Source organism: Cyclobacterium salsum (assembly GCF_010119245.1).
Lineage (GTDB): Bacteria > Bacteroidota > Bacteroidia > Cytophagales > Cyclobacteriaceae > Cyclobacterium > Cyclobacterium salsum.
In genome coordinates this window covers 1-57,671 of the sequence record NZ_WNKG01000001.1, presented here as the reverse complement: position 1 = coordinate 57,671, position 57,671 = coordinate 1, and the positions used below count along the sequence as shown (strand labels likewise).

37 protein-coding genes and 1 pseudogene (1 of these 38 running past the window's edge) are annotated in these 57,671 nt (G+C 45.1%); 16 read left to right on the top strand and 22 right to left on the bottom strand.

From position 1 onward, the window contains the following. The 3 genes in view from GJS45_RS00190 to GJS45_RS00180 are tightly spaced (at most 17 nt apart) and all read left to right on the top strand, a layout consistent with a single transcriptional unit that may run on beyond the window. Positions 1-1,287: the 3' portion of an ABC-F family ATP-binding cassette domain-containing protein gene (locus GJS45_RS00190; protein ID WP_162339439.1), read on the top strand. Its footprint begins 327 nt before the window's first position; the window shows 1,287 of its 1,614 coding nt (coding positions 328-1,614); the start codon falls outside the window, past its left edge; its stop codon occupies positions 1,285-1,287. A 17-nt stretch (positions 1,288-1,304) separates the two neighbouring features. Further along, complete coding sequence (locus GJS45_RS00185) at positions 1,305-1,622, top strand: hypothetical protein (protein WP_317165062.1); 318 nt, start codon at positions 1,305-1,307, stop codon at positions 1,620-1,622. A gap of 5 nt (positions 1,623-1,627) precedes the next feature. Continuing rightward, complete coding sequence (locus GJS45_RS00180) at positions 1,628-2,809, top strand: class I SAM-dependent rRNA methyltransferase (protein WP_162339438.1); 1,182 nt, start codon at positions 1,628-1,630, stop codon at positions 2,807-2,809. Positions 2,810-2,859: 50 nt separating this feature from the next. Here the strand turns inward: GJS45_RS00180 and GJS45_RS00175 are convergent, their stop codons facing one another. Further along, positions 2,860-4,269, bottom strand: coding sequence for a Gfo/Idh/MocA family protein (locus tag GJS45_RS00175; protein ID WP_162339437.1), 1,410 nt, complete (start codon positions 4,267-4,269; stop codon positions 2,860-2,862). Between the two features lie 396 nt (positions 4,270-4,665). Here GJS45_RS00175 and GJS45_RS00170 point away from each other — a divergent pair, with 396 nt between their 5' ends. After that, entirely contained in the window at positions 4,666-5,796 is a 1,131-nt protein-coding gene (locus tag GJS45_RS00170; protein WP_162339436.1) for an amidohydrolase family protein, read from the top strand. A 3-nt stretch (positions 5,797-5,799) separates the two neighbouring features. On the opposite strand, the gene GJS45_RS00165 is transcribed toward GJS45_RS00170, so the two are convergent. Further along, complete coding sequence (locus GJS45_RS00165; protein ID WP_162339435.1) at positions 5,800-6,900, bottom strand: SGNH/GDSL hydrolase family protein; 1,101 nt, start codon at positions 6,898-6,900, stop codon at positions 5,800-5,802. A gap of 148 nt (positions 6,901-7,048) precedes the next feature. Beyond that, complete coding sequence (locus GJS45_RS00160; protein WP_162339434.1) at positions 7,049-7,582, bottom strand: O-fucosyltransferase family protein; 534 nt, start codon at positions 7,580-7,582, stop codon at positions 7,049-7,051. Positions 7,583-7,955: 373 nt separating this feature from the next. Here GJS45_RS00160 and GJS45_RS00155 point away from each other — a divergent pair, with 373 nt between their 5' ends. The 5 genes from GJS45_RS00155 to GJS45_RS00135 all read left to right on the top strand — a co-directional run bounded on the left by GJS45_RS00155 (position 7,956) and on the right by GJS45_RS00135 (position 17,523). Next, positions 7,956-9,326: a sulfatase family protein gene (locus GJS45_RS00155; RefSeq protein WP_162339433.1), complete on the top strand. Its 1,371-nt coding sequence runs from the start codon at positions 7,956-7,958 to the stop codon at positions 9,324-9,326. Positions 9,327-9,625: 299 nt separating this feature from the next. After that, positions 9,626-11,461, top strand: coding sequence for a glutamine--fructose-6-phosphate transaminase (isomerizing) (gene glmS, locus GJS45_RS00150; RefSeq protein WP_162339432.1), 1,836 nt, complete (start codon positions 9,626-9,628; stop codon positions 11,459-11,461). A gap of 16 nt (positions 11,462-11,477) precedes the next feature. Beyond that, the gene (locus tag GJS45_RS00145; RefSeq protein ID WP_162339431.1) at positions 11,478-13,685 is read left to right on the top strand and encodes a DUF4954 family protein; all 2,208 of its coding nucleotides are present in this window, start codon (positions 11,478-11,480) and stop codon (positions 13,683-13,685) included. Between the two features lie 272 nt (positions 13,686-13,957). Next, on the top strand, positions 13,958-15,832 hold the full coding sequence (locus GJS45_RS00140) for a hypothetical protein (RefSeq protein WP_235954515.1): 1,875 nt from the start codon (positions 13,958-13,960) through the stop codon (positions 15,830-15,832). Positions 15,833-15,843: 11 nt separating this feature from the next. Next, positions 15,844-17,523, top strand: coding sequence for a glycoside hydrolase family 88 protein (locus GJS45_RS00135; protein WP_235954514.1), 1,680 nt, complete (start codon positions 15,844-15,846; stop codon positions 17,521-17,523). Here the strand turns inward: GJS45_RS00135 and GJS45_RS00130 are convergent. Further along, positions 17,505-18,755 (bottom strand): glycosyltransferase, encoded by a 1,251-nt coding sequence (locus GJS45_RS00130; RefSeq protein ID WP_162339429.1) that lies wholly within the window; start codon positions 18,753-18,755, stop codon positions 17,505-17,507. The two genes, GJS45_RS00135 and GJS45_RS00130, sit on opposite strands and share 19 nt — an antisense overlap. Before the next feature lie 156 nt (positions 18,756-18,911). Here GJS45_RS00130 and miaE point away from each other — a divergent pair, with 156 nt between their 5' ends. After that, a complete protein-coding gene (gene miaE / locus GJS45_RS00125) occupies positions 18,912-19,499 on the top strand; it encodes a tRNA-(ms[2]io[6]A)-hydroxylase (RefSeq protein WP_162339428.1) in 588 nt (195 codons plus the stop codon). A 14-nt stretch (positions 19,500-19,513) separates the two neighbouring features. Here miaE and GJS45_RS00120 read toward each other — a convergent pair whose 3' ends face one another. The 7 genes from GJS45_RS00120 to GJS45_RS00090 form a co-directional block, all read right to left on the bottom strand. After that, entirely contained in the window at positions 19,514-20,542 is a 1,029-nt protein-coding gene (locus tag GJS45_RS00120; RefSeq protein WP_162339427.1) for a 3-hydroxyacyl-CoA dehydrogenase family protein, read from the bottom strand. Positions 20,543-20,596: 54 nt separating this feature from the next. Further along, complete coding sequence (locus GJS45_RS00115) at positions 20,597-21,673, bottom strand: Gfo/Idh/MocA family protein (protein ID WP_162339426.1); 1,077 nt, start codon at positions 21,671-21,673, stop codon at positions 20,597-20,599. 100 nt (positions 21,674-21,773) lie between these two features. Then, positions 21,774-22,613 carry a 3-keto-disaccharide hydrolase gene (locus GJS45_RS00110; RefSeq protein ID WP_235954513.1) on the bottom strand — a complete coding sequence of 280 codons (840 nt, stop codon included), beginning with the start codon at positions 22,611-22,613 and terminating at the stop codon, positions 21,774-21,776. Then, positions 22,600-25,728, bottom strand: coding sequence for a PVC-type heme-binding CxxCH protein (locus GJS45_RS00105; RefSeq protein WP_162339425.1), 3,129 nt, complete (start codon positions 25,726-25,728; stop codon positions 22,600-22,602). The genes GJS45_RS00110 and GJS45_RS00105 overlap by 14 nt, the downstream gene beginning before the upstream one ends. An 8-nt stretch (positions 25,729-25,736) precedes the next feature. Then, positions 25,737-26,630 (bottom strand): phytanoyl-CoA dioxygenase family protein, encoded by an 894-nt coding sequence (locus GJS45_RS00100; RefSeq protein WP_162339424.1) that lies wholly within the window; start codon positions 26,628-26,630, stop codon positions 25,737-25,739. 11 nt (positions 26,631-26,641) lie between these two features. Then, positions 26,642-27,403, bottom strand: coding sequence for a 3-keto-disaccharide hydrolase (locus GJS45_RS00095; RefSeq protein ID WP_162339423.1), 762 nt, complete (start codon positions 27,401-27,403; stop codon positions 26,642-26,644). 27 nt (positions 27,404-27,430) lie between these two features. Further along, positions 27,431-28,729, bottom strand: coding sequence for a Gfo/Idh/MocA family protein (locus tag GJS45_RS00090; protein ID WP_162339914.1), 1,299 nt, complete (start codon positions 28,727-28,729; stop codon positions 27,431-27,433). 185 nt (positions 28,730-28,914) lie between these two features. Between GJS45_RS00090 and GJS45_RS00085 the strand changes: the two genes are divergently transcribed. Beyond that, the gene (locus GJS45_RS00085) at positions 28,915-31,800 is read left to right on the top strand and encodes an FAD-binding and (Fe-S)-binding domain-containing protein (protein WP_162339422.1); all 2,886 of its coding nucleotides are present in this window, start codon (positions 28,915-28,917) and stop codon (positions 31,798-31,800) included. A 196-nt stretch (positions 31,801-31,996) separates the two neighbouring features. Next, positions 31,997-33,100, top strand: a complete 1,104-nt coding sequence (locus tag GJS45_RS00080; protein WP_162339421.1) for an acyltransferase family protein — start codon at positions 31,997-31,999, stop codon at positions 33,098-33,100. A 295-nt stretch (positions 33,101-33,395) separates the two neighbouring features. Here GJS45_RS00080 and GJS45_RS00075 read toward each other — a convergent pair whose 3' ends face one another. From GJS45_RS00075 to GJS45_RS00065, 3 genes are read right to left on the bottom strand one after another with little or no spacing between them, the layout of a single operon-like run. Further along, a complete protein-coding gene (locus GJS45_RS00075; protein ID WP_162339420.1) occupies positions 33,396-35,606 on the bottom strand; it encodes a polysaccharide lyase family 8 super-sandwich domain-containing protein in 2,211 nt (736 codons plus the stop codon). Positions 35,607-35,623: 17 nt separating this feature from the next. Continuing rightward, positions 35,624-35,908, bottom strand: a complete 285-nt coding sequence (locus GJS45_RS00070; protein ID WP_162339419.1) for a carbohydrate kinase family protein — start codon at positions 35,906-35,908, stop codon at positions 35,624-35,626. 4 nt (positions 35,909-35,912) lie between these two features. Next, complete coding sequence (locus tag GJS45_RS00065) at positions 35,913-36,914, bottom strand: GRP family sugar transporter (protein WP_162339418.1); 1,002 nt, start codon at positions 36,912-36,914, stop codon at positions 35,913-35,915. A 580-nt stretch (positions 36,915-37,494) separates the two neighbouring features. Between GJS45_RS00065 and GJS45_RS00060 the strand changes: the two genes are divergently transcribed. Beyond that, a complete protein-coding gene (locus GJS45_RS00060; protein WP_162339417.1) occupies positions 37,495-38,484 on the top strand; it encodes a DUF3667 domain-containing protein in 990 nt (329 codons plus the stop codon). Positions 38,485-38,498: 14 nt separating this feature from the next. Here the strand turns inward: GJS45_RS00060 and GJS45_RS00055 are convergent, their stop codons facing one another. Continuing rightward, a complete protein-coding gene (locus GJS45_RS00055; protein ID WP_162339416.1) occupies positions 38,499-39,542 on the bottom strand; it encodes an alginate lyase family protein in 1,044 nt (347 codons plus the stop codon). 29 nt (positions 39,543-39,571) lie between these two features. Continuing rightward, positions 39,572-40,447: an AraC family transcriptional regulator gene (locus GJS45_RS00050; protein WP_162339415.1), complete on the bottom strand. Its 876-nt coding sequence runs from the start codon at positions 40,445-40,447 to the stop codon at positions 39,572-39,574. A gap of 155 nt (positions 40,448-40,602) precedes the next feature. Here GJS45_RS00050 and GJS45_RS00045 point away from each other — a divergent pair, with 155 nt between their 5' ends. From GJS45_RS00045 to GJS45_RS00035, 3 genes are read left to right on the top strand one after another with little or no spacing between them, the layout of a single operon-like run. Further along, positions 40,603-44,103, top strand: coding sequence for a PVC-type heme-binding CxxCH protein (locus tag GJS45_RS00045; protein ID WP_162339414.1), 3,501 nt, complete (start codon positions 40,603-40,605; stop codon positions 44,101-44,103). 23 nt (positions 44,104-44,126) lie between these two features. Then, positions 44,127-44,987 carry a sugar phosphate isomerase/epimerase family protein gene (locus GJS45_RS00040; RefSeq protein WP_162339413.1) on the top strand — a complete coding sequence of 287 codons (861 nt, stop codon included), beginning with the start codon at positions 44,127-44,129 and terminating at the stop codon, positions 44,985-44,987. Positions 44,988-45,023: 36 nt separating this feature from the next. After that, entirely contained in the window at positions 45,024-46,139 is a 1,116-nt protein-coding gene (locus tag GJS45_RS00035; protein WP_162339412.1) for a Gfo/Idh/MocA family protein, read from the top strand. A gap of 132 nt (positions 46,140-46,271) precedes the next feature. On the opposite strand, the gene GJS45_RS00030 is transcribed toward GJS45_RS00035, so the two are convergent. The 6 genes and pseudogenes from GJS45_RS00030 to GJS45_RS00005 all read right to left on the bottom strand — a co-directional run. Continuing rightward, on the bottom strand, positions 46,272-47,414 hold the full coding sequence (locus tag GJS45_RS00030) for a helix-turn-helix domain-containing protein (protein WP_162339411.1): 1,143 nt from the start codon (positions 47,412-47,414) through the stop codon (positions 46,272-46,274). Positions 47,415-47,608: 194 nt separating this feature from the next. Then, a complete protein-coding gene (locus GJS45_RS00025; protein WP_162339410.1) occupies positions 47,609-48,655 on the bottom strand; it encodes a fibrinogen-like YCDxxxxGGGW domain-containing protein in 1,047 nt (348 codons plus the stop codon). Positions 48,656-48,681: 26 nt separating this feature from the next. Beyond that, positions 48,682-49,617: a PorP/SprF family type IX secretion system membrane protein gene (locus GJS45_RS00020; protein ID WP_162339409.1), complete on the bottom strand. Its 936-nt coding sequence runs from the start codon at positions 49,615-49,617 to the stop codon at positions 48,682-48,684. 37 nt (positions 49,618-49,654) lie between these two features. After that, positions 49,655-51,331: a gliding motility-associated C-terminal domain-containing protein gene (locus tag GJS45_RS00015; RefSeq protein ID WP_162339408.1), complete on the bottom strand. Its 1,677-nt coding sequence runs from the start codon at positions 51,329-51,331 to the stop codon at positions 49,655-49,657. 241 nt (positions 51,332-51,572) lie between these two features. Then, positions 51,573-54,629, bottom strand: a complete 3,057-nt coding sequence (locus tag GJS45_RS00010) for a LamG-like jellyroll fold domain-containing protein (protein WP_235954511.1) — start codon at positions 54,627-54,629, stop codon at positions 51,573-51,575. A gap of 80 nt (positions 54,630-54,709) precedes the next feature. Then, a pseudogene (locus tag GJS45_RS00005) lies at positions 54,710-57,671 on the bottom strand (hypothetical protein); the annotation flags it as partial.

The following is a 57,671-nucleotide window of genomic DNA, read 5'->3' as shown; positions in this document are numbered from 1 at the left end:
GAAGAGGATGGAAACAAGGCGGCGTTATTGGAAGCTGATTTTGCTGAGATGGATGGATGGAATGCAGAAAGTGATGCTGCTGCCCTATTGTCCGGGCTGGGTGTGAGTGAGGAATACCATGGCAAGTTGATGAAAGACCTTTCCGGAGATCTGAAAGTGAGGGTATTGCTGGCCCAGGCCTTGTTTGGCAATCCGGACATTCTGATTCTCGATGAACCTACCAACGATTTGGATGCCGAAACCATTGGCTGGCTGGAAGATTTCTTAATCAACTTCAAAAATCTGGTAATAGTGGTCTCTCACGACCGGCACTTTTTGGACCAGGTGGCTACGCACATCGTAGATATTGACTTTGGGAAAATCAACATTTACTCCGGAAACTATTCGTTTTGGTATGAATCTTCTCAGCTGGCTGCCAAACAAAAGACCGATCAAAACAAAAAGGCGGAAGAGAAACGGAAAGAACTGCAGTCCTTTATTGAGCGCTTCTCGGCAAATGTGTCTAAATCCAAACAGGCGACTGCCCGAAAGAAAATGTTGGAGAAACTGAATGTGGACGAAATCAAACCCTCCACCCGAAAATACCCCGGCATCATCTTCAAACCGGAACGAGAAGCCGGAGACCAATTGTTGCTGACCGATCAGCTAGAATTAAAGAACGAGGAAAAAATCTTTTTTACCGATGTCAATCTGATGGTCGACAAAGGCGACAAAATTGCCTTCCTTTCGCGGACCAAACAGGCGGTTACCAAGTTTTTCCAAACAATCATGGAAGAAATTCCCGTTCAATCCGGAAGTTTCAAATGGGGAGTCACCATCAATAAAGCCTACATGCCCAACGATAATTCTGCCTTTTTCGATTCGGATTTAAAGCTGATTGATTGGTTGAGCCAATATAGCGAAAATCAGGAAGAAGCCTATGTAAGAACCTTCCTGGGAAGAATGCTATTTACAGGCGAGGAGTCCCTGAAAAAGGCTTCTGTATTATCGGGTGGAGAAAAAGTGAGGTGCATGGTATCCCGGATGATGTTACAAAACCCAAACTTCCTGGTATTGGATGAGCCTACCAATCACCTGGACCTGGAGTCCATTCATGCCCTGAACAATGCCATGATTGATTTCACCGGAACCCTCCTGTTTTCATCCTATGACCATGCTTTTGTTCAATCGGTAGCGAACCGGATTATCGAGTTTACCCCTAAAGGTACCATCGATCGGCGAATGGATTACGAGTCTTATCTTGAAGATTCTGAAATCAAGGCATTGAGGGAAAAAATGTACCATTAAATTTTAATAGACAAAAGTTGCTGGCCACTGCAATCGTTTGTTACCTGCTGGGAACCATGGCACTCGGTGCCTGGTCTTCCCGTATGGTCAAAACCTCCGGTGACTTCATGCTGGCAGGCAGGCAGCTTCCCCTATCTTTAAGTGCCTCAGCCCTATTTGCTACCTGGTTTGGGTCCGAAACTATTTTCGGTGCCTCTTCCGAATATCTTAAACATGGCTTGCTTGGAGTCATGGAAGACCCTTTTGGAGGTGCCTTATGCCTGATGCTTTTCGGCGGCATTGGTGGTCAGTATGGCTGCCATGATCGCCGGTTCTTTCTTGTTTCCCAGACCTAAACGTAATGACTAACTACCCTGAAATCGTCCTTAAAAAAGCGAAAGAAATTTCCCTGAAACGAATGCATCATTGGGTTTTTTCCGGTGCCATTCAACAAAAGCCCAAGGACCTCCAGGACGGGGAATTGGTGAAAGTCCTGGATTCCAAAAAACAGGTGCTGGGACTTGGTTTTTATTCGCCAGGGTCCATTATGGTGCGAATGATTACTTTTAGTGATCGGGAAATAACGGAGGTATTTTGGTTGGAAAAGCTTTCAGCCGCCTACCTGTTAAGAAAAATACTATTTTCCGGCCAAACAGAAAGAACCAACGCCTATCGAATGGTTCATGGAGAAGGAGACAGGCTACCTGGCCTGATTATCGACTATTACGACGGCGTTTTGGTAATTCAAGCCCATCACCTGGGAATTGTCAAAGAATTGCCATCGATTTCGAATGCGCTTCAACAACTCCTTGGAAAGGATCTCAAAGCCATCTACAACAAAAGTGCCTCTGCCCTTCATGGAAAAACCAATGAGGCCGACGGCTGGATTTTTGGGGAAAATTCAGCCCTTCGAATAAAAGAGAATGCCTTGCACTTTGAAATCAATTTGGAAAAGGGGCAGAAAACGGGTTTCTTTCTAGACCAACGGGAAAACAGGTCGCTACTTCAACGCTATTGTCAGGACAAAGAAGTGCTCAATACCTTTTGTTATTCCGGTGGATTTTCGGTGTACGCGCTTGCTGCCGGTGCTAACCGGGTTACATCGATAGATATTTCATCGGATGCCATTGCGCTTTGTCAAAAAAACCTGGAATTAAACCACTTTGACTCCAATTTAAATCCCTGCCTGACGGCTGATGTCCTGAAGTTTTTGCAGAACATGGAGGAGGCTTACGAGGTGATCATTCTCGACCCGCCAGCTTTTGCGAAAAATATCCGCTCGCGGCACAATGCCGTCCAGGCATACAAACGATTAAATGCCCTGGCGCTGAAGAAAATAAAACCCGGGGGTATCCTGTTTACCTTTTCTTGTTCGCAGGTTATTGACCGGGAACTCTTTAACCATACGGTAACGGCTGCCGCCCTGGAAGCAGGCCGAAAGACCCAGGTATTGCATCAGGTATCGCAAGGACCTGACCATCCGGTGAACGTATTTCATCAGGAGACATCCTATCTGAAAGGACTGGTAATGTATGTCACTTAAAAAAATGAAGTGGCAGGAATACCAAGCTTCCTGCCACTTTTAGAAAACTATCAAACGTTTACTCCCGTGGTCCCCCCTCCTTTCAGGGTAAGTTCCACCGGCTGGTTGGTTTGCCAGGATCCAGCCGTAAAGTCCGGAATATCGATTGAGTTGGACCTATTGGCGACTGACCATTCGCTCAAGGGAGTGATCGAACTCCAGAGTGCCGCATCGTACACATCCTGATCCAACGGAAGCCCGTTTCTCAAGCAATCAATCAATCTCCAGTCCATCATAAAGTCCATGCCTCCATGTCCTCCTATTTTCTTGGCCATTTCGCCCACTTTTTTGACGATTTCCGGCGTGTATTTTTCCTCCAGCGCTTTTACTTCCGCCTCTTCCATCCAGCCATGGCCGGAAGAAATTCCGGGAACAGGCCATTTTCTTGCCATGCCCTTGGTACCACTAATCAGATGAATTCTGGAATAAGGCCTCGGAGAACTCACATCGTGTTGAATCATGATGGATCGGCCTTTTTTGGTTTTTACCAGGGTGGTATTCATGTTTCCCCGGAATTGCTTGGTAGCGAAAGAGGCATAAAAGTCATCTTGCTCAGCTAATTCTTCGGCCCGCGCTTTCATATGATAATCCTGACTTGACAGGGAAGTAAGGTAGTCCATTTGGTCCCCTCGGTTAATATTCATGATCTGACAAACCGGACCCAGCCCGTGGGTCGGGTATATATTCCCATCACGGTAATTTTCCTTCAGTCGCCACATATCCTGATATCCACTGTCTTTCTGGAAATTCAGGTCCAGAAGGTCGTGGATGTACGCTCCTTCCCCATGGATAACATCTCCAAAAAAGCCATCCCTTGCCATGTTCAGCGTCATCAATTCAAAAAAGTCATAACAGCAGTTTTCCAATTGCATGCAATGCTTTTTGGTTCGTTCCGAGGTCTCCACCAGTTGCCAGCATTCTTCCAGACTGATGGCTATGGGCACTTCTGAAAAGGCATGTTTTCCTGCTTCCATCGCATATACCGCCATGGGCGTATGCCATTCCCAGGGAGTCGCGATATAGATCATATCCAGATCATCCCTGTCCACCATTTTTTTCCAGGCATACGTACTACCGCTGTAGGTAACTGGTTTGTGGGAGGTTCCTTCCAGGCTTTTCATCACCTTATCTACCATTTCCGGCCGTAAGTCACACAGGGCTTTTATTTCTACTCCCTGAATTTTGCTCAATCGGTCCACTGCTCCCGGTCCACGCATCCCCAGTCCAATGACACCTACCCGAACTACGTCCAGTTTGGGGGCCGCATAGCCGGACATATTAAAGCGCTGCGCATACTGCTTCTTGCTTTGAACAAGTACGTTTTCCTGTTCTTCTTGTGATAAACCGGTAAACCCCGATCCCATCATTCCTATTCCGGCCAGGCCGGAGAGTTTCAAAAACTCCCTCCTTTTATTACTCATAATACGCTATTATTAATTGAATCGTTTTAAATTGTCCTCCCGGACGTTACACTTTATGTTGAAGAAAATCCTACTGCTCTATAAAGAAAAACAAATATAATCCAAGAACGCAATCGAAAATAGGCCAACCTTTCGTTAGGTCAAGTAATTCCTGAACTCAGGGGCGAATTGGCATAAAACTAGATTCGGAAATTTCATGCATCGCTGGCTATTTCAAATATAGCTTATCAAAGAACAGGGTCAAACATCTGAATTAAAAAAAAGGATGAATGGTTTTTTTGTTACTTTAAAGATTTATGAACTATTTAGCTACATTTAATCCAAGCTGGAAATAGAATAGACGTTCATCAATTTCCTTTATTTGTTACTTCAATACCACCTAACTCAATTTAAAACATGCGAACCCAATCTCTTGGAACCCTTTTGTTGCTAACCGTCCTAATTTCATTTTCCTGCAGTAATCCTGAACAGGAAACCAGCCCTACCGATACGGAATTTAACCATGAAAATGCCGTCGAAAACCTCCTACTAAAGGATCATCAACCGATTTCACTGTATAAAGGAAACGAACATCCTGTGGAGAAGGCTGCGTTCCCTGTAATCGACATGCATGCCCACCCCTATGCCAAGTCGGAAGACGAACTGGAAGAATGGGTAGCCATCATGGACCGTGTGGGTATTGAAAAGACGGTCATTCAAACCTATCGAACCGGAGCTGAATTTGATTCTCTGGTACAGACCTACAGCAAGTACCCGGACCGCTTTGTTCTTTACTGTGGATTTGATTACTCAGGATACGAGGAAGAAGATTTCGGAGCTGCCGCAGTTAAGGAACTGGAGAGGTGTTTTTCGGTCGGTGCTAAAGGTGTGGGCGAGCTGGGAGACAAAGGGAAAGGTCTTTTCTATTCCCGACCGACAAAAGCCTTTGGCATGCACATCAACGACCCAAAGATGAAACCGCTGTTGGATAAGTGTGCGGAACTAAGTATGCCCGTAAGCATCCATGTAGCCGAACCCATCTGGATGTACCAGCCAATGGATGCCAGTAACGATGGGTTGATGAATGCGTTTAAATGGCGCCTGGATGATCAGGAGGGGATCGTGGATCATGGAGGTATGATTACCATTTTGGAAGAGGCGGTCTCCCAAAACCCAGAGACAACGTTTATTGCCTGTCATTATGCCAATAGCAGTTACGATTTGAGCATCCTGGGGAGTCTTTTTGACAAATACCCTAACTTATATGCTGATAACAGTGCCCGATATGCCGAAACGGCCACCATCCCGCGAACCGTAAATCGCTTCTACAGCCGGTACGCCGACCGGTTAGTCTATGGAACCGATATGGGCATTAGCCAAGATATGTACCGCACCACCTTCCGGATTCTGGAAACTGCAGACGAACATTTTTACGACCGAAACATCTCTTCCTATCATTGGCCCATGCATGGGTACGACCTTTCGAAAGAGGTGTTGGAAAAAGTCTACCGTACCAACGCCCTCAATATATTAAACCTGCAACCCTGATCATCAATAAAGAACATCGTTTATCAGCCTTGCGTAGCCCCGGGCATATTGATCCATTCCCAGGTCGGAGGGGTGCGTACCGTCAACCGTCCCTTCCATGGAAAGGCCGATGGCATCCTTCTCCAGGTAATACACCTCGCTTACACCTGAAGTCAAGAGTTCCCTGTACACCTCCTGTGACCATTGATTTCTTTTTTCGTAAGCCTCTCTCCTATCTTGATTGATCAGGCCATCGGTATACCCGGCATGATCGACTAAGAGAATTGGAGTGTCGGGTTGTTTGGATTTAAGATACATTACAGCTGCGTGTATCCTTCGTTTGACCTCTTCCTCCGGAAAGGTATCCCGCACCAGGTTAGGCAAGCAATCGAGTACGTACATGCTGCTCTCGATAGATGCCATGTACCGTATCAATGGGTCTTCCAATTGACCGTTCCCGGAAAAACCAAGATTAATAAGCGGGCGATTTACCGCCCTTTCCAAAATAGCTGTCCATGCCATCCCAGGTCTGGAGGCACAAGCGCCCTGCGCGATAGAAGTGCCATATACTACAATGGGTAAGATAGCAGTATCTTTGGGCAATAATTCAAAGGTAGCATTGGCAGCAACACCTATTTCCAGGAACAACACCTCGTTGTAAAGCGGCAAGTATAAGTCAAATTCCCTATCCCTTCTTCCCTCTTCTATGAGTTGAAATCCATAGCTAATGGTATCGCCAAATGAATAATTCCCTTTGACCCAAGTCCAATCGCTTGTTCCCTTTTTCGTGTAAAGATCCAATCCGCTCACTCCCGTAGCAGGCATGTGCGGCATATCCCTATTGCCAGATACAGTGTATCGAACCTGAATGTTTTTGGCATTGGTACGAAAGCGTAGCTTCACTCCTGCCGAATGCCTGGAAAGCCGCCAAACGGGTTCTCTAACCTGTTTTTCCAGTGAATCAGGTAATCTAAAATACACCAGCTCCGAACCTGCTTTTCCATGAACAATGTTCTCTTTTTCAGACTCCAGGGGATTTATCCAACCTAATTGCTCCTGTCCATGTAACCTAAGGCAGGAAGATATAACCAATAATGAGGTATAAAAAACAATTCTGAGATTCATAGAATTTAGATTATGGGGTTAGGTATTTACTAGAGAAGGATGCTATTCTTTCCATTATCAGCATCTGGTCAAATTTCAATAATGCCCTGCGAAAAAAGAAATATATGTTTACAGACGATCAAATTTATCAAATTAAAAAAGAGGTATTTTACCGATGAAGGATTTCAAGTTCCGTACCATAGATTCGTTTGGCTACTCCGGAGAAAGAGCTCCAATAAGAACCGTAAATTTTTTCTGTTCCTGCCAAAAGAAATAATTCAACCACAGCATCCATCATACCTTCCCTGGAATTTCTACTAAATATTTTTGGATAGGTAAACACTATGTCAGGGTATTTCCTTTCGAAAGAACTCGCTGTATCCGGGTCATCTGTTGCTAAAAAGACTCCAAAACTTTTAGGTTTCGTTTCCAAATATTCGTCAATCTTATTTTCAAAGAGGTGATTCGGGCTGTTTTGAATCGCTTTTTTATGGTCGCCCTTTCGAATATGCATTCCTATCATATGGTCTTTAAAGGTCTCTTTGACAACCTTGATTTTAGCTGCAATTTGGTCAATTGGGACAAACACTTGAAAACCTTTCTGGTAATCAACACATTGGTTGCCTGTAATTACCAGAATTCTTTTCTTTTTACGACAAACATTTTTTAAATGATCGATCCCTTTACTAACATCCCAATCCATGATCAGGGAGTCAAAACGCAGTAATCTCGAAAGACCGATATTGTAAAGGGAAACCAACCATGGAATGAACTTCAATTTATGGGTTGTCAGGAATTTACTTCTGATAAAAAGATTATATTTGAATTCCGGATTTAGTAATTTAAATCTAGGGTTAGGTTGGAATAGATCCTGATACCGAATATTCAAGCCAGAATCAGGAATCCAAACAACTTCCAGGTCGGCATCAATGAGCGATTTAAAGTAAATAAAGGATGAAATAGCTCTCAACCGATTGCCCAAGCCAGACCTGGGATTTAGTAGTAGTTTTACGTTTTCCATTGTCACTTTAACCTTTCTTTCATTTAGAACATAAAATATTATACCAGATATAAAAATGATGAAATTTATCTTTACAACCCTACTTCTTCTCATATTTATTTCAACTAATTTAATGGCCCAAGAAAGGCCGAATGTCCTGGTAATTTTGACAGACGACCAGGGGTATATGGATTTGGGTAGTTATGGAGCTACAGATCTCCGAACACCTCATATTGACCGTTTGGCCGAAACTGGAGTCAAATTCACCCAATTTTATGCCGCCGCACCCGTTTGTTCCCCGTCTCGTGCAGGTTTTTTAACCGGAAAATACAATTTCAACGCGGGCCTCTTTGGCAATGTGGCCCCTCCTCACCGCGATCCGGAGGGAAATTCAGGGCTACCTACTTCCGAAATAACCATGGCGGAATTATTTAAAGGCAATGGGTACCGCACCGGACTGATTGGTAAATGGCATTTGGGACATACTCCGGAAAAACTCCCGAATGGTCAGGGCTTTGATTATTTCTTTGGCCACCAAAGGGGGTGCATTGACAACTTCTCTCATTTTTTCTATTGGAGTGGACCCAATCTCCACGACTTGTATCAGAACGAACAAGAGATTTACCGGCCTGGAGAATTTTTTGGTGATTTAATGGTAGAGGAAGCCAAAGATTTCATGGATCAGGATTCGGATCAACCCTTCTTTATGTATTGGGCGATCAACATGCCCCACTATCCGTATCAGGGTGATCCCAAATGGCTGAAAGCGTACGCCGACCTGGACAGCCCCCGTAAGGAATACGCCGCCTTTGTTTCTACCATTGATGAGTTGGTGGGTGAAGTGTATGCCCACCTAAAAGCTATTGGGGAATTGGAAAACACCATTATCGTTTATCAGTCAGATCATGGTCACAGCGTAGAGGAACGAGCCTTCTTTGGAGGAGGCGACCCTGGGCCTTTTAGCGGTGCCAAATTCAGCATGCTGGAAGGAGGAATCCGGGTTCCGGCTATCATTCGCTATCCCCAAAAACTTCCTCAAAACGAACTCAGGCATCAGTGGGCAAATAGCATCGATTGGATGCCTACGCTGGCAGCCTTAGCCGATATTGACCTGCCGCCAAGCCACCAAATCGACGGTAAGAACCTGCTTCCGCTACTGTTAAACCCACAAGTCCCCAGTCCGCATCAGACGATGTATTGGGGAACCGGCCTTCCCGAAAATGAAAATCATCCCTGGGCAGTCCGTAAAGGTCCCTGGAAATTAATCGGTAATCCGAGCGACCCCACTGGAAAACTGCAATTCGGTGAAGGGGATAAACTCTACCTGGTAAACCTGGAAAGCGATTCCACAGAAGTTCGCAATTTAGCCCCACAACACCCGGAGAAAACCCAGGAATTGCATATGCTCTATAAAAACTGGGTCGAAGATTTTAAAAAGGACAAATAATTTGCCTTTGATTAAAAAAAAATAAAAATAAATTGTTTTCCGACCGGTCCGTTCATTTTAAAAGCAAACGTTTCCACGTTAAATATTTGACCAAATTTAGGTTTTAAATGGTTTAATTAGTCGAAGTTTTATAGTAAGTCTATTCACTAAGCTAAAAATAGAAAATCAGGGAAAAACTTAATGAATTTTTTACTCGCAGTACTCCAAAGAGGCTATTGTAGATATCATTTTTTATTTATTAAATTTCGCTCAAAGAGCACGAGAACTATTTTTAACAAACATTATTTCGATATTTTATTATGTGTGGTATTGTTGCTTACATTGGAAACCAGGAGGCGTATCCAATAATTTTGAAGGGCTTGCAAAGATTAGAGTATAGAGGGTATGACAGTGCCGGTGTCGCCCTGTTAGATCAGAAGCTAACTATTTACAAGAAAAAAGGTAAAGTGGCTGAACTGGAAGGGTCACTTATAGGCAAAAACCTTCATGCCAAATCAGGCATTGGCCATACCCGATGGGCAACCCATGGAGAACCTTCGGACCGTAATGCCCATCCCCACCGATCCCCCTCTGGAAAGCTGGCGATGGTTCACAATGGAATCATTGAAAATTATGCTCCGATCAAAAAGGAGTTGCAGAATAAGGGGTATGTTTTCGAAAGTGATACGGATACGGAAGTACTGCTTTATTTTATAGAAGATATTTACCAAAATGATGCTACCAGCCTGGAGGAAGCAGTGCGAATTGCGCTCAAGCGGATCATAGGAGCCTATGTAATTATCCTTCTCGATGAGGCCCATCCGGATACCCTGATAGCTGCCAGAAAGGGGAGTCCCCTGGTTATCGGAATTGGTAAAAACGAACATTTCTTAGCCTCCGATGCCTCTCCGATTATCGAATATACCAAAGAGGTCGTTTATATCAATGACTACGAGATGGCCATCGTCAAACCGGATGAATTAATTCTAAAAAACCCAGGGAATGAACGCATTACCCCCTTCATTACCAAATTGGATATGGAGTTGGCGGCAATAGAAAAAGGAGGGTACGAGCATTTCATGTTAAAGGAAATATTCGAGCAGCCCACCGCTGTATTTGATTGCCTTCGGGGGCGGTTGGATGCCAAGGCAGGGACCATCCGAATGGGGGGCATCGACAAGCATCTGGACCTGCTCAAAGAAGCCAAAAGAATTATACTGGTAGGTTGTGGGACTTCCTGGCACGCCGGACTTTTGGCAGAATACGTTTTTGAAGAACTCTGCAGGGTTCCTGTAGAAGTAGAATACGCATCGGAATTCAGATACCGGAATCCGGTTATTAATCCGGGAGATGTAATCATCGCCATTTCCCAAAGCGGGGAAACGGCAGATACGCTGGTTGCCTTGGAGAATGCAAAAAATCAGGGGGCCTTCATTTTCGGCGTCGTAAACGTGGTGGGCTCGAGCATCGCCAGGCTTTCTCAGGCGGGTGCCTATACCCACGCTGGTCCTGAAATTGGCGTGGCATCGACCAAAGCCTTTACGGCTCAACTTACCGTGTTGTACCTTATTGCCATTAAGCTAGGCTATGCCAAAGGATGCCTTTCCAGGGATCGGTACCTTCACCTAATCGGAGAATTGGCATTAATTCCAGATAAAATCAGTGAAGTACTGAAGTCCGCACCAGAAGTGGCCGCCCTCGCTGAAAAATACAAAGATGCCCGCGATTTTTTATTCCTGGGAAGGGGATATAACTTCCCAATCGCCCTGGAAGGAGCATTAAAGCTAAAAGAAATCAGCTACATCCATGCAGAAGGCTATCCTGCAGCGGAAATGAAACACGGACCCATAGCGCTGGTAGAGGATAACCTACCGGTGGTTTTTGTCGCCACAAAAGATGCCTACCACGACAAATTAATTAGCAATGCACAGGAAATTAAGGCAAGAAAAGGAAACGTATTAGCGATCATTTCTGAAAACGATACGGTTTTTCAAGATATTGCTGACGAAACCATCGCAGTTCCTGCCGCCGATGAAATGCTCGCGCCCCTTCTCAGCGTAGTCCCCTTGCAACTTTTGGCCTACTACACCGGTCTGGCAAAGGGCCTGGATGTGGACAAACCCAGAAATCTGGCAAAATCAGTGACGGTCGAATAAAAAACAGGATCATTCCATGAATAAAATTACGCGACATCCATTGTCCGATTTGGGATACCAATTCATTGAGAATCGGTTTTTACCTAAAGGCAAGGATGAATACTACCTGAGAAATAAGCAAAACCGAACCGAGACCACTTACCGGAAACTAAATGCCCGGGAAATTGAGCAATTGGTTCGAAACCAAAACCAATCCGATAACTGGAATAATATTCTGGTTTCCGATGCCTTCAACCCGGAATTGGTCAAAAACTGTAAATTTTTTGGCTTGGTCCGCATCGGTAAGCTGGAACCTTATTTCCTGGAATACCACAACCTACGCATGCCGGTAGGGATTTACAACAGCCACATCATTAGTTGCGATATCGGAGACAATGTGGTGATTGATAATGTCCACTACCTTTCTCACTACATTTTGGGCAATGAGGTGGTTTTGGTAAATATCAACGAAATGGCCACCACCAGCCACGCAAAATTTGGGAACGGCATTATCAAAGAAGGAGAACCCGAATCCCTGCGAATCTGGTTGGAAGTATGCAATGAAAACGGGGGCAGAAAGATCGCTCCCTTTAGCGGCATGCTGCCTGGGGATGCCTGGCTTTGGTCCCGCTTCCGGGCAGATGAGGCGCTTCAACAGCAGTTGTTGGCCTTTACACAAAAAGCATTTGATGACAAGAGAGGCTACTATGGAAAAGTAGGGGATCGCTGCATCATTAAAAACTCCCTCATATTAAAAGATGTCTGGATCGGTTCGGATGCCTATATAAAAGGAGCAAATAAGCTTAAAAACCTGAGCATTCACTCCCATCCGGAGGCCGTTACCCAAATCGGCGAAGGATGTGAACTGGTGAATGGGATCGTGAGTGAAGGCTGTACGGTTTTTTATGGCGTAAAAGCGGTGCGCTTTGTCATGGCCGCTCACTCGCAGCTAAAATATGGTGCCCGGTTGATCAACAGTTACCTGGGCTCGAACGCCACTATCTCTTGCTGTGAAGTCTTGAATTCCCTGATATTTCCGGCACACGAGCAACACCATAACAATTCTTTCCTTTGTGCCGCACTGGTGCAGGGACAAAGCAACATGGCGGCAGGTGCTACGGTAGGATCTAATCACAATTCCAGAGGTGCCGATGGAGAACTTGTCGCCGGCAGGGGGTTCTGGCCAGGCCTCTGTGTAAGCCTGAAGCACAATTCCCGGTTTGCCACCTTCAACCTTGTAACCAAAGGAGATTACCCGGCAGAGATGGATATCCCCCTCCCCTTTTCCCTGATCAGTAACGATGTTCACCGAAACGAATTGGTGGTTCGACCTGCCTATTGGTTTTACTACAACCTCTATGCACTGGCCAGAAATGCCTGGAAATACAGGGACAGGGACAAACGGACCACTAAAACACAAAAATTGGAATACGATTACCTGGGGCCGGATAGCATGCTGGAGGTTTTCCAGGGGCTGGCTATTTTGGAAGAACTATGTGGGGAAGCCTGGTATAAACAACAATCCTCCCAACCGCCCACAGGCAAAGACCTGCTTCGAAGCAAAGGCAGAGCACTGCTTTCTTCAAAAAAAGATGAAGTTGATAAACTAGACGTACTGGCCAATCAATGGGAAAACAGCAAGCGGAACGTTCGTTTGGTAAACGTCCGGAAGGCCTATCTGATGTATCAGAAACTGGTTCAATATTATCCCATCAAATGCCTGGTAGATAGCCTGCATTCGGACCAGGCGGTTGATTTTGAAAGTTTTACCCCTTATTTCCCCAAACAAAACCTCCCGTACGAATGGATTAACGTAGGCGGGCAATTAATCCCGGAAAAAGATTTAAACCGCCTGGTGGAAGAAATTAAGAAAGGCTCCCTCACAAGCTGGAAAAAAATTCACGACCGGTATCAAATTCTGGGAGAGCGCTATGAAAAAACGAAAACCATCCATGCTTTCTCTTTAGCCTTAGCCGCCTATGCAACGGATGGTCTCCAAATGGACGCAGCTATCTTAAAAGAAATGTTGGTAACCGCCAAATCCTTTCGCTCGTGGCTCTCCGAACAAACCTACCTTTCCCGAAAAAAGGACTACGAAAACCCATTTCGAAACATGGTTTACCAGGATCTTAGGGAAAGAGATGAGGTATTGGGATCGCTCGAAAAAAACAGCTTTATTTTAAAAGAAAAAGAGGATTGTGAAACCTTCCGGAAAAAAATAGATACCTGGATCGCCCTTCTTTAATTTGTCTGATTCATTCCTGTACTTCATCAAAACCTGTTAAAGCATCCAATTCATGAAACAAAAGCAATGGTAGCAAGCAACTCCCCTGCTATTTCTATCTCCGAGTGGTTTTTTATTTGAATAAATAGTGCTAAATTAAACTGTCTTGGTGATGGTAATGAATTGGAACTTAATATATGCCTGACAGATTTTCTTTTGCGACATTAATCTTCCTGGTAGGAACGGCAATGGTATGTTATCAGGCGAAAGCCCAGCCTTGCCCTGAAAAGCTTATGGCACCAGCGCCAGGCTCCAACTATCTGGAAATTATTTCCCCAACTTCCGGTCCTGTTACCATCCCCTTGCCAGATGTACAGGTATTTCCCGGAGGAGAAGAACGGATATACATTCTCCTTCCTGATGTATTGACCGAGCTTTCAACGCCCATTATCCGATGGAATGAATTGGTTCTGAAAAAACCGCTTCATTCGGATGAAAATTGGAAAGGCTCCCTGGATCGAGCGGCGTTTTACACGACCCAATGCCTACCGGATTTGGAGGAAAGCCATTTTTCCGAAGCCAGCTCGCAGGAAGGGTTTCTATATAAAATGGAAAGCAACAGGGTTACCGTGCAGGGAACCATCTCCTTTGAAGCAATAGATGGTAAGCAGGTGAAACTCCATTTCAATGTGAGCGATCGGGAAGTCCCCAGACCTAAGATAAACGACCTGGATGGAAAGGTCTATTCAAGGGGTAATTCGCTGACCATTTCATCCGGCGAAATCAGCTATTTTCCAACGGATAAACTTTTAACAGGTGCCGGATTTGCGGAGGGAAATAATCTAAACCAACGATTTGATTTTCAAATAAACGGATTTCAGGGAACACCTGGGGTTTTTGTTGCCAATGAGGGGCCTGATTATCTGGACAGCTATTTTGTTTACAAGATCGATGGAGATCCGGAAACTGAAATTTTTATAAAAAAATACGCAATAGACCCATCGGTTATGGATTCGCGTTCATTTTTTGAGCCTATTCCGTTTCGGATAGACTCCCAGGACCTGGAGCAGCTTCCCTTAGTGGCCGAACTACATAGTAACAGTCTGTTAATTGACCCAAAACCTGCCTCCATTAAAGTGCCTCTTGTCAATCAAGCATTTGAGGGCAATTCCCCGAATAGCCAACAAATCAGAAGCTTTGCCAATCCCTCCCTTCTAAACCCCGGTTCCTGGGAAAATGACTATACCGTCTTTTTCGAGAACCTACCGGTATGGAATCTTACCTGGATAGAAAAGGATTCAACGGACGGCCTCCAGACGATCCGCCTGCAGAATCGCATGCCGGAATCGGATACCGGTGCGCCGGCAATCGAACAGCGACTCAGTTACCAACAGGTGGAGAAAATGAATGAACGTTTTATGGAGATCTTCAAAACCTTTGATGATACTTCCGATACCACTCAATTGAAAGAATCGATTTTGAGTTTATTTGAAACCAATGAGCTGGCTACCGATGCAGGGATGAATGACCCCTTTGAAGAATTTTTGGTGACGACCATTTCTGCCTTTCGGGAAGCTGAAAAACACGCGCTTTACACCGGATCTGCTGCATCTGTTCCCACAATGGATGCAAATGCATTGGAACTGGCACCCGCTGTGCTACAGGTGAATAAGGAAACCGGATTACCTGTGTCCAGGTCATTCACGTTTAAGGAAACGAATATTCAAATTGCCTATGGGGAGGACAGTATTTCGCTGACGGCTGTCAATGAAAGCCAAGGTCAACAATCCATCAAACTCCCCAATGCAGGTTTACTGGACATTTATCAATTTTTTGGAGCCATTAGCCAGCTACCGCTTACCGAGACTTCACAGGTCAATCTGGGCTTTTTTGATTTGACGCCGGTCGAAAAGCGCAGCGTAGAAGATCCTAATAAACAGCGACTCCTCCTGCTTCCCAAATACATACATGTCAATGTGAAAGTGCTCGAAAAGTTAACCTATCAGGGCACCGGAGCGATTAAGTTAGGAGTTCATTTTAACGGCCTTCGTAATCCTTTATTCCCTGAAAGCTACGAACCGAATTATAGTGGCACCTATTACGTAAGCCAGTCTTTTCCGCACCGACTTATCAAAGCTACTTTTAATCAAGGATTGACCCTCCAATAATGGTATCCAATATGAACACTCCACTATTAAAATGCAATGCGCTACTCTCTTTGTCTCCAGCCTGTTGGATAGCACTGGCCGCAGGAATGTTGCTTTCCTGCCAGGAAAACGCTGTTAAACCTTCAGAAAGCGATGTATCCCAGGCGATGGAAAACGGCTACCTGGCCCATGAAGGATACACCCGGAGTCTGAAGTTTACAAGGGATTGGCTGGAGTATGCGGATCCGGAAACCGGTTTAATTCCCAGAAATCTGAATGAGAGCAAAGATATCTGGAATGCAAAAGATGCCGCAGCGGACAATTACCCCTTTATGGTCCTGACCGCTTCCCTACTGGATAGCGACCTTTATGAAGGAAAGCTGGCAAGCATCCTGGAAACGGAACAAAAGTTAACCAATCGTATAGACCGCTTACCCGACACCTACTCTTTTTCCAAAGCTGGTTTTGAGAAGGAGGTACCGGATAAAGAGGAGATTATTTTTGGTGCATCGGAATACATTAAAGATGGATTACTCCCGCTGACGGAATACATCGGACAAACCCCTTGGTCTGATCGCATGACAGCACTTATCGACGATATTTGGAAGAATGCCGCTAATGATACTCCCTATGGAGTCCTTCCTTCACTGAATGTAGAGGTTAATGGAGAATTACTACAGGCGCTTTCCAGGGTATACTGGATGACTGGGGATGAAAAATACCTGGACTGGGCCATTCGACTGGGAGACTATTACTTATTAGGTGACCATCATCCCACAGATGATTTCGAACTACTCCGGCTTCGGGATCACGGTTGTGAAATTGTCTCCGGGCTTTGTGAACTTTATGTGGCGACCGCCTTTGCCAGGACGGAAAAAAAAGAAGCGTATCAACCGGCCATCTATCGGATGATGGACCGAATCCTGGAAGTGGGGACCAATGAACACGGGCTGTTTTACAATCAAATAAATCCTCAAAACGGAGAAATACTCGATGAGGGAATTGCCGATACCTGGGGGTATACGTATAATGCCTATTACAGCTTGTTTTTACTGGATGGTCACGAACCCTACCAGCAGGCTGTGCTAAAAGCCCTAGAAAACCTGAACCATTATGAGTACTACGATTGGGAAAGAGGAAGTTCCGACGGCTATGCAGATGCCATTGAAAGTGCTTTAAATCTTTATAACCGGGAACCGCTACCGGAAACCGAAGACTGGATCGACAGCCAGATTCAACACATGTGGTCCCTGCAGGATTCTGCTCATCGTAGTGGAACGGAGGCCTACCGGGGCAATGGCATCATCGAGGGTTGGCATGGAGATGGTAATTTTGCCAGAACCACCCTGATGTACTGCCTTTGGAAAGCACAAGGGGTAACGGCCTATCCCTGGAATGAGAATTTGTACCTGGGTGCTGTTCCGGACGAAAATGGGATTTTGGTTTCCCTTTTGAGCGAAGAACCCTGGAAAGGCACGATCAAATTTGACCGGGTCCGGCACCAACACATTTTTAACCTTCCCTTGGATTATCCCCGAATCAATCAGTTTCCGGAATGGTTTGTGGTTTCACCGGAGAAAAAGTACCGGCTGAGCTTCCCTTCCGGAGATGCCTCGGGAAATTACAGGGGTGAAGAATTGATAGCAGGTATCGAAATCGATTTGGAAAAAGATCAGCAAATAGAGATCCTCATTCAGCCCATTGAGGAATAGAACGCATCCCTCTTCCTTAAAAACATCAATAAGGATGGGGCACCCGGGTCTTGCAAACCGGGTGAATCAATGGCCAAAATTTGCTGTGCAGCCTCCGTCACCGGTAGGTTTGGAAAGAAATGGTCACGAAGGTAATGGGTCAATTTGAGCACCAAAAACCCGTCAAACCATTGCCAGAATTTTTTCAAAAAAGAAGCTTTTGTGGTGGATTCACGCTTTAATTGCTGCACCCTCTCCTGGAATTCAACTATTTCCAACATCTCCTTCAAGGACACTGGCAATTGCCATTGGTGGGGTTCCTGCTCACAAATTAGGGGTATTTGGGTAAATAATTGCTTTAAACAGGCATAACTGTCGGGATGATAGCTTTCTTTAACTTGTGAATCGCCTCCCAGAAAGTCCAATTGCGCCCGGCCAGTACCGAAAGGTACCCGGTTTGAAGCCCTGGAGGAAGGAAAAACCGTCGCATCCAGGTAGGAAAATTTCACTACGGGTAATAGTTTGTGCATAAAGTAAAAGTCCTCTCCGGCCTTACGACTATTCATCCCGCCAGAACGCGCGTAGGCCGCAGCCCTGACAGCCATGCAGGAACCAACAGTATGGATGGCAAAGGGATAGCCTGCCCATTTTAACCCCTGAATGTAACACCTTAGATGGAGTTCGTATTGGATGATTCCTGATGCCAGTGCCGGTTTGGATTCGTTTTCATGCCGGTGTTCAAACCTAAAATGCCCCAGGTCCAGGGAGGGGTCCTGAAAAGCCTTTTCGGCAGCAGCCAGGTATTGCTCAGAAACCTCACAGTCTGCGTCCAAACAGAGAATGGGACCATTTTTTCCCAATAGGCCCCAGCGGCGCAAGCCCTCATCCATGCCGATTTTCCGTGCCAAACCGGCTCCCGCCTTCTTTTTTGGAAGCGCTTCCTCCCGAATTAACTTTAATTGAATGAAGTGTTCCGGATGCTGTATCTTCCACTCCTGAATCTGCCGGATGCATTCCTGATTAATCTGCAATACAGCCTCTGAAGCGTCGGAAGGTGCATTTACGACACAAATCACCTCTACCGATCCTGAGGTAAAACGACATTTCCCCAGTGAATTCAGGGTGATGTCGATGTTGGGTTCCTTATAGGCGGGAATAACCACCACCAAAGAGAGGTCAGCAGGCGGAAACTCCTTGAAGTAGGACTCTCTTACCTGAAACCGTTTGGTATACGTAGAAATAATGGCTTGCATAGTGGATACAACCTGCGGGTGTTTTATTTCGGAAAAGTACAAAAAATACCGACACGGGCGAACCGTTTGTACTTTCCGGATTTAAAATTGAAAAAGATCCCTTACTTTTGCTTTTCACGTAAACGGAATTGCTGGAATTAGAAAAATGAACCTGAAATGAAATATTCCATTGAGCTTAAAGTTCCTTCCTCTGATGCCTGGCTGGCTGTCGTTATGGCTGATTTTAATTCCTTTTTACAAGATCACGCGGATTGCGAGCGAAAGGCGTCTGCGATGGCTACTTCCTTAATAGCCAAATATCCGGATCGGGTAAAAATCATTCCTGACATGATTGAAACGGCCATTGAAGAGTTGGAGCATTTTCAGCAGGTATTCGAGATTATGCAACAAAAAGGCGTTCCGCTGAATAAAGAAATGAAGGAGGATCCGTATATTAAGCAATTGACCCCCCTTACCCATGGTGGAACAGCCGAAAGCAGGTTTTTGTCCCGAATGCTCTTGGGATCGATTGTGGAATGCCGGGGATGCGAACGGTTCCGTATGGTTTCTGAGGCACAAAGCGATGAAGAATTGAAAAAATTCTATAAAATACTTTGGACCTCAGAGGCAAAACACGGAAACATTTTTGTAGAACTGGCACTGCAGTACTTTGACGAGAAAACGGTCTACGACCGCTTGCACGAAATGATGGCCTTCGAGGGCGAAGTCATAAAGCGTCTGCCCATTGCGCCTGCGTTACACTAAGCCCGGGAGATCCTCTAAGAGGACTCGTCATTTTTCGATTCCGCTGCTTTCTTAGCCTTCTTATCTTCGAGTCTTTGCTGGATGATATCTACCGGGTATTTTAGGGTGAGCTCCCGGATTTCATACGAAAACTCACTGTAAAGTTCTTTCCAGATTTCAATTTCCTCCTCGGTGTAGGAATAAAACCCACGACCATTTGTAACGCCCTTACCTCCGGCATCCACGATATCATTAATAACCCTTCCCGGTGATGGGTCGTTATTCAGGGTTGGAAACAGGTCTTTCATCACCTCCCGGTAGGAAGCGATCCCGGTGAAATCCATCCAACGAAACACACCCATCATAGGCAAAAAATACCCTGCTACGTTTCTGCAAGCACGGTCTACGTCTTCCACCGAAGCATAGTCCTGATCAACCAAATGCATGGCCTCCCGGTACATCGCATACATCAGCCGATTGGCAATAAATCCCGGTAGGTCTTTTTTGACAAGTACCGTTTCCTTTTGCCAAAGTTCACCTAAATCGTACAGAAATTGGGCTTTCTCCAAATCGCTGTCCTTCCCACAAATCACTTCCAGAAACCGGGTGGTATAGGCTGGCTCCATCCAGTGCAAGCCGAAAAAGCGTTCCGGGTGACTCACAAATTGCTGTAAATCCGTAATGGGAATGGCGGAGGTATTGGTGGTAATCAAGGTCTCTTTGGAAACAATCCCATCCAGCGTTTGAAATACCTCTCCTTTCAGTTGCTTGTCTTCCTTAATGGATTCAATAACCAGTTGCGTTGGCTTTAAGTCCTTCAATTCAGCGGATGCAGCGAATTTTTTCAGGTAGTCTTCGGCCTTGCCCCGGATCAGTCCTTTTTCTACCGCCAGTTTAAAATGGTCTCTTACCCTTTGTTTGCCTGCTTCCAGTGCATCCGGCATCAATTCCACTCCAATCACCGGATGACCGGCCATTAACATACAAGCAGCTATACTACTCCCCATCAGCCCCAGGCCAATGATGCCCACAGGGTAGTCCCGGGGATCAAAATTTGGTGTCATGCGTTTACTTTTAATCGTATTTTTAATCGGAAAAGGAACCCCTTTTCCTGAAAATTACAAATTCACCACTTTCCCTGTCCTGACCGACTCGTCACAAGCAAAGGCAATTCGCAGGCTATTCACAGCATCTTCCATATGATCACTAAGGTCCGTATCCTGATGGATGGCTTTCAGAAAATACTCCTGCTCCCGCTTGCAGAGGGCATTGTGATCCGGTTCATCGCTCAGATCAATCCATTCGTCCTCATGAGCAAATTTTTCCTCTGCATCCAAGGCTGCCCGGTGGTAGAGTAAGGATTCCGTTTTGGTATGCGACTCAATGCTATCTGATTTGCCAGATCCACCCGCTTCCCGAGCCACGATGGAAACCGATCCGTTGGGACCAAATACGTCCTTGATGAAAAAGGCCGTTTCGCTGACCATCGGACCCCAACCAGCCTCATACCAACCCACTGAGCCGTCTTCAAAACGAATTTGGAGGTTACCGTAATTATAATTTCCATCGGGTATTTCGTCGGTTAACTTTGCTCCAATGGCATACACCTGTGTGGGCTTGGACCGGGTCATTTGACACATGACATCAATGTAATGTACCCCACAGTCAACGATGGGACTTAAACTTTTCATTAGATTTCGATGCAGGGTCCACATGTTGCCTTCGCTCTGCTGGTTTAAATTCATGCGCATCACCAGTGGCTTACCCAATTCCTGACTCATAGCTATAAATTTTATCCAGGAAGGATGCTGCCGCAATATGTATCCCACCACCAATTTTTTATGACTTTTTTTGGCTGCATTGACCACTCTCCGGGCTCCCTCTACGGTGTCTGCCAATGGTTTTTCCACAAAAACATGACACCCTCGCCCAAATGCGTCCACAGCAAACGTCTCGTGTGTATCCGGGTAAGTATTGATACTGACTGCATCGGGTTTGGTCTTATCCATAGCCGTGTAATAATCATCAAAAAGAGGATAGCCTCCACCTAGTTTTTCATTGAGTGCTTCTTTCGTCTTTCCTCCCGATACCAGGCCAACGATCTCAAAGCCTTCCAGTTGATGATAAGCCAATGCATGAGAAGCGCCCATATTGCCGCAACCCACTACTAACATTTTTATTGGTTCTTGGGTCATGATTATTTGTTTTTATTGATGCCTTGGTTAATTTTTTCGTTTTGTCTGCTTAATTACGTTCAAGTTAAAAAAATATTCGATGAGGACGGGTGCCAATTAGCTATTTCTTTAGCAAGGGAAATAAAGCAATCTCCCTAAATGCAATCGAAGCTCCCTCCGACTGAACCTGAATTCTCCCATATTCCGGACGAACACTTTTGGCGAAGTTAACTAGTTTACCATTTAGGTAAACGGCTACATTTCCCTCCCAGGCTTGTATCTCCAACTCATTCCAGTCACCAACCTCCGCTTCTACATCCTGCTTGCCCCTGAAATCAATGGTATCCGACCAGTTCGGAGACCTGCCGTACCAATTGATTCGACCTCCATGGATTCGTTCCCAATCTCCTTTGGGATCAAATACCCTGGCATTGCCCGGTTCCTTGTGTACTACCGGTGAACTGATTCCAAAAGATGTTGAACCATCCCCTACTACTATGAAATCTCCCGTTCCACCTTCAATAATCTGAACTTCGATGCCGTGCATCCAGATTCCATTATAGCCCCCATCCGTTCCCTGCGAATGAATCAGTATGCCACTATCCCTGGCTTTCGCTTTCCTGTCTCCATAGGTTTCCCCCGTCCAGCGAAAGGAAGCTTTAAGAATAAAATTATCGTAGGGATTCTTCGTCGTTATACATCCCCACTCCTCCCCGCTGATTTTCAAAATACCGCCTTCCACCTGAAAAACCTGTAGCGGATCCTGGTTACGACCCCTGTCCTGGATAAAGGTATACCAGGCATTGAGATTTTCCCCATCAAACAGGGGAATCATTGTTCCCCGCTGCCATGCTGTCGGGCTCGGCAGGGATTGTCCAACACCAGGAAGGACTACAAAAATTGAAATGCCCATAAGAAATAGACAAATGGGCGATAAAAAGAGATTTCTAAAGATTTTCATAGTTTTGTTTATCTACAGTAGGAGCGTACATGCCATCGGGTAAGGATTGCAAATAAAGCATCAAATCACTCAATTCCTGCGTATCCATGACATTTTCCAAACCTGCTGGCATCAAAGATTGACCGGATGGGGATAGCTCCACCACATCCTGTTCGTTTACCAATTGGGTAACCCCCGGGCCGAGTGCTATTTCGTACCTGCCCGCTTCATGACGTTTGATTATTCCTGAAACCTGCTGGGAAGCCGTGTTCATCGTCACGGTTTCGTATTCCCTGGCGAAACTGGATGCCGGGTATAGGATGGCCTCCAAGATGTCGTGCCTGGAACGAATCTCACCAATATTGGTCAGATCAGGTCCAAAATCCCCGCCTTCACCGGCAACGGCATGGCAGGTCCCACAGGTTCCTTTACCAAAGAATAGCGCTCGTCCTCTGGATACATCTCCCCGGACCAAACTATTTTCAACGGATTCCAATTTCTTCAACCGTAATTCCTGAGACCGTTCCAAACTATCCAATATGACTTGATTTCCCGTTGGAAAAACCCTCTTTACCAAATCGATGGAAAGGTTATCCCAAACCTCTTTTCGTTGAAGTAGTTGTTGTTCTAATCGATCCAGGGTTTCAGCTTGCTGCGCTCCTTCGAACATTTCCAAAACAGCAGGAATCCATTCAGAAGAAAGCTCCGGAAGTATCTGATCAAGCATCCAATCCAGTCTATCCCGATCCAATGGCAGGTTTCTGACAATGCGAAGTACCGATGAATGAACTGTCCGCAGCTCTGAATTTAAAAGCTGCTTCGTAATCCACTGGAATTCCTGTGTTGATACCGTTGCTTCCTGGACCAGCAGGGCTTGGTAGGCCATTAAACGAATAGCTATTTTCTCGGTATCAGCCCTGGCAAGGTCCACCAATTCCTGATAAAAATCATTCAGCCCCAACTGAATAATCACCTGTAATGCGGCCTCTTTGGTTTGATTATCTTTTGACTCTAAATACTGACGCAGACTTGACCTAAGCGAAGACCCTACTTGCTTGGGTGGAAAAGAGGCAAGCATGGATAGGATTAATTTACGCTGTTCCAAATTAGAAGTTAGCTTTTCGGAAAGATGTCTTTGCACCGGATCATTATCGATAAAGGAGGGCCAAACTTCCCGCAGCAGGTCCTCCTCTTTGCTGTTTTCTACGGAAAATGAATCCAAAAAAGTAATAAAGGACTGGGACCAATCCGGATGGTTATTCAAAATCCAAACCGCCGTATTTGCTTCCGTGCTATCTTGAGATGCCAGGTAAGGAGCAATCATTTCTTCCGTAAGCAATTCCTTGCCTTTTTGGTCCAGCGCAATTAAGACCGCTTTGTTGAAGCCCGATGCCGCCAACTCCTGCAGCAGCAGGTCCTCATTCTTCATTTCGATGAGCGCAAAAATGGCAGCATGCTCAAAATACCTGTCTTCTGGATACCTTTCCAATGCCCGCAAAAGGTGTTTGGTTGCCTTTGGATCGCCAATTTGTCCTAGCGCGGTAGCCACTTGTTTGGCCACTGGAAGGCTGGGATTGCTGTCCAATAACTGAATAAGCTGGTCACGGGTGGTAATCACCTCTGCCATGCCCAAGACGCGTGCAGTAGCGGTTTTTACCAGATCACTGGAATCTTCCAGGCCGACATACAATTGATGCCATGCTCTGGGGTTTTGGGTCTGGAAGAGTAAAAATACGGCCTTCGCTCGCACTTGTTCCTCCGGGTGCTCGCGCATTAGGGTTTGCAAATAAGGAATGGCTAACAGCGGTTGTTTCAACAGGAAATTCCCTGCTTTTTCAGCCACATCCGCTCGGGGGTCTTCCAGCAGCTTTGCCAATTGACCTACCGACAATGCTTCCCAGGGAATGGCCTTGCCCCAGGGATCCTGTGCTTTCCCCTTGTTTTCCGTTTTTCGTATGCGATAAATACCCCCCGGCACATCCGGCTTAGCGGTACGGCTCAATGGGCAGCCTGCTATAAACCAGCCTCCTGTATTGACCAGCAACAGGTTCCCATCCGGTTCCTGCAACACATCGGTTGGATGAAAATCAGGGATCTTACTTTGGAAAAACGGCCGACTGTTGGCTTGAAAAGAAGCCCCGTCGGGATTCAAGCTGGTACGAATGACCCTTCCGGTATTAAATTCGGCATGAAATAAATCTCCGGTAAATTCCTCACCCCAAGCCGAACCGCTATGCAGCATCAAGCCGGAAGGAGAAACCCTGGCCATGCGGTGCATCACCGGCATCAATGGCCCCGTTTGCACCAGTTGGTCTTCCTGAATGACCGGATGTGGTTTTGGATAGACACCGTTTTCCACCCAATGCATCAGCGCATCCCGATACCCTCCTTTGGGATCGGTGAAATAGGTCATGGTTCCCAACACTTCCCCGGAAGGTGTAAACGCCAACTCAATCGCATTGTCAAAACCTCCGCCTGCAAAGGTCTGCAATTGGGTTCCATTGGGTAAGCATCGCCAGATTCGGGCTCCATTTCCCTGGAAATGAACAAATTCCTTACTTAAAATATCAAATCCCCTTCTGGCATCGGCCAGGTACAACCATCCATCTGGTCCCATAAAAGGACCGCTCAGGATGGCCGCATTGTGGCTAAGTTTCCAGCCAGAAAGTAAAATATCCCTTTCGTCTGCCACGCCATCTCCATCCGTATCGGTAAATTTAACCAGATTCGGAGCGGCTGTAACGATCAAACTACCCGCTACAAAAACGCCTCCCATGGGGAAAGGAATGGAATCAGCATAAACGGTTTTGTGATCAAATACTCCGTCCTGATCGCTGTCCGTCAAAAGGAGAATGCTAAAATCAGGTTGTTCCAAAATGGCATCGGTACTCTCGGTCTGTCCGCTGGACTCCATCACAAACAGCCTTCCCTGATCGTCAAATACGGCAAACATGGGATACCGGACCAAACCGGGCTCGATGGCTTCCTCTACAATATAGCCATCAGGTAACTCCCAGGCCTCCTGATCTATAACCGGTTCTGTACAACCGTAGAAAGTGAACCCCCCCAATAATAAAATAAGTATTTGGCCTAACCACGGACAAGTAGGAATGCTGTTCTTTCGGATATGTTGCATGCTACCTTTCAGGCCTTTTGATAGATTTTATCCCTGTCCAGCAGAAGTGGAAAAAACTGACCTTCTAGCTTTTCCCCTGGCCGGAACACCGGCACCCCAGCCAACAGTTCCTGATCGGTATTGGATTGAGTCCCATCCGCAAATACATTCAAAACAAACGCTCTCCGCGATCGATTGGACTTGTTTTCGTAGGATCCGTGCACCATCAAGGGGTGGTGAAAGGTACCGTATCCTTTTTTCATTTCTATGGGAACAGGCCGAAATTCTTCTTTTTGTGCTTCGGTAAGGTAGTCCATCAGGCCTTCCATGTTCCCGGCCAACTCCGGCTTGTCCAGCAAACCCCAGCGATGGCTGCCCGGAACATAATAAATACAGCCGTTTTGAACGTCTGCATCGTCTAAGCCAACCCAACAGGTGAGGTGCTGCATGGGTACGGAGCGAGTCCAATAGGAGTAGTCCTGATGCCAGGCAACCACTCCGCCATGCTTGGCGGGTTTACAAAACAGCTGATCGTGCCAAAACCGCACGGATTTATCCTCCAGCAGCTGGCTGGCCGCCATTAAAAAGGCCGGATTCCACAAAATATCGTGAAATCCCTCTTTAATGCGCCAATGACCTAACGAATGAAACAAAACAGTATTGGGATCCTCTGATTCGTTGGACTTAAACTCGTAAAACAATTCATTCCCGGGGTGATTGGGATCGGTTAACGCTTCCAACTCATCGTTTAGCTGGTCTATTTGCCAGGAATCCAATAATTTGATATGAGAGAGGTAGCCATTTTCGATGAAAAAAGCAATTTGTTCTTCCGAGAGCCGGTACTTTTCCCATTCTTTCTCCGATTGTGGCCACTCAAACAAATCAGATAGGAGTTCATGAATCCGGGATAGGTCGTTCACCATAGGGATTGGCATTAAGGATTGGGTAATAACGGGGCGATTTGCTCCGCCGAAGTAACACCGGGAGGAAGTGGGGTGACGGTCAGATTGCGGAAATGAATGGGAGCCCCCTCCGATTCCAGGCAGATATACCCTTTTTTCTGCGTTGACTGGCTGATGCCGTTTACAAACTTCCCGTTTACAGATAGTTTGATGACACCATCTACACAAACGACGACGTAGGTATTCCATTCCCCTTTGCCCAGGCACCGGTTTTCGATGGATTTACTCCGGGTTCCCCGTGGGTTGTCGGGAACAGTTTCTACTCCCCCCACACCAAATAATTCTCCATGTACATAGGCTATGGGTGGTAGCTCCCCATCCGGCCTTTTATTTTGGTTAACCCAGTCCAATTCAAGCATTTGTACCTCTACACCATCAGGAAGGCGGTTTTCGCCAGGCACTGCTCCGGACCAAACAAAGCTACCGGAATTTCCTCCGGCCTCCATATGCTTCCATTCCACATACATGATGAAATTTTCGTATTGTTTTTCCGACCGGATAACACCAATGGGCATGCCTTCACAGACTAGTTCATCTCCTTCAAACCTCCAGGTATCCGGACCTGTATTGACATCCATCCAGCGAATGCCTTTTTCATCGCTGCTCTTTCCCTGAATCAAGGCATTCAGTTCTTGCTCCTTTCCAAACTCAAACAATACATCCTGGGCCTTCAATTGTGTAGAAAAAAGCAGCAGGAAAAGTAGAAATAAGGGTATTCTTTGTCTATTATTCATAAAATTAATTTAAAGCCTCATCTGACGCTACACCACTTTAGTAATTCCCGGAACAGCAATAGGCGGCACGTCTACCACCAGATCCCAGCGGTAATCATCTGCGGCTGGTCCCAATTTATGTTCGCTATTCATCGCCTGCTCCCAGGTAATGGTTTGTCCACTGTAGCCCACCATGCGGCCTAAAATGGCAAGCATGGTGCTATTTGCCATCAGCTCGCCTTCGTTCATGGGTTGGCCGGCTCGTATGGATGCAAAGAGTTCTTCGTGCTGCGTCTCGTAGGGATTGTTGGATTCACCCTTGTAATCCCAGCGTTCGGAGCCCATCGTGGCATGTACTCTTTTACCTATATCAACGGAGGCAAATCCCTCGGTTCCGGCAATATCTACTTTATTGGTGTTGGAGCAACCTTTTTGTTGCCGGCTGAAATGCACGCCTTTGATATTATTTTCGTATTCGTACTCGATGGCAAAGTGGTCGTAAATATTGCCCCACTGAGATTCGGTCCTGGATTGGCGTCCTCCGGTTCCGGTAGCCTGTAGCGGCAACCTGTCTCCCAGTGCCCAGGACATCATGTCCAGGCTGTGAACCATCATTTCAACAATATAATCCCCTGATAGCCAATCGTAGTAGTACCAATTCCTCAGCTGGTATTCCATTTCGGTCCAATTTTCCTGCCGGGGCTTGTACCACAAACCGCCGCCGTTTCGGGCGGTAAATACGTTGGTTACCTCCCCAATCTCCCCATCTAAAATTCGCCCAAATAAAGCTCGTTTCGGAAAGTCGTATCGAAAAGTAAAACCTGATACCACCGATAGCCCTTTTTCTTTCGCTTTCTTGGCAGATGCCAATACGCTTCGAACTCCCGGAGCATCTACCGCTACGGGCTTCTCACAAAATACATGCTTGCCAGCATCCACGGCAGCTTTAAAATGCGCCGGTCGGAATGCAGGCGGCGTGGTAAGTATCACTACGTCTACGCCCGCATCCAATACCTTTTGGTAGGCATCAAAACCAACAAATTTCTGCGCATCCGTAACCTTAACTTGCTCCGGATTTATTTTTTTCAATGACTGAAAGGACTCTTCCAGGTAATCTGAAAAAATATCTGCCATACAAGTAAGTTCGGCATCCTTGTCTGCTTTAAGGGCTTGGGCGGCGGCGCCAGTACCTCTTCCACCGCATCCGATAAGCCCTACTTTCAATGGCTCTCTGCGGGCAGCATAGCCCTGTCGGATCGAAAATCCCATGGGCAACACTGCGCTGCCAATGACTGCGGTGCCCGTGGATTTAAGAAATGTTCGCCGATTATTGTTTTTACTTTCCATCATTTATTTCTGCGTTACTTCGGTCTCATGAACTGTTTTTTTCAAAATCAAGCGTAAAATACAATATGTCTTTTCAAGTTCAAACAATTTTTCTATCAAAGGCTGTAGCCAATTAGATAAAAATAATTGCGCTTGTTATCAAACCACAAAAAATAATATCTTTGAACAAATTGACAATAAACCCCATGCGAACAAATCCCCCAACCGCAAAAGAACCTGTTTCCGATCTGCTTGCCGGCATTAAAGGAGAAGTATTGACTGATACCTATTCACTGGGCATCTATGCTACTGATGCCAGCATCTATCAGATTTTTCCGATTGCCGTAGTCTTACCCAAAGACGAGGACGATGTGAAAAAGGCCCTTGAATGGGCTAACAAGAATCAAGTTACCATTTTACCTCGCGGCGGAGGCACCAGTTTGGCCGGGCAAACCGTAGGAAAATCCATTGTTCTGGACTTTTCCAAATACATGGATCAAACGCTGGAGGTCAACACCAAAGAACGATGGGTTCGGGTTCAGCCGGGAAAGGTACGTGATGTTTTAAACGAGGAGCTGGCCCCATTGGGGCTTCACTTTGCCGTGGATCCAGCCACTTCCAGCCGGGCAAACGTGGGAGGAATGGTCGGCAACAATTCCTCCGGAACCAAAAGTATCCTGTACGGCAAGACGGTGGACCACGTATTGGAAGCCACCGTGCTGCTGGCGGACGGTACGCTTTTGCATTTGAAGAAAACCGACCCGGACACCTATCAGAAGATGGCAGCTAAGGATTCCAGGGAGGGAGAGATTTACCGGAGCTTTGAAAAAATAATTGACCATAACAGGGAACGTATCGGACAGAAGTTTCCCAAAGTCATGCGCCGGGTGGGGGGCTACAATCTGGACGAATTTATCCATACTTCCAATTGGAACCTCGCAAAACTAATCACCGGAAGCGAAGGTACCTTAGCTACTACCCTGGAATTAAAACTGAATCTCGAACCCCTGCCACAGTTTAAGTCAGTTTGCGTGCTGCATTTCAAGGAATTGTTAGATGCTGTTGGTGCAGTCACAAGCATTCTACCCTACCAACCTTCCGCTGTTGAGATACTTGATAAAATAGTGGTAGATCTGAGCCGGGAAAACCTTACGACCAAACGGCACTGTCACTTTATTCAGGGAGACCCCGCCGCCATTCTGATCGTCGAATTTTACGGGGAAAGTCTGGCAGATGTGATGGACCGACCCGCTCAAATGATAAAGGAGTTGCAAGAAAAGGGCTTGGGTTATGCCTTCCCTTTATTTCCGCAGGGGCCCGAATACGAGGATGTGTGGGTGGTTCGGAAAAAAGGACTTGGTCTTATGCTAGGTATCAAGGGCAAGAAAAAACCCCTGCCATTCATAGAGGATGCGGGAATTCCTACCCAGCACCTGCGCGAATACATTGACCGTACCCTGCAAATTTGCAAAAAACACCAGACCGAGGTGGCCATGTATGCCCACGTCAGTGTGGGAGTCATCCATGTCCGGCCCATCCTGGACCTGCGGCAGCAAACCGACATAGAGCGGTTGGAAGCCATAGCGGAAGACACCTTCAATTTAGTGATGGAATACAGAGGTTCTTGGAGTGGGGAGCATGGAGACGGGTTGGTACGTAGTCCATTTAACGAGCGTTTTTTCGGAACGGAATTGTACCAGGCCATGATCCAGGTCAAACGCCTTTTTGATCCGGAAAACCGTATGAACCCGGGTAAGATCGTTGAAGCCGAATCCATGTCCAAAAACCTGCGTTATGGCAGCCACTACAAAGATCAGGACCTGGATTCGGTCTTTCACTACCGATCGGAACAGAGCTTTCAGGAGTCGGTCCACATGTGCACGGGCGTGGGAGAATGCCGAAAACTACTGGGAGGAACCATGTGTCCCAGTTTCAAAGCCACTCGGGACGAGGAGCATACCACCCGTGGCCGGGCCAATGCCTTACGCATGGCCATGTCGGGACAGCTGGATGAAAAAGGTTTAAGCAGTGAACGCCTGCAGGAAACCCTGAGCCTGTGCCTGAGTTGCAAGGCTTGCAAATCCGAATGCCCCAGCAATGTGGACATGGCCAAAATGAAAAGCGATGTGATGCAATGGTATTACGATGCCAATGGAGCTAGTTTACGAGATAAAATGATCCGGGATGCAGCCAGCATGGCGAAACGATTTTCGGGCTTTCTGGCAAAACCAATCAATTCAATCCAATCTTCCTCCTTATTCCGAAAAAGCCTGGAAAAAATAGCAGGATTTGATAGTCGGCGCACGCTCCCCGCCTATGCGACCCAACCATTTTATCAATGGTTTGACAGAAACGGAGAAAATCAACCAAAAACCGGTAAAAAAGTAGCACTGTTTGCCGATACCTACCTAAACTATCACGAACCTTCCATTGGAAAGGCAGCGGTAAAACTACTCAATGAATGCGGATACGAAGTAGTCCTTGCGAATGTAGGCTGTTGCCAACGACCCAAAATTTCCCATGGTTTTCTACGAGAAGCGAAAAAAGAAGGGGGGGCTACCGTAGAGAAGTTACTTTCCTTTATCGATGAGGGTCTTCCCGTGTTGGTCTGCGAACCCAGTTGTGCTTCGGCTTTAAACGATGACTTTCCTGATTTACTGGATGAAAAAGAAGTAGCGGCAAAATTGAAAGAAAACGTTTTGATGATTGACGTTTTTCTTGCACGGGAAATGGAAAAAGGAAACCTGAACGTGAAGTTGCGCAGCAAGGGAGCCGACCTCCGGATCCATGGCCATTGCCACCAGAAAGCCCTCTACGGGACGCAAGCCATGAAAAGCACCTTGAAAGAACCTACGTCCTGCACAGAAATCCCTTCAGGATGTTGTGGCATGGCGGGATCCTTTGGCTACGAGAAAGAACACTATACCCTATCCGAAAAAATAGGTGAAGAGGTGTTGTTTCCGGAAATCAGGAAAACTCCCAAAGAAAGTGAGCTGGTGGCCTCCGGTTTTAGCTGCCGTCATCAGATTGCCCATTTTACCGGAAAAAGGGCAAAACACTGGGTGGAATGCGTGGAAGTGATTTTTGAATGAATTTTTGCTACCTCACAATCCATTTCCCTAACGTAGATTCAACGATTAAAGAGCGTTATTTACCAAGTATACCACACGGTTACAAAAAGCAGCTCATTTAAAAAAACTACCGCTGGGAATGGCCGGGTTAAACTATTTATTCTATTTTTACCAGAATTAGCAATCGAAAAAATTACGTTTATAACCCCACCTTTTCATGAATGCCATCCCCCAGCGCTCCCCCCGAATCCTCTCGATTGATGTCTTGAGAGGCTTTGACATGTTACTAATCATCTTTGCCGACCGTTTTTTTGCCTCTCTGCACCGGGGAGCAGATACAGCCTTTACCGGCTTTCTTGCCCGGCAATTTTCACACCCGGAATGGTTTGGTTCCACCTTTTACGATATCATCATGCCCCTATTCTTGTTTGTGGTAGGAGCAGTAATCCCCTTTTCCCTATCTCAACGCCTGCAAGACCAAAGAAGTAAAGGACAACTTTACGGCAAATTACTGAAGCGATTCGTCATTCTTTTTATTCTGGGTTGGATCGTGCAGGGGAATCTGTTGGCCCTGGATGCCAGCCAGTTTAAGGTCTTTAGCAATACCTTACAAGCCATTGCTGTTGGCTACGTTTTTTCCTGTCTGGCCTTTATCCATCTGAGTCGAAACGGTCGCTACCTGTTGTTTGCCTTTTGCCTGATTGCCTATGCACTACTCCTCACGCTTCCTCAAGTTCCGGGAGTAGGTAGAAGCACACTCTTACCGGACCAAAACTTTGCCCTTTATGTGGACCGGCTGGTATTTGGCCCTTTTGACGATGGACTGCAATATACCTGGTTGCTGTCCGGTCTGGGTTTTACAGCTACCACCTTGTCCGGTCTATTTGCCGGAGAATGGATCAAATCGGAAATGCCCCGTAAAAAGGTAGCTCTCTACCTGGTCGCAGCGGGTTTGATTGCCCTCTGTTTAGGGCTGGTTTGGGGCATTTGGCATCCCATCGTAAAAAAGGTCTGGAGTAGTTCCTTTGTGCTGGCCTCCTCTGGCGTATGCTACCTTTTACTGGCTGCCTTCTATTGGATCATTGATGTCAAAGGCAAGACTGCCTGGACTTTTCCCTTAAAAGTGATCGGCATGAACGCCATCACGGCTTATGTACTTTCCCATGTTATTGACTTTCCTGCCATTGCGAATGATTTGGTGTTTGGTTTGGAACAATACAGCGAAAGCTGGTATCCGGTTTGGACCAGTATCGGAGGGTTTGTGATCCTTTATACCTTGCTCTGGTACATGTATGTGAATAAGACCTTCGTTAAGGTTTAAAGCAACCGTTTGGAAATGATTATTTAACCAAATACATTCTACCGTTGAAGCTTCTTTCGGCCAAGTAGTTTTTGGGGCTACTTTCCCTGTTATGCCTTACTGATAACGCGTGGATCAGAGTGGTGTAACGGGGTAAGCCCGGGCAATTTTGCGTATTGCTGCGGTTGTCGTAGACAATCGTCCGGCTCGTTCTTGAGCAGCACACTTACCAGGGCCAGCATCGCGCTGATGAACGCGATGCTGGACGTGGCAGTTTTGATCCCATAATTAAAAAAGCAGAATAAATAGTCGTTTTCTAGTTTACTTTTTGAAATTCAACGGTTGTGCTGCTGCCAGCATACACATCCGTTGGAAGGTCAACTATTATTAATGTGCTGTTTTTATCGTTATTAGGCAGTGTGATAAAATTTTCGCCTTGTAGGTTATAGGTGCCTGGTACAGTTAAGGTAACCCTCGTTAGTTTCCTGGAAGGATCTGAAACGCTTAATTCCTCAATCCTGTTGCCGTTCATTTTTAGCATTACCATTCCCTGGCTATCCATCCTGACCATGTAGCCGTCGGCTATTTCAACTTCTCCGGCTTTGTAAAAGGCTAGCTGGCTTATGCCAAGACCGTTATGTATGACAGCCTGCAGGTCAGGTGTGTTTGAGAGAATCTCAATATTCCGATTATTGACACTTGATGATGCCAACTCTTCAGAAGTGACACCCGGTACTACGATATACTGATAGGAAGCATTACTGGGGCTGTTGCCGTGGTCAATACCAAGAAGGAAGACCTCTTGAGTAACCAGTTCATCAGAAGCACTCTTGGCGGCTGAAATATCAGACCATCTTCCCTGTTCGGCCTTGTTGGACAAATTAACAGTAGCAGGCTCAGGTAATAGATATCCCACCCTGTCATGGTGCACCCACTTTACATTTTCCAGTTCGCTATTGCTTTGGGGAACAAGTTCTACCCGTTCTTTTTGGCTTACTGTAACATCTCCCCTGAGGTGAGCCTGATTAATCGTTGTATAGGCAGGAAGGTTGGGATTGGATTTTATTCCTGCACCGAGACATACATATTCCTTGTCAAAAAAGAACCAGGATTTTTTTGCTTCCAGAAGGTCATGCGGGCTCTTGAAATCGTATGCGACGGCACCATAGCGTCCGTCATCTACAGCGCCCACATAATCCGTTAATCCTTCCATCTGTACGGGCATATTCCCGCCATAACTGCGCGCAACGTGGTGTTCAGGTTTTTGCATGATGGTTGCTCCTGATACTTTCTGCCAGTCATACACGGGCCAGATACCATCGTATTCGTGAGCATCGATACTGAGGTAATTTGCCCCGTCTGCCCTGTGATGGGTTGTTATACCAGGGCCATTATAAGGAACTTCATAGGTTCTATTTCTGGTGGAGTGCATTCTGATACTGGTGTAGAAATGAGGCCTTTGGAATGTAAAGTGTTCCGAGTGCCAGAAAAATTTGGCAAAAGATCGGATGTTGGCCTCCTCTCCCTTTCTCAATTTCAATATATCTTTAAGCTCATCGCTCCGGTAATCAGTACTTTGAAGTAAACGCTCTATTTCAAGTGTTCCTCCTGGTGTGCTTCTCCTGTGATTGGCAATACTTCTGTCATGGGTGGCCACATCCGTGTAAACGCCATATACCATGTGTTTGTATATCCCGTCCAGGTAGTAATCCACAAGCAGGTTAATTCGATCGGTCGGAAACTGGTATTTTGTGTTGGCTACATAAGATGACCACTCCCCAAAGGTGTTGGCATACTTTCCATATCCGTAACTTGTTGTATTGTTAACTCTGTCGTGCCTGTGATGGAAACTGAAATCGTGCTGCATGCCTCGCTCCCCTGTAGTAAACTTGATCTCGCCGGCAATTATTTGAATTACCTCATGGAATGCCTCCTTGTCGTTCAGAAACAGGAAGTTTTTAGCCGAAATGGCTGCAATAGCTATTCTGTCGCCCCCTGGTCTTGCCCCGTAGAAAACGCCCGGCACCTCCACCATAGTGGCCCGGCGTATCATCGGTTGTGCCTGCCCCACCAGTTCGGCTGGTAGTTCATCGCCAATGATAAGCATCAGGTTTACCAGGTTGGTTGGTGTGGTGATCTGGTTATTGTGCCAGTTCTCTCCCACGAAGTCCCGTTCCACCCAAAACTCAAGTCCTCTGATAATAATGTTTTTAATGTTTTCATCCTGATAGTACCGGGACGATTCATGCTGGTATGCCCTTGCCAGGCTGACAAGATTCCTCGTATGACGGCCATGCGGGAATCCGGCTTCTCTGCTAAGATCTTCATAATCAATGCCCTGATAGCTGCCGTCTTCGTTTACGATACCAATTATCTCGGCTACTTCTCCATCATTAACTCCCGATCCCATCAATTGATCGACAACTCTCCCTTTAATTCGTTCGAAATCATCTGCTTTTGCACAGGTGGAGAATTCAACTAGTGTAATAGTGAGTAAAGCAATAAATAGGTTATAAGCTGGGTTCATAATTTTGCTAGGTTAATTTATACAGAACTTGAAAATCCAAATTGCATTCTTTTTTGGGCTACGTTGGAAGCTTCCTCCACTGTTTTTACGGGGATTTCCAACTGTGCCAATACGATTTTTGCCCCTTCAAAGGCTTCTTCAAACCTGTGAACATCTTCGGGGAGTAAATGGCTGTTGGTTCTTGGTGCCACCGAAATGCTTTTTTCGCCATCTGAAGCCAGGTTTGCCAGCGCAATGCCCGAATGGGTACCGGGTTGAATTTTTATGCAGGAACTCCCGATTACAATTATTCTTGGTTTCATTTTATCAATATAAGCGAGCAACAATAATAAGGGTTAAACCCACCACAAAAAACAGAAACATGGCCGTTAACAAACCTTTTACGCCTTTTGCACCTTTAAATTCTTTCCAGATAAATACGCCCCAAAGTGCCGCGATTAAAGTAGCACCCTGTCCCAGACCATAAGAAATGGCAAATCCGGCCTGCTCCGCCGCAATAATATTCAGCGTCATGCCCAGGCTCCAGATGCCTCCTCCCAGCAGACCAATAAGATGCAGCTTTGAATCTCCTTTTACAAAATAATCGTTGTAGCTAACCTTTTCTCCCGTAAGCGGCTTGTACATAAAAATGGTATTCCACAAAAAGTTGGAAACGAGCAACCCCACTGCAAAAATGACCGATGCGGTGTAAGGAGTAAGTTTGCCTGCCGCAGGATTGACAAAATCGGTGGCCATGGAGGATGCCACAAAACGATAGAAAAAACCCATGAGTAAGCCAGCCAGCAAGGAAATTACTATTCCCTTCGTAGAAGTGACTGCCGTTGAGCCGGGAATTTTCCGGTAAGCCAGTGCATCCAGAATAATAGCGACGGTAACCAGCCCTACCCCGGAAAACAAAATTACCGGATTTCCCAGGGGAGTTGCTGCATAATTCGTAATCACACCAAGCACCAGTGCCAGTCCGATACCGATGGGAAAAGCCACCGCCATTCCCGCAATGGCAATGGCTGACACCAGCAGAATATTAGCCAGGTTAAATACTACACCACCCAGGAAAGCCATAAAAAGCGATCGGGCATCCGCCTGAGCTAAATCGCTCAGAAAACTCCGGCCTTCGGAACCGGTGCTTCCGGCCGTAAAAGCCAGCAAAAGTGCCAGCAGCAAAACCCCGATGGCATAATCCCAATAAAACAACTGGAATGGCCACTTTTTCTGGGCCAGCTTTTGGGTATTGGCCCACGAGCCCCAGCACAACATGGTGATAAAGGCAAGAAAAACTGCTACCTCATAAGAATAGATAACTACCATAGTTTAATAAAGTAATTTAAAAGGAAGGCTCCAAACCAACGTTCCATTGTCTATAGAGATACACGCATAGGAATCGTATAACATCCCCCGTCCTCTAAACCAATAGAATCAGGTGCCAGGTTAATTAATTTGGCTATTAATCACTCTTTATTATGGCTGTGTAGGTGATATCAATTACCCATTCATACCTTATTTGCGTTTTCAATCTTCCGATTTTGAAGCAATAGTTCAGCCAGGTATCCACCTTCATCCGGGTCCGAACGTATATTTGCATCCAGAAATACTATTATATAATCACTTTGCTTATGTTATCATTTGTATATTGAAAAACCAATACCAAATCGAATCTGCCTGACAGGCATGAAGCAAGCGACACAGGCAGGAATGATTATCCAACATGCGAGATTCGGTGTCTGCCGACACCAGGTATATGGACTCTTATGACTAAATAAAACCTGAGACAGGATAGCGAAAAGGTAGTTAATCCGAAGTATTTTTGCCTTTGGTTTTTACTACTTAACCGTAACGCCCCGTGAAAAAACCTCGGAAACTCGAACATTGCTTAAATTGTGGCAGAAGTTTGCCAGAATTAGAAAACTTTTGCCCCCATTGTGGGCAGGAAAATAAAGATCAAAAAATTCCGGTGGGTGTTTTTCTCGAAGAGTTACTCACCAGCTTTTTGAGTTTTGACGGTAAGTTCTTTCGAACGCTTGGGGTATTTTTATTCAAACCAGGAACGCTTACCCGCGCATTTAACTCCGGACAACGAAAAAAATACACCCACCCAATTCGTCTGTATCTTATTTTTTCCCTGTTTTATTTCTTTATCATCGGTTTTCTTATTCCAAAGGACATGGTAGACCGTCTCTTCAATATTCGAGAGGTTTCGCCATTAGAAGATTTACAACCGGATATCCAGGAGAAAATTCCAGAATCGACTAAGGAAGAATTAAAGGAAATCGAACAAGCAGTAGCCGCAGGGGTACTTTCTGAGAACACGGGTACCTTCAATACCGATTCGGACAGTGCCGCGAAAAAGCTTTCCTGGAAAGAACTTCGATTTATGTCCATTGATCCGGAAGTAAGTGAAGAGCAGTTTTCTAGGACCTTGGAAAATAGCCAGTATGCGTTTGATTTGGGATTGAGTCCCGAAAAAAGACGCGCGATCATTGCCCATTCCAACTTATTTCTTTCCAAATCGGTGAAAAATTTACCATTAATGATGCTTATTCTATTGCCTGTTTTTGCCCTTATTGTACATCTTTTATACAGTAAAAAGCAGCATTATTACATCGAAAATTTAATCCTGGGGTTTCACCTGCATGCCTTTGCGTACGCACTGTACGGAATGGTCATCCTTTTAAATCTTGTTTTCGGCACCCAAAACAACTGGCTGGCAGAAATCGCTTTTGTTCTGGTGACTACCTATGCCTATCTTTCTATCCTTCGAGTTTTTAACCAACATTGGTTTCGAACCCTTGTTAAATTTTGGGTATTGGGCCTATGTTATTTGTTGGTGCTATTTGCCGGATTTGGATTGGAACTTTACCTCTCCTTAATCTTGCTTTAGGTGCGGTATCTAATCTACCTAATAGTCGACATTAAGGTACATAATGGCAAGTCACAAGAATTGATCTGGTACTTTGCATCAAAAAAACCTGCCATCGCCATGGTTTCATAGGACTTTTCAGGATCATAGGCTACACCGGGTTGGTATTTTTCCAATCCGGCAGCGGCCCGCTCCTGATCCAGCTTTACTTTCGAATTTTCCCATTGCCGGTAAATTTTTTCACCCCTGGCATAAGGCATTACAAAATCAAGGGATCGTGCGACAGAGGCTCCATCTGCCGTTTCCTTGTAGAAAAAGTCTCTTCCAAGACCTTTTTCCCGCTCTAAAGAAATTAAAAATTGTAAAAGTGGCTTTAACCCGCTTACATGGTAACTTAGCGCATCCCGCTGACGGATATCTGCACTGCTCCCATCGGAAAAAAGGGCATTCTCCACATAGTAAGCGGCTTTTTTCTCTGCCCAAAAAACCATGCTTTCATCTTCCAACAACAAACCTATGGTCCCCACCAGGTTGATGCGCTTGGTTTCCCAGTTATTTAAAGGAACCCGATCATTTCCCATTTCGGCTTTTGCCAATTTTTTAAACCACTCTGCCAAAATATTTTGCTGCCAGCTATCCAAATGGGGGCTTAAAAAGGTATAGGCATAAACGACCGGAAGCAATTTATTCTCGTTAATCGGATTGCCGTCTGCCTGGTAGCTACTTGCCCAGCTAAGACTAAAATCAATCATTTTCTTTAGGCTATGGGGATCTTTATATAAGGCATAGTGCCAATAAAAAAGCGCTATCTTATCCATGTCCTCCAGATGCCGCACAGTTTTGATTCGGGCAGGGTTATTGTCTAATAGTCCTTCGTAATGGATTTCAGAAATTGGGTTGGGCTCGTCTCGCCGAATTAGGGACCACTCCCTTTTCAACATATTTTTGAGGTTCGGGGGAACCTTGGTGTTGTCCAATTCCCGGATAACTTCCGGATGTAGCAGCGTACTAAACTCGGTGGAAATTCCAGGCTCCGATAAACCGAAAAAAGGTGATAAAAAGGCTAAGATGAGTTTCATGGCCTTAATATACGGGTTTGGAAAATGACTTAACCATACCGTTGAAGAAAATCTTTTTTGTAACTCATGGGCGTCATCTTCATCCGCTCCTTGAATTGCTTGTTGAAGTTCGATAATGTTTGAAATCCACATTCGTAACTGATTTCACTGATATTCATGTTTTCCCGCTGCAATAATTTACAGGCATGGCCAATACGCACTTCGGATAAAAAATCCGAAAACGATTTATTCATCCTGGATTTGAAATATCGTGAAAACGAACTACTACTCATATTAATCAAGTCGGCAACCTCTTCCAACTTAACCGATCGCTGAAAATGATCCATCACAAAAGCATATACTTTACTCATGCGGTCTTTCTCCGATTCCTTGTTGGTATTCATGTACCCAGCGTTCACAATTGTCGAAATTTCTGTGGACCGTGCCAATCGCTGCAAGATTTCCAACAGGCCAATAATCCGGCCCAGTCCTTTTTTTCGAACCAGGGCTTCTAGCAAGGGTCTGACTTCCTGATTGGTCCTGCCCACTACCTCCAGGCCCATGGCTGCTTTTTCCAAAAGAACCTTCAATTCCTCAAATTCTTCTTTCGCCATCAGGTCTTCCCCTATAAAATCTTCCGGAAAATACACCACAATTCCCTGTGTCTCCAGCGGGCTTCCTTTTTCAAAATATTCCAGGTCATTTCTCCAAAGATGGGGCAAATTAGGACCCGTAAACACCAGGTCATTTTCTTTGAAAGCCCGCATATCATCACCCACAAAACGGGTACCCCTACCCTTCTTAACCCAAAACAATTGATACTCCGGGTGGAAATGCCAGTTCTTGTCAAAGTAGGGTGCTACCAGTTCTTTGACTACAAAGGCATTTTGCTCCGGAATTCGGGATTTTTGAAAAGGTTTTTTCACCGAGTAACAACTTTATGCTATTAATAACGCTAAATATATAAAATAATGACAAAAAACAGTAGGTATTGGGTAAAAAACAGTAAGAAATACACTTATAAATACCTCAAATTAGTATATTGAAAATACCAAACAATAGTACCCAAACAAAAATCACAATGAAATACTACGGGTTAATCGCCATTGCCATGCTCTTTTTCACGGGCTGTGGAAATCAATCAACAGAAATCAATCTTTCTGAAGGCCCCAGACGAGCCGAAATCCTTTTTTTGGGACACGAAAGTACCCATCATAATTCGGAGAAGCTGATGCCCACCCTTGCCAGGCATCTGTTTCAAAAAGGGATCAACCTCACCTACACGGCGGATCCTAATGACCTGAATCCAGAAAAACTTCGGCTATATGACGGCTTGATGATCTACGCCAACCATGATGAGATTACTGCCGAACAGGAAGAAGCGCTGAAAAATTATGTCGAAGGGGGAAAAGCCCTTATCCCTATCCATAGTGCGTCTTTTTGTTTTCGCAATTCGGATTGGTTTGTGGAAGCTGTTGGCGGGCAGTTTTCCTCCCACGGTACCGGAGATTTTACGGCATCGATCGTAGATGAATCGCATCCGGTAATGAGCGGAATTAAAGAATTTGAAACCTGGGATGAAACCTACGTGCACTCCAACCTTAACGAGGACATGACCGTGCTCATGGAACGGGTAGACGGTGAGCACCGTGAACCCTATACCTGGGTTCGATCGCAAGGCGATGGTCGCATATTTTACACCGCCTATGGCCACGATGAGAGAACCTGGGATCAACCTGAATTTCAGGAACTAGTAGCCAATGGGGTCCTTTGGGCCATAGGAGATAAAGTAGCCGCACAGGTTGCAGAATACGACATCCCTCAGCCGGTATTTGAAGATGCGGAAATTCCCAATTACGAAAACAGAGATCCTGCTCCCAGGTACCAGCTCCCCTTATCCCCGGAAGAATCCATGAAATTGGTCCAGGTTCCCGTAGGCTTCGAACTGCAACTTTTTGCATCCGAGCCTGATATCATCAACCCAATGGCCATGTGCTGGGATGAAAAAGGCAGGCTTTTTGTCATTGAGACCACCGATTATCCAAATGAAGTGCGAAAAGATGGTGGCAATGATAAAATCAAGATGCTGGAAGATACCGACGGTGATGGTCGTGCAGACAAAGTCACTGTTTTTGCAGATGGTTTAAACATTCCCACGAGTCTGGTTGCCGTAAATGGTGGGATAATGATTTCCATGGCTCCTGATTTCGTTTTTTTGAAAGATACGGATGGTGACGGTAAGGCGGATGTGAAAGAAACCGTCATTACAGGATGGGGAAAAAGCGACACGCACGCGGGACCCTCAAACCTGAGATACGGGTTTGACAACAAAATCTGGGGAGTATTGGGATATTCCGGCTTCCAGGGCGAAATCGATAACAAGCCCTTTTCGTTTAGTCAGGGAGTCTACCACTTTGACCCCGACGGTACGGATTTCGAGTTTCTTGGAAATACGAGTAACAATACCTGGGGCCTTGGCTTCAGCGAAGAGTTCAATGTATTTATTTCTACTGCCAACGGGCAACACAGTGCTTACCTGGCGATGCCCAGGGAGTATGTCAGAAGACCTGTAAATGGCGGTTCCGTAAATGCCGTCCATGGAATTGACAGTCATTATGACATGCCACACCTTACTCCCTTCCTCCGGCAGGTGGACTGGCATGGCGGTTATACAGCAGCTGCCGGACACCATTTTTATACGGCCCGTAATTTCCCTAAATCATACTGGAACCGGGTAGCTTTTGTTGCGGAACCTACCGGTAGGGTATTGCACAATGCCATTATAGAAAAAGACGGTTCCGGATTCAGTGAAAAAAATGGCTTCAATATTCTGGCCAGTTCGGACGAGTGGTTTTCGCCGGTCCATGCAGAAGTAGGGCCGGATGGTGCCTTGTGGATCGCTGATTGGTATAATTTTATCATCCAGCACAATCCTACACCTAAGGGTTTCGAGAATGGCGAAGGCAATGCCTATATTAATCCACTGAGAGATGCCAAGCACGGTAGAATATACCGGATGGTATACAAGGGTTCCAATGATTACACCGTCATGGACATTGATCCCAACAGCAATAGTGATCTGATTGATGGATTGAAAAGCGACAACATGTTCTGGCGCCTGACCGCCCAGCGTTTGATAGTAGAAAATCAAAACACAGATCTGATTCCCGAACTATTAAAACTGGTGGACAACCAGTCCGTGGATGAAATCGGGCTGAACAGTCCGGCGGTTCATGCGCTGTGGACCCTACACGGGCTTGGTGCCCTGGATGGTTCCAACGCATCCGTAAACCAGGTAGTAGGCCGGGCCTTGAATCACCCTGCTGCGGGAGTAAGGAAAAATGCCTTACAGGTAATGCCAAGAGATGCGGCAAGTCTGGAGGCAGTATTGGCGACCAATATATTGGAAGATTCGGATTTGAATACCCGAAAGGCGGCCTTTCTAGCGTTAGCAGATATGCCAAGTTCCGAAGAGGTATCGAATCTATTGTTGACATCTACTGATGCTGCCGATAATAGCGAAGATGCCTACCTGCCGCAAGCAATTTTCGCATCGGTTCTTTCCCATCCGCAATCGTTTGCAAAGCTATCGGACAGCATGCTCGATCTTAATAAGCCGGATTCCCTGCTTTCTTTACGTGAACGGGTATCCAAAAGTCTGGCTTCGGAGCAGTACAACCTGGATCGCAGGGCAGGAATCCCCTACCCTCCTGATGTATTGGGAAAAGAAGTGCATCTACAGGCAACTTTGAGCAAAGGCGAGGAACCACTGGAAGGGATCATCGTGGCGCAGGGAAACAGCAACAACGGATACAGTTTGTACATCCAGAATAACCGAATAAACTGGCTGGTACGGCAGGATGGAGAAACTTACCAGGCTTCATCCGGAACCGGTCTTCCTTCCGAACAGTTTGTCCTGAAAGCAAGTCTTTCAGCAGATGGGAGTATGGTTTTAAGCATCGATGACAGACAGGTTGGTACAGCCAAAGCACCGGGTTTGTTTATGCAGGAATTAGACCCAAACAGGGTTCGAATCGGTCATGACAATATGGGTTCCGATCAAGTGGGTACCTATCCGGATCGATTTTACTTCCGCGGAAGGATGAATAGCCGTAACTCTCACCTCAACCTGAAAGCACCGACCTACAGCACAGACGAAGGTACTCCTGAAAATACGGCAGCAAGCCAAAATGAGCCTTCAACGGGTACCGTCACCATAAAAATGGGCGTGATCCAGCATGAGATGAAATTTGACAAAACCACGTTCACCGTTAAGGCAGGGCAACAGGTTACCATTGATTTTACCAATGACGATTTCATGCAGCATAACCTGCTGATCGGTACTGCAGGCAGTCTGGAAACCATTGGCAAAGCGGCCGATGAATTAGCCCGAGATCCAAATGGCGTTACGATAAATTTTGTGCCTCAGATTCCAGAGGTGTTGGCTTCCACGCCTTTAGTCAATCCGGAGACGAGCGAATCGCTGGTCTTCACCGCGCCCAGTGAATCCGGAGAATACCCGTACCTTTGTACGGTACCGGGCCACTGGCGAATTATGAATGGAATCATGATCGTAGAATAGTTTTTTTCATTAAATACCAAAAAATGGCTTTAGATATCAAATTGGGAGTCACTACCTGGCTGTGGACCTCTCCATTCAGCACGGAAACGGTCTCCCTTTTTCCAAAAATTAAAAAAATGGGGTACGATGCGGTCGAAATTCCAGTAGAAGACCCCGGGTTAATCGACCCTAAAACCGTCAAAAAGGCCCTGGAAGACCATGGATTAAGTCCTATCATTTGCGGAGCCTTTGGCCCCAGCAGAGATCTGACCCATGAGGATCCTTCCTTTCACCAAACCAGTTTTGATTATATTCAGCAATGCCTGGATATCAGCGTGGAACTGGGGGCTAAATTTGTCGCAGGCCCCATGTACTCGGCCGTAGGTAAAGCCCGACTGGTTTCACCGGAACAAAAGAAAATAGAATGGGACCGGGCGGTCACCAACCTTCATAAAGTATGTCTAATGGCTGAAAAAGCCGGTCAGGAAATTGCACTGGAAGCTTTAAATCGCTTTGAGACCGACCTGATTAATACCACGGAAGAACTCATGCGGCTGATTGCCGATATCAACCACCCGGCAGCCAAGGTCTTACTGGATGGATTTCATATGAACATTGAAGAACCGGACATAGAAAAGGCCATTTTGCAAGCAGGTGATAAACTGATTCACGTCCAGGTTTCCGAAAATTACCGCGGAACCCCCGGCACCGGGCAAACGCGCTGGGAGGACTACAAACGGGGATTGGAAAAAGTGAATTATAAAGGCACCATCACCATCGAAAGCTTCACTCCGGAAATCAAGGAATTGGCCGGTGCCGTCTGTATCTGGAAACCCCTGGCAGCCAGTCAGGATGCCCTGGCATCCGATGGTTTCCGCTTTCTAAAGGACTGGGCCAGTACCTGAATTTAACCAATTGCATCATAAAAAATTACCCTTACTATGTCTAACAAAAAACTCAACATTGCCATTATCGGTCTGGGGTTTGGGGCGGAATTTATTCCCATCTACCAAAAACATCCCCTGGCCAATATGTATGCCATTTGTCAGCGAAACGAAGAAAAACTTAACGAAATCGGAGATGCCTTTGGCATCGAAAAGCGCTATACCGACTACGATGAATTGCTAAAAGATCCGGATATCGATGCGGTCCATATCAATACCCCGATTCAGGCTCATGCTGAACAGTCCCTCAAGGCATTGCGTGCCGGCAAACACGTAGCCTGTACCGTTCCCATGGCTACCACCGTCGATGAATGCCGTCAAATTGTGGAAGAAACCGAGAAGTCCGGCCTGACCTATATGATGATGGAGACGGTGATTTACAGTAGGGAATTCCTATTTGTCAAGGAAATGTTCGAAAAAGGAGAGATGGGCAAACTGCAATTTCTTCGTGCCAGCCATCAACAGGAAATGGCCGGCTGGCCGGGGTATTGGGAAGGCTTGCCCCCCATGCACTACGCCACGCATTGCGTAGGTCCGGTACTGGCATTGCCGAAAGGGCAGGCGGAATATGTTTCCTGTTTTGGCTCCGGAAGGATTGATGAAAACCTCATTGAAAAATATGGGTCTCCTTTTGCCATCGAAACCTGTCATATCAAATTGAAAGATTCGGATCTCTCTGCAGAGGTAACCCGATCTCTTTTTAACACCGCGAGGCAATACCGGGAAAGTTTTGATGCCTATGGCTCTGAAAAGTCCTTTGAATGGACCCTGATCGAACACGAAGACAGCGTGGTGCATACCGGAGAGGAACCAGCCAAAGTAAAAATACCGGATTTTGGACACCTTTTACCCGATGAAATTGCAGGTTTCACGCAGCAAGGGGTGTATGATTCCGATGAAAACCAACACCTATCTTTTATCCAGGGTGCTGGACATGGTGGTTCTCATCCGCATTTGGTTCATGAGTTTCTTACCGCTTTAAATGAGGGAAGGGCACCTTACCCGGATGCACGCCAATCAGCAAATATCACTTGTGTGGGAATTTTGGCCCATGAATCCGCCACGAAAGGCGGGGAGATCAGGAAATTGCCTGATTTTACTTTGAAGGCTTAAGGTAAGATACAGCCATAACAAAAGGCCTGCCCGTTATAGTGGCAGGCCTTTTTTATATATAGAAGTGGTTTGAATCCCAGGTGTACAGGTCACTATCATTTTTTATTCTGGAATGGGATGATTTCTATCCCATTAGGGTAAATTTGCCTGAAACCCTTTCCAATATTCACTGGGGCTTATGCCCATTTCCTTTTTGAAAGCGTTAAAAAAAGTAATTCGGGAATTAAACCCTGCCTGTTCGGCCAACGCAGCCAAGGTATAATCATCCAAGTAGCCCTCCTGTATGAGTTGGACGGCGTGCTTGATCCGGTATTGGTTTACTAGTTCACTGAACCTTTTCCCGAATTCATCATTGATTACATGGGACACCTGATTCTTTTGAATTCCTAAAATTTTAGAGAATTGAGCTAAATCGAGCTTACCCTCCAGAAACACCTTTTCATCCTCCAATAAACTAATAATTTGTTTTTTTATGGTAGAGAATTGAGATCCACTATAGGAGATCTCCACCTTTCCTCCAGTATCGGCAGCTGGCACCAAGAGGGAATTGACCTGTCTGTTCGTCGGAATTTTACCCGTTTTAATGGGACGAAATAGTTGGTTTGACTTGAAATTGATGTAAAGGTTTAGTAATAACAGCCCTACTAAGGATAGTTTTCGTAAGATCGAATTAAAACCTTCGGAAGTCGCTAATTGAAAAACACTCAATAGTTCCACTACCAAAAAGGAAAATTGAAAAAACACGATCCAACCCATACAAATCATCACCACCGCCAGCCAATTCATGGAAGACGGACTAAAGGCACTTTTAAAAAACCCAGGCTTTAAGTCAATAATCCGATAGAGAAGATAACTAAAATACCCTGTCTGAAGTAAAATTCGAAGAACATAGTGAATGCGCATGGGGATCCATCCACTGGCAATACGATCTATTTGATGGGGATCGGCAACTGCCATCGCCACATTTTCAAGTTTGAACGTGGATGGCTCCAAAAAATAGGGAATTAAATCCAGGTAATGAATTACTACCGGAATAAAATGCAACCAATCACTTCTCCTCCAATCACTGGTATTTTCCAGGGAATTTCGGACATAAACATAAAACAAGGGAGCACACAAATACAATAAAGGGCTCATTACCCGCAGCATGTACGGCATATCCAAAATATATCCGGCTTCTATCCATAAAAAATAGACCATCAGAAAAAAGTTGTAAAGAAATAACGAACTGTCCAAAAACCGATCGTTCGATCGGACGGAGATATCCTTAACCATTAAAAGTAAACTATTGAATACCCCTATTGACAGTAAAATAATAATAAAAAGAAGCCCGATTTCCATCCCTACCCTGCAAAAATTGGAGATATTTCCCAATAGTACAGAGAATTGATAAGGATTTATATAAAAATCTGATAAAAAATTAAACGGAGAGGTTTTTGTAAAATTATTAGTAATCCTGATTTTTTCCTCTACCTAACCCAGTACAAAATTACCGTTGGCCTGGGGTGCTCTGAACTCATCCAGGGAGCGGTCCTCCAATTTGAATGACTGGTGGCCAATGTTCCCCACCAATTCCCTGTACCATCATCTGTTGTGATAAAGGCGTTATTATGTGTAGACCTCCAGGGCATACGCGGTTGTAAGGAATTAGTATTGGTCAGGCTGTACCCATAACTATCAAAGCTGATATTTCGGGTAATGTCGGTTTGAGAATTGTTTGTTTTTACGAACGTATATTCCTGGTTAGCCGTGAAAATCCCTCCCCACCTGTTTCTGGCAGAAGCTTCCAGCATGTATTGAAAGCCGCTAGCGCTCCTTTTTATGGCATCTGCCCAGGCAATGATGGAATAATTGGCGGACAAGGAAGCTGAATTTTGGTTGCGTAGAATCGCATTGCTAAAGGTCCATCCTGAATAACCTACATTACATAGGATCAGTGTCCATCCTCCGCCATCGGTGGTCATATCCGCATAAATCCGAAACGGCTCCCCCGCACTTATCGTAGGGTGAGCAATCCAATAAAAACCATCCACCGATTCGGGATAATCCTGTTTTATTTGGAAGGCACTGGTAGAAGCCGTTTCCATACTTAACCCGTCATTAAAGCGAATCCTCTTTTTCTCTCCGGAAGGGCTTATTCCCAACGCCCCCCCTAATCTACCATGGGCATTGACATAGCTGTTTCCTGAATCAATCATCGCTCCAAAGGAATTTGTAACCAAAATATGGGCTACTGTCAAGGTGGTACTGATAGATCCACTGAAAAATTCACCCGAAGCTGCCTGTATGGCGGTGATGGTGGTTTCTCCCGGATTTACGATTTGGATAGTTGAACCGGAAACAGTGGCCACCAAAGCATTACTGCTGGTAAAGGAAAATTCTCCTTCACTGTTACTTGTGGGAGGAGTGATTTCAAAACTATCATCAAAAGTATTCTTTAAAAGAGGATTGAAATCTCCAAATTCGGGGTTGAGCGTTTGCGCTCCTGCCTTGGAAACCAAGCAAAAAATCAACATTAGCGGAATTAATTTATTCATATATATCACCAAATCATTCCTGTTCCATCCTTGAAAAGACTGTAGGTCAGCATGAGTTCATGTGTCGAATAGGGCAAAAGATAAGATCGTAGCATCGGTATTTCGTATATGTATCCCATCTTTAATTCGCCAAGAACAAAACCAACTTGAAGGTTGTTTGCATAAGCTACCCGATGGCCTGCGCCTATCCACATCCGGTCCATCAGCAAAACCTTAAAGTTAAATTCGACGTTTTCCGGAAGGTCTGCCTGAGTCCTCCACATCACATTGGTGGCCAAAGCGATGTTGTCTGAAATCCAGTTGCGATAGCCTCCCTGGAATATTCCCGATGGCGCTTTTCTATCCATAAAGACATCCCCTTTATTAAGCTTCCCTTCGTTTACATTATGTACAGCATAGCTAATATAATAGTTTTTATGGGTCAGTGCCATGCCTAAATTAAAATCCAAAATATGCATATTGGCAAAACCACCAAAATAGCTACGCACAGTTGGATCTAAAGCCTGGTCAGTGGTCAGTCTATTGCCATCAAGTCTCACTGTATTGTAATTGATCCCTATGCCCAGCCGAAGATTGGTCGTCTTCGAAAGCCTGACCCGAGAGGCATAACCCACAATAAGCTCTGACTCCATAAATGCACCGTTGGTATCGTGATGCAAACTTGAACTCACTGCATGCTTTCCCAACAAACCAGGGTCAGTTTCCCCGGCAAGTTGTCCAAAATCAAGTTCCGCAGATATAAAATAAGTCTTGGGGGCCCCCTCCCAGCCTAGCCACTGGTTCCTTACAAATCCACGTATCATGGAACCCTCATAGGCGGCAAGCCCGGGATTGTAATAGTGTTGCAAATGGCTAAACTGGCTGATGTATTTTCTAGATTGCGCATTTACCACCAATACCGTTAGCAGCAAGATTGAAAATAGTAACAGATGCTTTTTCATATCATTTTAATAGAAAGTCTCTTTTTCAATTTGATGCCTATTTCCTGAGCATATTCAATACGCCTCTTCTAGTTTCTCCAGATTCTCTTATTTCTATGGTCCAGTAGTACGTTCCAATGGGCATATCCTTTCCATCCCTTTTTCCATTCCAACCTATATCAGGGTTTTCAGTGTAGAAGACCCTGACACCTCCACCATCAAAAATTTGAATTCTGGCTCCTTGATAGGCTCTCAATTCAGAAACAGCCCAAACATCGTTGATACCATCTCCATTTGGTGTGAAGGTATTCGGAATATGGATTTCTTCAAATGGCTTCCTGGTTCTGTGTATCTCAAAGAATTTATCCAGTGTATTGCCATCCCTGTCGGTCACCCGGATAATGATCGTAAAGCTTGTCTTCCCTTCCGCCCTTTCCTCGCTGCTCCAATACAAGATGTTGTCCTTGATCTCAAAAAAACCATTGTCGTACCCTTCATTATAGAGCATGATTTCGTGGATGTCATCAACCGGATCCAAAACCTCAAACCTCCCCACTGCTAAGAAAAACGCTTCTGAACTTGCGATAAAGCTGTCGTTATCCAGGACGACATCCAGAGGAGCAGGCTTCGGTAGGATTTCAACCGCAACATTTGCACTCAAATGGTACCCATCCAATACTCCAATTGGATAACCGATTTCACCCTCTATTTGATAATTGCCACTTTTATAGATATTCACATCAGATTTATCCCAATGGATGGCCAGATCTACGATCATCCCCGTACCAAGCATCCCACTGATGGAATCTGTCAGAAATTGGTCCATTTCGGGATAACCCCATGGCACTTGCAACTCTGAGGCAAACAATAAAACCACGACGGATCTTTCAAAAATATAATCTGCAACCCTGTCTTCATCTGAGTCTAGATAACTCCAAGGATTCGATGGGTCTGAATTTTGAATCAATTCAACATAATCAGGTACCCCATCGCCATCAGAGTCCAAATAAGCAAGCGGATCTTCAAAGTCAGAATCTTGTTGGATTTCCAGAATATCAGGCACTCCATCTTCGTCGGTATCGACAAAGCTTGACTTCACTGCAAAAACCGAGGCGGAAGATCCGAATTCTTTAAAATCCTCAAGGCTCACCAACTCACCGGAAAGGGTTTGATTTTTTAGAAAAAGCCATTGGGAGTCCATTCGATTTGCCAATGCTTTTGGATAAAAAGCCTCTGGTTCTGCCTCTTTTTCCCAGGAAAACTGCAAACTAGCGCTTTCTGATCCCGATTTTTCAGCAGCTTCGATCCTCCATATATAAGGTAAAGCATCGGAGTCAGAAAGGACTTCCATTCCGACAATAAATGTAGTATTCGCACCAGTATTCTTGATGGTTAAATTCGTATTACCGTCTATTCCCACCGCTATTCTTGATATCTCACCCTTAGCCAGAAGCCTGGTGATAATATTTGCATCCTTACTGGTGATTTTGATAAAATCGGATTTTGTCAACGTTATATTTTCAGGATTGATCAGCTGGCTGTTATCTTTGAGTTGTATCGAAGGCGCTGAAAAAATCACTCCTTCTCCCTTCAAACTAAGCTTAGCATCTCCAACCAAGGTTAGGCTTTGTGAAAAGAGTTCTGTTGAAATACTGAAGAAAATAAAAATCCCTAAGAATAATTGTGTTTTGTAATCCATATTAAAGATCCACTTTCGCGGGTTTCTGATGTCCATTTTCAGTAGGATAATGTAGACTGCTTTTAAAATCACTTAAGTTCAATTCGATATTTAAAAATTTAAAAGCCTGACATTCAAGTTTGAAGGAATATCAGTCTCAGCAGTATCTCGTGTACGCCAACCTAATAGTGTATTGGCAAAATTTAATTTGGTAAATTTTCCATTTCTTAGAAAATCAGTCATGATAGTAACTTTTGAGATATTCCAGGATCCTAAATTTTGATCAAAGGAAGAAACATTATAAACCATATCTTGATTTTAAATAATTAAAATTTTGACCAACTTCTAAGGAAGTTAGAACTCTATTATGGACCTGGAAATTTCCAATAGCACCATTCCACATGTAAGTACTTGTTGTCCCACCAATATATAATGAAGTACTGACAGAAGCATTTTTGTAAACGGCTGTACCATAAAGCACTCCATCATAATAAAATTTTGTAGTATTGGACACCGCATCATTCACCACTACATAATGATGCCAATTCCCATTTGATGCTGTTAATGGAATGTTTCCAAAAGGATTATTGGAACTATCCCAGGTATTCCAACTAATTTTACCTGAACTGAAAAACAAATCTGGTCCAGAACCATTATTACCTGCATTAAAAAGCATATTATTGGAATTGGTGTTTATTGACTTAGCCCAAACAGAAAAGGTACAAGATGCTGTTTTGGTTAGTGGTGCGTTTATATAATTATTGCTACCATTAAAAACCAGGTTTCCATCGTTAGAGCTATTATACAAGGGATTATTTACCAAAGTTCCATGGTTTCCATAGCCACTTATGTCATTCCAAACGTTGCCTGTACCTGAGTAACTTGCAGTATTGCCAGCATCCAGATGCATGATTAAGCCCGATGTAACCAAATCCTCATAAATATCTTGAATATTACCATATTTATCCACTCCAAAACTACCTCCTACTTTTCCATTTACATCAGTAAAAGTGAGATCAGTACTTGATATGCCACCATATTTTGAAAGCAAATCTTTCCCTAAAACGGTTAGTAAAGTTGAAACTGTGTTTCCCTCATAATTGGCATCTGCATCTTGCGTTGCGGTTATGTTTGCGGTACCAACACCTGTAAAAGTAATTACGGAACCGCTTATGGTAGCAACCGATGTATTATCACTGGTATATACAATAGGATTGGTATTATTTGTTGTTGGTGGAACAATAGTATAGGTTCCCACAAAATATTGTTTACTAATTGCCGGAAATGTTCCAAATGTAGTACTAGAAATATCTACAACTGTTATGGTAAGGGTTTGCGTGGCACTATTGTTGGCAGCATTGGTTGCAATAACCGCTACAACATAAGTATTAGAACTTAAAGTACTAGACGGGGTTTCATAATCTGGTGCATTTGCAAAAACCAAATTTCCACTATTATCCATAGCAAATAATGCTCCATCATTAGTGCTTCCCAAAGACCAAGTTACAGTTTCATCTGCAGAAAAGGCATGAACTGCTGTTGCGTTTTCGTTTATTGATACGGCACTAGTTACGCCCGTTTCACCACTTGGACCTGTGATGATAGGAGTTGTATTACTTGGGTCTGAATCCAAACCGCCATATTCGTAAGCACCTATATCTGTAGCCCCATTTCTGTATAATCCGCGTTGATCAGTCGTCGAGGCACCGCTGGCCGTTCCAGCATCAATAGCAAAACTGCCTGAGCTTAGGGCTAAAGTCTGGGTGCCATTTATTGTACTATTATCAGCCAATGTTGATGATAGCGTTAAACTGCCACCTAAAGATGCATCATTTTTATTCCAGCCCACACCGCTAGCTCCTTCAATATTGCCTATGTAATCGTGGCTATACAGAATATCTGTGGCATTATTAAACTTAGAAACTGTTTGGCTTTCAACTATATTATAGCCATTATCGGTTACTGTTCCACTGCTTAAAACCCTATAATCTTTAGAATCATTACCCGCGATAATGGTATTCTGAACGATAAATTTGCCTCCATACGTACTTAACAGCCCGGCATCGTTTCCTGATATCGTCGAATTCATTATAGTAAAGCTATTAGTAGAAGACCAACCGACAAGTGCACCTTCATTTCCTGTCGTGTTAGATGTATTTCCAAATACAGTGCAATTAGTCATTGTACAACTGGCATCACCACCGTAAAGAATAATTGCCGAACCATATGATGTTGAGACGGATCTATTATTAGCAATGGTAGAATTATTTATAGTTAGAGAGTTTTCAGAACCGTCAGGTTGCTGATTAAAAATCCCCCCTCCTATATTTGCATCATTATTGGATATATTACAATTATTTACAGTTAAGACTCCTTTATTATTAATCCCCCCACCAAGAGAGGTCTTTCCGTGGCGTACGGTCAAGTTTTCCAAGACAACCGTATTGGATGTAATAAACACCCCTCTATTTGCTATACCCTGTGAGGCTGCTGCTTGGACAATTGTAGAACCAGCACCCTGTCCTCTAACAGTGAGATTACCAATATTTAAATTATTTTCTGTAAAAGTTTCAGCTGCTAGGTTTAGGATATTCCAATCAGAATTAAATAAATTAAATGCAGATAGCGCAGCCGTAATTGAAGCATAGTCTCCGCTGCTGCCGATACTATATTCTTGAAAATAATTAATCTCTAGATCATTTTTTGTAGCATTGTTTTCGCTAGAAGCATCACCACTGCTAAAAGCATCATCCTGAAATGCAAAAGTCAGATTTAAAACGTCGTTAGCGTCTTTATGTGTAGTAACATTTCCTGTTAGAATAACACTTAGCGTAGTAGCACTGGTGCGAGTAATAACAGCAGTAAGTCCGGTAGAAAGATTTGTAACTATAACCTTGCCATCGGCAACAAAATTATCTCCATTAGAACCTGTGAAGGTTTTGCCATCAAAGTTATTATGGGTTATAATAATTGGCTGACTTGTCTCAATGCTTCCATCATTGGCAGCATACTCTGTAAAGATAGCTGCACTATAACTTATGCCGGGACCGGGTAATCTTACCGTTGGCGCTGGTGAAGTTCCCATAAAATCAACTTCCCAACCTGTAAGAGGAGGAATAGCTGGATCAGATGAAGTCCAATTCACATAAAAGCCTCCAAAAGCATCATCTCGGTAATCGTTTATTACCCAATCACCAAACATATTGCTATGCAGATAATAGGATCCTCCAGAAAGTTTCCATCGTGGATTTCCGTCCATATTCGTGCCATCTGGTATATATGTGCCGTTCACTTCAGCGCTACCCGCACCACTAACCATATAATCAGTAGCCAGCAAGTTAGTGCTCCATGCCATTAATAAGAGTAGTATTGGATATTTAAAAAGTTTTATCATTTGTTAATAATTGATAATTAGAATCCAACTGTTAAAATATTTTAATAAAAATAATCAAACTGAATTCTATCCGATAGTGTTAGTACATATCCACCATTATTAGTAGGATTATAAGTTAATGTAGTCCCAGACCAAGAATAGGCCGTATTACTTATTCTAATACCATTCACAAACATTTTTACCTTACTGTTAACAGAAGGAGCTTGGGTTAACGTGAAACTTGTTTGAGATGCTGTTGAACTAAATTCATCAGCAACTTCTCTTATGGCTGCATCAGGAGCAACCCAGGAAGTATTTCCAGAACCATCTGTAGTTAATATTTGCCCGGTTGTACCGTCTGTACTGGTATAGGTTACCTCTCCTGCAGTTAGGGTTCCGCTGGTTTTTACATTGGTAATAGAAGTATTTCCTAATTGAATGGTGTTGCTTGCAGCAATTAAGGCACCATTCCCTATCGCTGTGGCATTGGAAATAGGAGTTGAATTATAATCTATTTTTGCAGTATACCCTAAAAAGGTATTGTAACCTCCAGTATTTTCATTACTTCCTGTCCCTGCGCCTAATCCAATTGCTGTGTTATATGAGGTACTACCTGTATTTCTTAAAGAATTAGTTCCAATTGCAATATTAGATACTCCAGAATTATCATTAAGTGCATAACTTCCAAAAGCTGTTGTATTTTCCCCAGAAGAATTAGAAACCCCATCTCCTATCAAGGTGCTGCCAACATTCGCAGCAGCAATATTTACAGTTCCGATAGTAATGGATTCGTTGAACGTTTTAGATCCTCCGATAGTTTGAGCACTTGTCAAATCCACAAAGTTTGAAGAGGATGCGGCGGCTGTTACAAATTCGGTAGTGGCTATTGCTGTAGAGTTATCGTCTGCAGTTTGGGTAATACCAATAGTACCTGTTGGTAATGTTGGTGTTCCTGTGAAAGTAGGGCTATCCAGATTTGCTTTTGCATCCAAAGCAGTTTGGGTGGCTGTCGAAACCGGTTTTAATAAATCCGTTGTGTTGTCAACATTTCCTAATCCAACTTGTTCTTTCGTTACTGAATGCGGATTGTCTGTTTGTGTCGCATGAGTGGTACTGGCTACTACTGCTGTATTAGCTGTTACTCTTGCTTCAGTGTAATATAAATTGGTTCCTTCGGCTAAATCAGTTGTTGTGGATGCTGCAACGTGATTTACATCGCTAACCTTAGCATTATTTGCAGTGATATCACTTGCTTGCGCCGTTGTAATTCCTGTTTTTGCTGTATTCAATACAATGGCATCATTTTGAGTCGATTGCTCATCTTGTAAAGTTGAAATTGCAACCAAGTTTGCTGATTCTGCATTCTTAGCCCTTGTGATCTCGGCATTCAAATCCGTTGTTAGAGCTGTTTTGCTTTCATCCACATAGGTCTTAACAGCTAGAACTGACGGGTACTTCGTGTCTGTACCGTCCGCCAGGGTTCCGTCGGTGGATTTGTTCGCGCTGTTTTCCTTTAATGCGATGTTGGTAGCATTGGTAGAAATATCAGTCGTGTTTTGAGACACTTCTGTATTTAGGGTGCTGATGTCACCCGCATTAATGGAAATATCGGTTGTGTTTTGGGACACTTCCGTATTTAAGGTGCTGATATCCCCTGCATTGGTGGAAATATCTGTGGCATTGGTATTTACCTGAACATCCAGTTTATCATCTGAATCTTTCAGTGAGGTGGCGGTGGTCAGGAAATTCGATGTGGTATTGGACGTAAAACTTCCGTCTGTTCCCAGTCCGGCTCCGCTCTGGGTAGCATCCAGTTCGGTTTGGATGGCTCCTGCCTCCGTATTGATTGTGGCTACTTCCCCGTCCACATAGGTCTTCACTGCTTTGGCACTGGTGTATTTGATATCGGATTCCCCGTCGGTGGTAATGTCTGAGCTCTTGTTGGAAAGGTCTTCCTTTTCGGCTTCAACGGCTAGGGCACGAGCGGTTTCGGTGGCAATGTCGGTTGCCAAAGTAGCGTCACTGGCGGTTCTTTCGGTCGTTTCGGTGTCCAGGGCGGTTGCGACGCTGAGGTCTGCTGATTTTCGTTCGGTCGTTTCCGTGGTAAGCGCCATTTCCAACGTGGCATCTCCGGATACTCGTGCCGCCGTTTCCGTGGTCAGATCGGCAATGATCGTTGCCTCTGCTCCCTCTGCACGAGTTGTTTCGGAAGCAATCGCTGTTTCCAGCGCCGTATCTGCGGCTTGTCTTTCGGTAACTTCAGTATCCAGTCCGGCTACAATACCGGCTTCTGCCAATTCAGCCCGGTCGGTTTCGGTGGTAATGGCCAGTTCTAAATTGGTATCGGCTGCCTGCCGGGCACTGCTTTCACTGGTCAGGTCGGCGGACAACTGATTCTCTGCTCCCATGGCCCGTGTCGTTTCCGTTTCGATGGCTGCTTCCAGTACGCCTTCTGCAGCAAGGGCACGATCAATTTCTTCATTCAGTGCCGTCTGATTGCCAGACGAAGACGTGTCCACGTAATCCTTTACCGCTTTGGCACTGGTGTATTTGGTATTCGATTCGCCGTCGGTGGTAATGTCGGTGCTTTTGTTGGAAAGGTCTTCCTTTTCGGCTTCCGCGGCCAGGGCACGGGCGGTTTCTGTGGCAATGGCGGTTGCCAAAGTCGCGTCATTGGCGGTTCTTTCGGTCGTTTCAGTATCCAGCGCAGTTGCAAGCGTGATATCTGCGGATTTTCGTTCGGTCGTTTCCGTGGTCAGCGCGGTTTCCAAGGTGGCATCTCCGAATACTCGTGCCGCCGTTTCGGTGGTTAGGTCGGCATTAATCGTTGCCTCTGCTCCCTCTGCACGAGTTGTTTCGGAAGCAATCGCTGTTTCCAGAGCCGTATCTGCGGCTTGTCTTTCGGTAACTTCAGTATCCAGATCGGCCAAAATACCGGCTTCTGCCAATTCAGCCCGGTCGCTTTCGGTGGTAATGGCCAGGTCCAGATTGGTATCGGCCGCTTGCCTTGCGCTGCTTTCACTG

What these genes read in the sequence shown, in the direction of transcription:
- GJS45_RS00180 (WP_162339438.1), top strand. Translation starts at nt 1,628, where the DNA reads ATGACTAACTACCCTGAAATCGTCCTTAAAAAAGCGAAAGAAATTTCC.
- GJS45_RS00175 (WP_162339437.1), bottom strand. Translation starts at nt 4,269, where the DNA reads ATGAGTAATAAAAGGAGGGAGTTTTTGAAACTCTCCGGCCTGGCCGGA.
- GJS45_RS00170 (WP_162339436.1), top strand. Translation starts at nt 4,666, where the DNA reads ATGCGAACCCAATCTCTTGGAACCCTTTTGTTGCTAACCGTCCTAATT.
- GJS45_RS00165 (WP_162339435.1), bottom strand. Translation starts at nt 6,900, where the DNA reads ATGAATCTCAGAATTGTTTTTTATACCTCATTATTGGTTATATCTTCC.
- GJS45_RS00160 (WP_162339434.1), bottom strand. Translation starts at nt 7,582, where the DNA reads ATGGATTGGGATGTTAGTAAAGGGATCGATCATTTAAAAAATGTTTGT.
- GJS45_RS00155 (WP_162339433.1), top strand. Translation starts at nt 7,956, where the DNA reads ATGATGAAATTTATCTTTACAACCCTACTTCTTCTCATATTTATTTCA.
- glmS (WP_162339432.1), top strand. Translation starts at nt 9,626, where the DNA reads ATGTGTGGTATTGTTGCTTACATTGGAAACCAGGAGGCGTATCCAATA.
- GJS45_RS00145 (WP_162339431.1), top strand. Translation starts at nt 11,478, where the DNA reads ATGAATAAAATTACGCGACATCCATTGTCCGATTTGGGATACCAATTC.
- GJS45_RS00140 (WP_235954515.1), top strand. Translation starts at nt 13,958, where the DNA reads ATGGCACCAGCGCCAGGCTCCAACTATCTGGAAATTATTTCCCCAACT.
- GJS45_RS00135 (WP_235954514.1), top strand. Translation starts at nt 15,844, where the DNA reads ATGAACACTCCACTATTAAAATGCAATGCGCTACTCTCTTTGTCTCCA.
- GJS45_RS00130 (WP_162339429.1), bottom strand. Translation starts at nt 18,755, where the DNA reads ATGCAAGCCATTATTTCTACGTATACCAAACGGTTTCAGGTAAGAGAG.
- miaE (WP_162339428.1), top strand. Translation starts at nt 18,912, where the DNA reads ATGAAATATTCCATTGAGCTTAAAGTTCCTTCCTCTGATGCCTGGCTG.
- GJS45_RS00120 (WP_162339427.1), bottom strand. Translation starts at nt 20,542, where the DNA reads ATGACACCAAATTTTGATCCCCGGGACTACCCTGTGGGCATCATTGGC.
- GJS45_RS00115 (WP_162339426.1), bottom strand. Translation starts at nt 21,673, where the DNA reads ATGACCCAAGAACCAATAAAAATGTTAGTAGTGGGTTGCGGCAATATG.
- GJS45_RS00110 (WP_235954513.1), bottom strand. Translation starts at nt 22,613, where the DNA reads ATGAAAATCTTTAGAAATCTCTTTTTATCGCCCATTTGTCTATTTCTT.
- GJS45_RS00105 (WP_162339425.1), bottom strand. Translation starts at nt 25,728, where the DNA reads ATGCAACATATCCGAAAGAACAGCATTCCTACTTGTCCGTGGTTAGGC.
- GJS45_RS00100 (WP_162339424.1), bottom strand. Translation starts at nt 26,630, where the DNA reads ATGGTGAACGACCTATCCCGGATTCATGAACTCCTATCTGATTTGTTT.
- GJS45_RS00095 (WP_162339423.1), bottom strand. Translation starts at nt 27,403, where the DNA reads ATGAATAATAGACAAAGAATACCCTTATTTCTACTTTTCCTGCTGCTT.
- GJS45_RS00090 (WP_162339914.1), bottom strand. Translation starts at nt 28,729, where the DNA reads ATGGAAAGTAAAAACAATAATCGGCGAACATTTCTTAAATCCACGGGC.
- GJS45_RS00085 (WP_162339422.1), top strand. Translation starts at nt 28,915, where the DNA reads ATGCGAACAAATCCCCCAACCGCAAAAGAACCTGTTTCCGATCTGCTT.
- GJS45_RS00080 (WP_162339421.1), top strand. Translation starts at nt 31,997, where the DNA reads ATGAATGCCATCCCCCAGCGCTCCCCCCGAATCCTCTCGATTGATGTC.
- GJS45_RS00075 (WP_162339420.1), bottom strand. Translation starts at nt 35,606, where the DNA reads ATGAACCCAGCTTATAACCTATTTATTGCTTTACTCACTATTACACTA.
- GJS45_RS00070 (WP_162339419.1), bottom strand. Translation starts at nt 35,908, where the DNA reads ATGAAACCAAGAATAATTGTAATCGGGAGTTCCTGCATAAAAATTCAA.
- GJS45_RS00065 (WP_162339418.1), bottom strand. Translation starts at nt 36,914, where the DNA reads ATGGTAGTTATCTATTCTTATGAGGTAGCAGTTTTTCTTGCCTTTATC.
- GJS45_RS00055 (WP_162339416.1), bottom strand. Translation starts at nt 39,542, where the DNA reads ATGAAACTCATCTTAGCCTTTTTATCACCTTTTTTCGGTTTATCGGAG.
- GJS45_RS00045 (WP_162339414.1), top strand. Translation starts at nt 40,603, where the DNA reads ATGAAATACTACGGGTTAATCGCCATTGCCATGCTCTTTTTCACGGGC.
- GJS45_RS00040 (WP_162339413.1), top strand. Translation starts at nt 44,127, where the DNA reads ATGGCTTTAGATATCAAATTGGGAGTCACTACCTGGCTGTGGACCTCT.
- GJS45_RS00035 (WP_162339412.1), top strand. Translation starts at nt 45,024, where the DNA reads ATGTCTAACAAAAAACTCAACATTGCCATTATCGGTCTGGGGTTTGGG.
- GJS45_RS00030 (WP_162339411.1), bottom strand. Translation starts at nt 47,414, where the DNA reads ATGGTTAAGGATATCTCCGTCCGATCGAACGATCGGTTTTTGGACAGT.
- GJS45_RS00025 (WP_162339410.1), bottom strand. Translation starts at nt 48,655, where the DNA reads ATGTTGATTTTTTGCTTGGTTTCCAAGGCAGGAGCGCAAACGCTCAAC.
- GJS45_RS00020 (WP_162339409.1), bottom strand. Translation starts at nt 49,617, where the DNA reads ATGAAAAAGCATCTGTTACTATTTTCAATCTTGCTGCTAACGGTATTG.
- GJS45_RS00015 (WP_162339408.1), bottom strand. Translation starts at nt 51,331, where the DNA reads ATGGACATCAGAAACCCGCGAAAGTGGATCTTTAATATGGATTACAAA.
- GJS45_RS00010 (WP_235954511.1), bottom strand. Translation starts at nt 54,629, where the DNA reads ATGGCATGGAGCACTAACTTGCTGGCTACTGATTATATGGTTAGTGGT.